Genomic DNA, 57,671 nt, shown 5'->3' on the forward strand with positions numbered 1-57,671 from the left:
CGCCGACGCGTTCCGGCGCGCGGCCGGCGGCCTGCTGGCGGTGACGGCGGACCCCGCCTTCGAGTCCCGCCCGGAGACCGAACGGCACGCGGTCCTGGACGCGTTGACCGCGGAGACGGCGGCCCGCGACACCGCCGCCGGGCCGTACGGCCCGGTGCTCGTCCTCTGCGGCGCCGCCCCGCGCCTCATGGACCTGCTGCGCACCCGCACCGATCTGGCCGGGACGTTCGCCGAGTACCTGCGGCTGCCCGCCTGGACCGGCGCGGGCCTCGCGGAGCTGACCCGGCGGCGGCTCACGGTCCTCGGCCTCGACGTACCCGACGACGTCCTCGCCGCGCTCGCCACGCAGAACCCGGCGCACGGCGCGTACGGCGCGCACCGGCTGGCGGAACGGATCGCCGCCCGTGCGGGCGCCCCCGCGCTGGCCCTCGCCGACCTGGCGGACGAACTCCCTGCGGTCAAGGCGCCGGTGGCCGGCTGACGGGCCGCAGGGACAGAAAATCACGGCCGGTGGGGCAGCGAGTCCGGCATCCGCCCCCTGGCCCGCACCGCCCCGGACCACCATCACGAACGACGACCCCCACGTCCCCGGCACGAGAGGAACGGCCATGGCCGCGAACACGAACACATCGGTCGACACTTCGGGCATGCGGACCGCCCAGGGCAGCTTCCAGACCGCCCTGGACGAGGTCAACAACACGTACACCCAGATGCAGAGCCAGATCGAGGCGCTGCGCGCCAGCTGGACCGGTGACGCCTCCACCACCTTCCAGAGCGCGATGGACACCTGGCTCACCGACTTCGGCACGGTGAAGCAGCAGTTGGAGCTGATGCTGCAGAAGCTGCAGGCCAACACCGGCAGTTACGACACCACGCACCAGCACACCACGGACGCGGCGACCCAGCTGCACAAGAGCATGTCCACCCCGCTGCCCGGCTTCTAACCTCCACCCCCACCCCACACACGAGGAGCGACCATGCCTACGTACACCGTCAACATGAACCAGGTCGAGTACGTGGTCGGCGAGATGACCGCGATCAGCGGAAAGATCCAGTCCGCGCTCGGCGAGCTGGACGACAGCGCCAAGGTGCACCTGAGCGAGTGGACCAGCGACGCCCGCGCCACCTACGACGTCGCCAAGGCCAAGTGGGACGCCGCCGCGGCCGACATGGTGACCCAGGCCCAGAACGCCACCAACGCCCTGGGCCAGATCAACGAGTCCTACTACGCGGGCGAGCGGCACGGCGTGAGTCTGTGGGAGCAGTGACATGACGGACGGAATCAGCGCCGAGAGCAACAGCAGCTCCAACAACGGCAACAGCAACACCGGTGCCACCGGCGACCACCACTACCACGGCGGCACGGACGTCCTGCACGTCCCGGGGATCCTCACCGACCTGCACCCCTTCGTGCCGCCGCCGGTGCCCGGCGGCGACGGACACAACGGTACCTCGGTCAGCACACCGTCGCTGGACCTGTTCGCCTCCAACATCGACCTGCTGATCCAGCCGGTGCGCGACGTCGCCACCAAACTGGGCGATGTCTCTGTCGCGCCGGGCGCGTTCTACCACGCCAACGTGATGCGCACGACGGTCAACGGCCCGAACGCCGACGCCGGTCTCAAGAAGAGCTACGGCGACGCCCTGTCGGCCCTGGTCCGGGGCCTGACGGACCTGCGGGACGGCGTACGGGGGCTGAGCCACAAGTACGCCACGATCGAGGACGCCAACGGCATGCGGGCCCAGGACCTCGCGGACGCCTTCACGACGACCACCGCCGACTTCAACACGATGATGACGTCCAACGGCGGCAGCGGCATGACCTCCACCACGGGTACCGGCAACACGGGTAACGGCAACACCGGTAACGGCAACACCGGTTCCGGGAACTCGAACACCACCAGCTAGGCGGGCTCCGCGGGAGGGCGAAAGTGCCGGACTACAACAGCGGCGGCTTCCACCAGGGTGACGACGGAACGATCTTCGGGAATCCCGACGGCACGTCCAACGGAAGCGTCACGGACTACGACAACTGGGACTGGAAGCAGATCAAGGCCGCCGTCTACGGCATGTCGTCCGGGGTGTCGACCGACGCCAACCTGGCCCACGCGCGCTCGATCGCGAACCCGCAGTCGCTGCTGGACGCGGCCAACGCCTTCTTCCACGTCCAGCGGACCCTGGAGGGCGTCACCAAGAGCCTGGTCGACCAGGCCAAGGCGCTGGCCGGCGACGACGGCCCGTGGGGCGGCACCGCCGCCGACTCCTTCCTCGACATGATGACCAACTTCTCCCGGCAGGTGAAGGCCAACGCCGACGTCCTGTCCGGGGGTTCGACCGGCGACCACTCCATCCCGCACCAGCTCGCCAACAACGCGATCTCCTTCCAGAGCGCGCAGAACCTGCTGGCGGAGATCGACTCGTTCTACGCCGACGAGGCCCAGCGGATGGGCGTCACGCCGATGTCCGACGGGCTGATCCCGATCAGCCAGAAGCCCGAGCTCGTCGCGATGATGACCGACGACATGCGCGCCGTCCTCAAGAGCCTGGCGCACTCCTACCAGGTCACCACCGACGCCATCGTGAACCCGATCCCGGTGACCTCACCGACCGACAACCCGAACGACTCGGGCAACGACGACGGCCTGCCGGACCCCAACGACGGCCTGGGCAACGACCCCGACCTCGGCGGTGGCTCGGACAGCGGCATCGGCGACCTGGGCGACACCGGAAACCTGTCGGACCTCTCCGGCTACCCGAACACCGACGTGGGCAGCGGGCTCGGCGACGGCATCGGCGGCGACAGCGACCTCGCCGGTCTGGACGGCTCCGGCGATCCCACCTCCTTCCCCGGCGACCTGGGTCTGGCCGACGGATCGGACAGCGGGCTCGGCAGCGGCGACGGCATCGGCGATCTCGGTGACCTGGGCGATCTCGGCAGCCTCGACCCGTCCGCCATCGACAGTGCGCTCAACCCGTTCTCCTTCCCCGCCCTGGGCAGCCTGGCCGGTCCGGGCACCAGCGGTCTCGGGGCCGACGGCGAGAGCTCGCTGGGCGGCCTGTCCACGGCCGACCCGGCCGCCTTCGGCGACACCGGTCTGGACGACGGTCTGGGCGACGGCCTCACCGGCGGACTGGACGACGGCCTCGCCGACGGCCTGTCCGCCGACGCCCTGTCCCCGTCCCGGCCGGCCACGTCCTCCGGGATGCCGTACATGCCGGGGATGGGCGGCAGCGGGGCGAACGGCGCCGGTCTCACCTCGGAGCCCACGGACGCCTCGGGGCTGCTCGACTCCAGCGCGGACCCGTGGGAGGGCGAGGAGGCCCCCGGCGACGAGGTCGGCTCGGAGCTGGGCACGGCGGCCGGCGGCGAGGGCCTCGGCACAGCGGGCATGCCCTACCTGCCCGGCATGGGCGGCACGGGCGCCGCCTCTGGTGCGGGACGGGACGGTGCCGGTGAGCGCACCGACGCCTCCGGGCTGCTCGACGGGAGTTCCGAGCCCTGGGAGGGCGCGGACGAGGAGACCGGCGACGACGAGGCCGGTTCCCTCACCGGAGCCCTGCCCGGAGTGCCTTACCTGCCCGGCTTCGGCGCCACCACGGGCACCACGGGCCGCGCGGACGGCCGGACGGGCGAACGCGTCGCCGAACCGGCCGCCGCCGATGAGCACACCGAAGGACACACCGAAGAACACACCGAAGAACACCCGACCGCCCCGACCGCCGTGTCGAGCGATCACGGCATCGCCCCCGACACCGCCCCTCACACCGCCTCCGCGTCCCTCACCGCTCCGACAGCCGTCGGCTCCGACGGTCTGCCGCTGTCCGCGGACGGCCACGGCGACGACTCCGCGGTGGCGGCGCGGCCCCTGGCCGACGACGGCGAGGAGGACTTCTCGGCGTGGGAGGCCGGGGCCGGCGCGGGCGCGTTCGTCCCGCTGCTGTGGGCGGTGAACGGCGACCGTGAGCGGGAGGCTGATCCCGAGCAGGCCGCGTCCGCCGAGCCACGCACCACCTGGCAGCCGGATCGCACCGCCACCGGGTCACCGGCCGGTACCGGTACCCCCGCCCTCCGCGAGGCGATGTGCGGCGACGGCGGCCCCGAACCGGAGGAGCCCGAGGAGCCCGAGGAGCTGGACGAGGCCGCGGAGGAGCCGGACGAGGAACCGGCCGCCCGTGGCATCGCGGACCTGCTGGTCCAGCACCAGAGCACCTGGGGCGCCGTCCCCGGCGACTCCACCGCCACCCTCTGACCCGGCCCGACAGGAGACGAGTTCCCGTGCCCAGCCCGTACGACCAGCAGATCGAGGACCTGCTGGAGCAGTACCGCCGCCAGCGCGACGAGGCCGCCCGGACCCGGCGCCGGATCAACGAGACGACGGCGACCGTGACCGCCCCGCGCCAGACGGTGAAGGTCACCGTCGGCGCTCAGGGGGAGGTCACCGCCATCGAGTTCCCCACCGGCGCCTACCGGCGGATGGCGCCCAAGGAGCTGGCCGACGTGCTCCTCACCGCCCTGCGGCAGGCCAGGGCCGAGGCGCTGGAAGGCGTCGCGGGCGTGCTCGCGGAGCAGTTGCCGCCCGGGGTGACCGTGCCCGACCTGCTCCAGGGCCGGGTCGACCCGGCCGCCGTACTGCCCGAGGACCCGGCGATGCCGGACCCCGTACGCGACTACGTCGACCACGGCTTCCAGGGAGAGACCCATGAGTGACGGCAGCACCTTCTCCGTCGACACCGCCCGGCTCGACGGCGCCGCACCGCAGATGCTGGAGCTGGCCGGGCGGATCCGGTCCATCGCCACCAAGCTGGACGGCCGGCTGGAGGCGCTCGGCGCGTGCTGGGGCGACGACGAGAGCGGACGGCAGTTCCTGGAGCAGTACGCGGAGCCCAGGCGACAGCTCGGCGAGGGCATCACGGGCGTCGGCAACGTGCTGGACAGCACGGTCGACGGCATCCGCACCATGGCCAAGGGGTACGCCCGGACCGAGGAGGCGAACGTGGAGGCGCTGCGCGCCATCACCCCGTCCACGGACTCCGGCACGACGGGCGGGCACGACTCCTCCCCGCACCGCACCCGGCGGTGAACTCCCCGGTATGAGTGTCGAGATGCCCCCCGAGCTGGCCTGGGTCGCCCGGCTTGCGGTCGGTCAGGCCTGGCCCAAGGGCGACGAGGACAACCTGCACGCCCTCGGCCAGGCGTGGAACGACGCCGCGCAGGAGCTCAAGGGCATCAGCGGGCAGATCGGCGCGTCCGGCAACGGGGTGCTGGAGAGCGTGGGCGGGCAGGTCGCCGACGAGTTCCGGGCCTTCGTGACCCAGCTGGAGGCCAGTCTCCCGGAGATGGCCGAGTCCGCGAACCAGCTGGGCAAACTCGGCAAGCACACCGCCGTCCAGGTCGAGTACTCCAAGTACATGATCCTCGGGCAGCTCATCCTGCTGGCCGCCCAGATCGCGGAGTGGATCTTCTTCGCGCCCGAGGTCATCCCGGTGGCGATCACCGCGGCCCGGCTGGCCGTGAAGATGATCCTGCGCCGGCTGCTCATCTCGGTCGCGACCGGTGTCGCCATGAACGTCGGCCTCGACGTCGCCGTCCAGACCATCCAGTTCCTCAAGGGTGACCGCACCGAGTGGTCCACCGACAACACCGTCTCCGCCGTGGTGTCGGGTGCCGTCGGCGGGGCCGTGGGCGGCCTCTTCTTCGGCGTCGGCAGCGTCCTCGCGCCGAAGTTCGCGCACTCGCTGCTCGGCAAGGGCGTCCTCGGCGCGGCCACCGGCATCGGCACCTCCGGGATCATGTACGGCATCTACCACAGCGGGCAGGACGAGTTCGGCACGTCCATCAGCGCGGGCGCGCTGGGCGCGCTGGGCGGCGGCGGCAGGCGTCGGTTCGGCGGCAAGGGCGACACGGTCGAGGTGGACCCCGTCCACGTGAACGTGCCGAACGCGCTCAAGCTCAGCCTGTCCGGCCTGTCGGACCTGCCCGGCCTGCTCTCGGCGGTGAAGACGGAACAGCTGTCCGGCACCGGGACGTTCAAGGACGCGTCGCGGGGCACGGGCACGTCCGGGAAGAACGGAACGGAGACCGGGGCCGGCACCGAGGCCGGCACCGGGACCAGCACCGGGACCAGCACCGGGACCCGGAACGCCACCAGGCAACAGAGCACCAGCACCAGCACCAGCACCACCCATGACTCGTCCGCGTCGTCACCCGTGTCCGTGGCCGCCCACCACGAACACGGACAAGGGCTGCCGGGATTCACCACCACCGTCACCACCACGTCTCACACCGCGCCCCACATCACGTCTCACCCCGCGGTGAACACGACGACGTCCGCCGTCGGCACCTCGTCCGCCACCCGCACCGGGGCACCCGCCACCACGCCCACCCGCCTCACGACGGGCGCCGGCAGCACCCCGAGCACCGGAACCACGGCCGCGAACGGGAGCCGTCCCACCACCTCCACGGGTCCCGGTACGGCCACCGGCACCGCCCGCCCGTCCACGGTGAGCACGGGCCCGGCGACCACCGGCGCCGACCGTGGCACCGGCGTTACCGGCGCCACCGGCCCGGCGCCGTCCGTCCGTGCGGAGTCCGGCACACCGTCGAACGCCGGAACGCACCCGCCGGCCGGACCGGAGAGCGCCGGGCCCACGGAGAACACCGCCACCGTGAGCGCCACGCGGCCCGAGGCCGAGGCCGGTGCCACCGCGCACGAGACCGCCGCCGCGTCGCCGCCGGAAACCACGGCGGTCGCCGGCCGCCCTCGCGGAGAGGCCGCGGCACCGGTTCCGGACCCCACTCCGCCCCCCGGCGGACGGCCCGCCGGGTCCGCCCCGCCCCCTCGTATGCGGCTCGACCGCACGCCCCGCATCGTCGTCCGGTCCGCCTTCGAGGCCCGGCGGTTCGTGTACCGGGGCGAGCCGGTCACCGACCTGACGGTCAGGGTCGCCTTCCGGAACGGCGGCGGGGGGCACGACACGGACGCCGTCTGGGCCAAGGTGACAGCCGGGGTCGAGGAGTACTTCAACGCGCCGGGCTACCACCTGCCCGGCCCGGACCACCGCCCCGGCACCGGTGACCGGCTGCACGTCACCGTGGTGCGCGCGGAGCCGGGTGAGGAGGCGCACCTGACGGTCGACCTCGTCGGCGGTGACGGGGTCATGGACCAGCGGAGGTGGCGGACGGACGCGCAGCCCGTCGAATACGCCCACGAGCTGGGCCACCAGACGCTCAACCTGCGTGACGAGTACCGGGACCGGGCCGTTCCGCACCGCCCCGACGTCAAGGGCGGTCTGATGGGCGACTTCCACACCGACTCGCCCGAGGGGCTGCGCCGGGGTGGTCTGGGCGACCGTCATCTGCAGGTGGGCGCCGCCGTCGTCGGTGACCTCCACCTCGAGGACCTGGGGCTCGCGCACGACGCCGAGTGGGAGCACGCGCGCCTCGCCGCGACGCCCCACAAGCGCGGCCACGCCTGGGTCGACCCGGTCTCCGAGCCGTCGCGCTACGAGAGCCTCGACAGTTCGCGGCCGGGCATGCCGGAGGCCACGGACCCGCGCACCACGCGCCAGCCGGATCTCAGCGCGTTGCTCAACAGCGGACTGGTGAGGCGGCGACAGCCGGACTCGGACTCCGACTCCGAGCACGAGGCGAAGTCGGAATCGGACTCGGTCTCGGACTCGGAGTGGGGCGAGACGCACGGTGACACGGCGGCCGGGCACGGCGCCGCGGCACCGGCGCCGTACCGCTGGACGGCACCGGCCCACACCCACGACACGGCACCGCACGGCATCGGAACGGGCACCGCGGAACAGGCCCATGACCGTCACGGGACGCCGGAACCCGAGGATCCGGCAGAGCACACCGATGCCGCCGGACACCAGGCGGTCGCGGAACAGGCACCCGTTCCCGCCCCGGACGTTCCCCTGCTGGAGTCGTTGCCGCCCGGGCCGTTCGAGGCACCCACACTGTGGGGAGACGATCCCTTCGTCTACTTCGGTCTGACCGTCCAGGAGCACGGGTCCGAGCAGACGATCAATACGGCCCCGACGGCGTACTCCCACGAAGGCACGGCCGCGGATCTCCCGATGGATCTCGGGCAGGGCCATTGGCCGCAGTGGGAGTACCGGAATGCCGCGTACAAGGCGGTGGCGCGTGCGGCCGAGCACCGGCTCGGCCTGATCACCGGCCGGGCGGAGGAGATCGTCCGCACGAAGGAACCGAGCGATCCGGAACGAGGGCGTGCCGAACGGCTGCTGAAGGCGGAGGAGTCACTGAAGCGGGGCGGCTGGCTGCCCGAGTACCGCAGTGAGTTCCTGCGCGTACAGATGCTGATGACGAAGGACGGCTTCCTGGACAGTCTGCCGCGCGAGCTGGTCGTGAACGAGCGCTGGGGCGACCGGTCCGCGGCCGACGCCGACGAGGTGACGTCGTACGCCCTGGTCTCGCCGACCAACCGGTCGGGGTCGATCGGGGGTTCGCTGCACGGGCCCGGCGGTGTGTCCGAGCAGTTCCACGCCTGGCTGAACAGGAACGGAGGCGACAGCGACTGGCTGGCGGACTGGGCTGACGGCCAGTCGGCCGGTTCCAACACCTCCCCGGCGCTGCGCTTCAAGGTGATGCTGAACCATTTCCGTCCGGCGAGGCACCCCGGCGGCTTCTACATGTCCCGCCTCGACGGCCCGGGGGTCAAGGACGGCGATGCCCCGTACCCGGGCCACCCGAACGCCATGCCGGTGGTGGACTTCGCCCCGACGTACGTGCGGAGCATGGTGGCCCAGCACGTCTTCACCCACGAGATCCTGACCCGGGTGAAGATGCCGAACGTGGACCCGGAGCGGGGCGTCGTCCAACTCGTGCGCCTGGACAAGCGGTCCGTGGTGGACGACGCCAACGGTGGACGCACCCCCGCCGTCGGCGCCCGGATCAACCTGCGCCGCGGGCCCGCGGATTCGTACAGCCTGATGAAGCCGTACAAGGACCAGAACAAGACCGACCACGGGCTGGGGGCGTTCTGGGTCACCTCGCAGGAGATCCCGCTGCACCAGGTCTTCGGAACGTACCTGCAGAGCAGAGCGCCGGTCCAGGGGAAGCCCGAACAGACCCTCTTCCTTTACGAGCACGAGAACGAGTTCCTCGCGATGTCCGACGACGTGGAGGCCGTGTTCCACCGGACGGACACGCCCCCCGTGCTGCGGGTGGCCCGCGAGGCGGACGCTCCGCGCTCCGACGAGGCCGCGCCCCGCGCCCCCGTGGCCGGTGGCAGCGGCCGGGAGACGCCGTCCGCGGACACCGACCAGCAGGCACCCGCCGGTACGGGCCACCCGTCCGTCCCCGACATCCGGATCACGGACACGACGGCGCAGCCGCCCGAGTCCGTGCCCGAGTCCTCGCGGTCGGTGGCCCCGGCCGTGGCGCGGTCGCACTACGGCATGCCGGAGAAGAACTTCGACAGGTTCAGGAGTCTGGCGCGGGCGCACAACCTCGTGATCGACGTCCGGCCGACCAACACAGCTGCCCCGGAATGGCTCGATCAGGGGAAGCTGCCGAAACCCAAGGACATCAAGGCGAAGTCCGTCAACGACCTGGACGTGCTGCTGGGCGCCAGGGAGGAACACCGCGGCCTGATCGGGTACTTCGAGCCGGTCAGGCCCGAACGCGGAAACCTCGACGACGCCACCTGGCAGCAGCTCGAAAAGCGGTTCGCGCAGCGTGCCGAGGAGTTCGAGACCCTGGCACCGGTGATGGCCGACCTCCGGCGGCAGGGCCTGTTCAAGGTCGAGAACGGCCTGGTGTACGGCCGCTACGGCGAGGACGGCTGGCGGGAGATCACCGGCGACCACGACGTCTTCGACATCAGCACACCGGGCGGTTCCCGGCTGCGCGGCGAGCCCTACCAACAGGTCGTCAACACCATGATGGACGGCGACATGGGCGTCATGCACGGCGCGCACATGGACTGGGAGCCTGCCACGCCCTTCAGCAAGGGCATCTTCAGCAAGATCGTGGAGTCCCACCAGGAGGGCGGCGAGCCCCTCCTCCGCTTCCGACCCGGTCTCAACGACGCCGAACTCGTGTACGCCCCGGCCGAGTTCCTCATCAGGGGCCGGGCCCCGGAGCCACGCCCGGCACCGGCGGAGCCCACCACCACGCAGGCCGAACCGCCCCTCGCGGACACCGACTCGCCTGCCCCGGCCGCCGACTTGCCTGCCCCGGCCGTCGATTCACCGACCCTGCGCGCCGACTCACCCGCCCCCCGCGCCGATTCACCCGCCCCGCACGCCGAGGACCCGGTGCTCCCCTCGCAGGATCCCGAGGCCGCGGTCGTCGCGCGGCCCGGGGAGCCCGAGACGGCACCCCGCACAGTACCCAAGGCGGCTGTCAGCGAAGGCGGGGACGCCGTCAAGGCCGCAGAGCCCGAACCCGAAACCGAACCCGAACCCGTGACGGCGGAGCCCGAGGGCGACCCCGCGCCGCCTCCCGAGCCCCCCGGTCCCTCCGCCGAGCTGGGCGACCGGCACCTGCGGTCGCTGGCCGGCATCCGGATCACCCACGCCCCCGGCCCCGAGGACCTGCGCGCCCAGGTCCTGGCGACCCTGCCCGAGGCGCACCGCACCGACCGTCAGATCGTCCAGAAGCTGGACGCGGAGTTCGACCCGGCCAACTTCCGCACCCGGCACGAGCAGATGGTCAACGGCGGCTGGCGCTTCCAGATCCGGGTGGCCGGCGCCCCGCACGACGTGGTGCTCACGGCCCGTCCCGACCGCTGGCGCCTGCGCGCCGAACAGGCCACGGCCGAGGAGCGCACGGGCAAGAGCTTCGAACGGTCCGCCGAGGCCAGGCGCGCGGCCGAGCCGAAGAAGACCTCGCTCACCACCTCGGAGGCGGGCCTGGACCTGGCCCCGACGGTGATCCGCCCGGACGGTTCCGGCGCGGACCGGATGGCCCTGATCACCCCTTCGGTCAAGGCGGGCGGCGCCACCCATGCGACCGACACCTCGGTGAAGACGGGTGTCGAGACGGGTACCAGGACCTCGCTCACCGGCCCCACCGACACCTACGTCTCCCGCTTCCACTACGAGGCGACCGTCACCGGCCCCGACGGCCGCCCGCTCGACCGCCCCGCCGGTGGGGGTGCCGTCGCCGACGACGTGATCGCGGAGATCACCCGACCGGAGCCGGCCCCGGCGGACGGCGGCGCCGCCGAGTGGAACGGCTGGGAGAGCGACCGCACCGCCCCCGCGGCGGGCCGTCCGCTCGACGTCACCGGCCTGAGCGCGCTGCACGACGACGTCTTCCGTCACCTTCCTCGCGAGTCCCGCCCCGACGGCACCGCGCACAACGACATCCTGGAGTTCCTGTCCCCGCAGAACGTCGTCGACGGCTTTGAACACGCCGCGGGGTGGGGGCTGACCTCCAAACGGCTCGACCTCACCGGCGGCGGCCACGCGTGGCTCCGGCTCACCCTGGACCCCGAGGTGTCGGTGCGCGAGGGCACGGTCGCGGACAAGGACACCGTCACCAGCAAGGAGACCGGCGAGCACGCCACGGGCCGTACCGACACCTCCGGCTGGGGACTCGGCCTGAACGGCGGCGGCTCGCGGCGGATGTGGCAGAGCGCCACGACGAAGGAGTCCTCCTGGCTGACGGTCACCGGCGGCTACTCCTACGCATACAGCCAGGCCCACCAGGAGAAGGGCAAGCAGACCTTCTCGCTGGAGCGGAGCCTTGAGCACACCGGCACCGGCGACCTGGTCAGGACCGCCGTACGGTTCCGGGTGGAGGTGCTGCGCGAGCGGCTGTCCCCCGGCCCGGACGGCCTGCACGCGGTCCGCACGGACGCCGACCCGGCGCCCGTGCCCGGCGAGCCCCCGCGCGACCCGGAGAACCCGCCCGTCCCCCGCACCGGCGAGGTCCTCCGCGTCCGCCACCACCCGCCCACACCCGCCACCGACACCCCGGGCCCCACCACCGACGCCCTCACCACCGACGCCCCCACCGCCGACGCTCCGGCCCCGGCCCCGGCCACCCGGGTCCCCGACGATCTCAACGCCCCCCTGGTCGCCGAGCGCACCGCCTTCGTCGACGTGCCCGGCTCCCGGGAGCTGGAGCGGCACGTCACCGAGCGGCTGCACGCGCTGGCCCCCGGAGTCCTGCCGCCGCCCGACGGCGGAGCGGGCCGGGTCACCCCGCAGGCCATGGCGAACCAGCGGCTGCTGCGCGAACGCGTCTCGCGGTCCGGGCTGCGCGCCGACGGCGGGCAGCTCCTCGACGGCACCTTCCGGATCACCCTCGACGCCTCCCACCTACCGGGGCTGCCCGGTCGTACGTACGAGGTGGTGGTCCGGGCCGACACCGAGCCGGGCCGCCACGACGGGGCGGCGGCGGGCACCGCGAAGAACACGGTGGCCCGGGGCCACGCCGCCGACAAGGGCGTGACCCGGGGCAGCAAGCACACCCTCGGGGTCGGCGGCAACCTGCGCAGGGCCCTGAACCCGCCCGACACCGTGCGGACGTTCGGGAACGCCGGTGTGGACGGCTCGTACGGTCCGTCCCGTCAGACCGTGGCGTCCAGCGAGACACAGGCCAGGCGGACGTTCCAGCACAAGGGGCCGGCGGACGCGTTCAGTTACCCGGTGACGTACCGCGTCCTGGTCGCCCCGCACCGGGAGGGCGCCCCGCCGGGCACCCTGCCGGCCGCGCGCCCGGCCGCCGGCCGGGGCCCGGACGCGGTGCGCGAGGTACTCCTCGGGCCCGGCGAGCGCCTGCGGGTCGAGGTGCGCCGCCCGGAGCAGTCCGGCACCGCGCCCGTCCATCTGCGGCGGCCCGTCCGGCTGCCCCAGCTGCACGCCGTCACGCGGGTCGCCGACGAAGCGGGGTTCCGGGATCAGGCGCGGACCGCGCTGGAGCAGGTGTACCGGTCCCGCGATCCGGGCACCGTCGAACCGTCACCCGGCCCGCCGCTGGACGAGGCCGTGGCGGCGTTGGCCGGCCACGCCCAGCTGCCCGGTCTGGTCTCCGCCTCGCACGCCGGCTGGGCCAACACGCTCGACCGGCACGTCGGCGACGGCCGGGCCCCCGACACCGTGGGTCTGTCGGTGCGCACCCGGCTGATCGACCTGACCTACCAGGAGACGCTGTCCGGGGACAGCACGCTGGAGCTGGAGCTCAAGGCGAGCGGCGCCACCACCCTCGCCGACCAGACGTCGCTGTCCGTCAAGGGCAACCTCGGCCCGGACTTCGGCCTGTTCCCCGAGACCGCGACCGGTGCGCTGACCACCGGTTTCCAGGTGCGCGGCGGCGGCAAGATCAAGGCCGGCGGCCAGTGGGACACCGCCGACACCCTCACGCAGCAGACCAGCACCTCCCGCAAGGTCGGCCACACCGGTACCTGGCACGTCTACCGGGCCACGGCCGAGCTGAGCGTCGCCGGACGCCTCACCGAGGCCTCCGGCGCCTCGCACACGGGCCGCCCGGTCCGCCGCGACCACGACGTCTACGTCCTCCTCTCCGACGAGGACGTGACCCGGCTGCACACCGCGACGGCCCCCGACACCTCCCCGCCGGGGCTCCGCGCCACCCTCCTGGACCAGGGGGTCTCGGGCGGAGCCCTGGTGGAACTCCCCGACACCGACCCCGTCCTGCGGGAGATCGACCAGCAGTTGCGCGGCCCGAACGGCGACACCGTCCCGGTCGCCGCCCTCCCGTTCGCCGACACCTACGCACCGGACAGCCTCGCCGCCCGCTACGACGAGCTCGTCGGCCCCGGCGTCCTGGACCGGCACGTCGAGGTGACGCGCGCCGGACGGGTCGTCACCGAGGTGCTGGTGCGCGCGACCACCGCCGGCTGGCAGGACGACGGCTCCCGCTCCGCCCGTCCCCTGACCCGTGACGTCACCGCCGTCCACACGGTCAAGGGCAAGGCCGGTGCCAAGGGCACGGTCGGCGCCGACGGCAACCTGCGGGCCTCCGTCCGCCCCCCGGTGCCCCACTTCAACTCGGCCTCCATCACCCCCACGGGCGCCCTCGAAGGCGGCCTGGGCAGCAGCGCCGAGTCCGGCGTGACCACCACCGCCGGCCACAGGACCTCCGGGTACGGCGACACGAGCGCCCGCTTCACCACCGACCTGCGGTACGAGGTGACGGTCACCCGGCGCACCGAGACCGGCCGCTTCGTGAACCTGCCCAAGGAGCCGGCGACGGTGGGCCCGGAGCGGGCCACGGCGTGGGTGCCGGAGTCCCTCACCGAGGACGCGACCGCCGCGCCCCACCCCGGCGCCCCCGACGACCCCGCCCACCCGGGCGTCCCCCTCGCCGACCACCCCTTCGACCTCGAACTGGGCCGCCTCCGCAACCCCGCCCGGTACGCCGCCTGGCAGGACGCCCTGCGCGGGGCGCACGACCTGGTCGGCTTCGACAACACCAAGGCCCTGCACGACACCGCGGTCCAGGTCCAGGCGACCCCGCGTCCCTGGGGCGACGGCGTGCTGGGCCGGACCGGCGCCTCCTACTCCTGGGCCCTCGCGCAGAGCGCCGGCACGGCCCGCTGGGCGGCCCGCACCCTGCTTCCCCCGCATCTGACCGGCACGGTCTCCCGTTTCCTGGCCACCTTCACCGCCGACCCCCGGCTCGGCCCCGGCCACGACCTGAGCCAGGAACAACGCCTCACGGTGGAGGAGCAGTTCGCGATCCGGCAGATGTTCTCCGGCCAGTCCCTGCCCCCCCTCTTCCACCGGCTCGGCGACTCGGACCGCCCCTACCGGGTACCGGGCACCTCCCTCGCCGTCTCGATGGAGGCCATCGGTCCCGCCGCGGAACTGGGCCACCGCGACGCCGCGGCCGACGAACTCTCGGTCGCCGTCAAGGACGAATCGGCCACCGCCGCCACCACCTCCTACAACTGGACGGTCACGCCCGCCGACTTCGCGGTCCTCACCGAGGCCCCGGTCCTCACCGTCCCCCTGGCCACCACCCGCCTCACCCGCGACCAGACCTACGACTCCACGCGTCCGGTCACCCGCACCCCCGGCACCCCGAGCCGCCCCACCCCCGACGCGGCCCTCCCGCACGTGGACCCCACCGACCCGGGCAAGGCCGAACTCACCGGCCCGGCCTCCCTGATGCGCCAGCCCGTCCGCATCACCGTCCACCCCCACGACGACACCGGCCCCTACGGCACCCCCCGCTCCCTGACCGGCCACCTCTTCCACTGGACCACCACCCCGACCCCCGCCCGCCGCCCCGCCGCCGCACCCCCCTCGACCTCCACCCCCACCGAAGTCGCCCCCCGCGCCCCCCGCGACCCCCGCGCCAACCCCACAACCACAAACCTGCCCCCCACCCCCACACCCACCGACCTCCACCCCACGCCACCCACCGAACCCGGCTCCCCCACCTCCACCAACCGCCACTCCGCGCCCCCCACCGAACCCCGCTTCGCCACGCGCTCCGCCATGCCCGCCGGCCTTCGTCCGCCCGCGGCCGCCGACGGCGAATCCGCCCCACAGGGGCCATCCGCACCCGACGACGAAACCGTCACGGGCGGTGCGGGTGGGACCACAAAGGCCGAAGGCGAAGCCGAGGCCGTCCGCACCCACGACATCACCTTCGCCACCGAACACACCTCCGCCCTCACCCCCACCCAGATCGCCGACCTGGACACACTGGCCGCCGACCTCGCCCGGAGCACCGCACAACACACCGAGCACGACCTCCCCACAGTCCAGATCACCGGCCACGCCACCGCATCCCTCGCCGGCCGCCCCCACTTCGGCCGCTCGCTCCAACTCGGCGCCGAACACGCCGAACGCGTCCGCGAGTTCCTCGCTCGCCGCCTGGACGCCCACCTCCGCGACCTCGGCTCCCCCCTCACCTCCGACGCGTTCACGATCACCACCGAGTCGCACGCCCCCGACCCCGCCTCCCGGACCCCGGAGTCCCCCCACCGCGCGGTCGTCACGATCACCCACCCCCGTCCCGGGACCGCGGCCCACGAACCACCACCCCTGCACCCCGCCCAGTGGCGCCCCCGGCGCGACCAGGCGGTCTGGTCCGTGCTCCGCACGGAGCGGTACGACCCCGCCCGCGACCCGGCGGCCGACCGCCCCGCACCCGGACTGCTCGCCGGCCGCGACGTCGTGGTCCGCGCGGCGGTCACCCGGATCCAGGCGGACGACGGACGCTGGGTCCGCAACCTCTCCCTGCGCCTCCCCGTGCGCTTCGGCGACGGATTCGGCCACACCGACCTCGGCGCGTACCGCGATCGCCTCCAGTCCCTGCTGGACACGCACGTCAACGACGGGCGCCGGCTGCCCGGTTCGGGCGACCAGTTGCACATCGACGTGGAACTGGAGCACCGCCCGGACCACCCGGAGGCCGTCGAGATCAGCCGCGGCGAGCGGCCCGACCGCGCCTGGGACCAGTTCACGTTCCCGCTCGGCACGCACGAGGGCGCCCGGGACGACGCCCGCGCCCTCCACGAACTGCTGCACTACGGAGGCCTGCCGGACCGCTACCACGACGCCACGACGCTCTTCCGCCGCCTCGAACGGCAGACCGACCGGACCGGTCTCATGGCGGACATCGACACCATCGACGTACCCGACACGTATCTGCGGGCCATCGCCGAGGTCACCGACTCGGGACCGGTCCTGCGCGACCTGCCGTACACCGCGGACGGAGAGCCTGCCGCCACCGCACCGGGGCTGACCCTGGCCGCGGCCCACGAGTCCCTCCTCTCGGTGGACCCGGACCCGGCTGCCCCGGCCAGGGCCCCGGCCGCCGCACCGTTCGCCGGCCGCTCCGCGGCGTACGTCGCGGAGTTGATCCGCGACGTCCGGCACGAGAGCAGCGTGATGAACGGCGGGCGCAACTGGAGGGGCGCCGGGCGGCCCCGCTTCGAGCCCTTCCGGTACCACGTCGACCGGGCGGACGGCAGCCGGGAGCAGCTCGAGGTGCCCTGGTCCGACAACGCCTACGTCGTCCTGGCCCGTGCCAGGGAAGGCCACATCACCCTGGAGACCCCGAACCGCGCCGTCCGGCTGACGAACCCCGAGGACTTCGCCGCCCTGCTGGCGAACGACCCCCTCCGCCCGCGCGGCGCCGACATCGTGCTGGCCGTGCGCGGGTTCGCGGACGCCCCCGCCGGACTGGCGGAGGCGGTGTTCCGGGCGACGGGACGCCGGGTCTGGACGCCGTCGGGCGGGGCCCTCGACGTCACTTCGGTCCGGACGCACGGGGCGACGGTGGAGCGGATCAAGCTGTCGGGCCCCGATCCGCACTGGGCCGCGACCACGGCCGGGGGCCTGGACGAGTTCGCGCACCTGCAGCCCGAGCCGCTGTCCACCAGGGCGTACACGGTCCTGGCCGCCGACGCCGACGCCGTGCTCTTCCACCGGCTGCCCACCACCCGGATCACGGCCGTGCACTCCACCAGGTCCGGCCCGGATGCCCCCGCACTGCTCCTGCCCACCCAGGAACTCGGCGTGGTGGGGGCCGCGGAGCACCCCGCGATAAGGGTGTCACGGGACCGCACCCTGGCCATCGACACCGGCGGGCTGAGCCAGCACGCGTACGCCACCGAGCGTGCCGTCGCCGAGTCCAACGCGAAGCTGGCCGCCGCCGGCGGCAAGGTACGGCTGGACGCCGATCCCGAGGTCTCCCTCACCCTGCCCCGGACGGACGGAGAGCCCGGTCCCGGACCACGTCTCCTCCGGGTCACCCCACGCTTCCTGACCCGCTCCGGCCGGTCCGAGGAGGAGGCCTGCCGGGACTTCGCACAGATGGTGTCCGGCGAGGTCCGGGCGTCGAACGTGGTGTTCAGGGCGGAGCGGCAGGTCGCGACGGGCCGGATCAGCGCCCTGGACACGGCCGAGGTCACCGGCACCCACCATCTCGCCGAGTCCCTCGCCCGGGTGGCCGACGGCACGATCGACCCGGCGGCCACCGGCCCTGCCTGGGCCGCCGCCCAGATCGCCCGGGACAACCGGGTCGTGGGCGGTCAGGGCGGTGCGCCGCTGCCCGGCCGGGAGTACGGCAGCGCACTCAGCTACGAGGAACCGGACGACCCGCGCCGGCAGGCGCTGACCCGGGCGGCCCGGCGGACCGGGTTCAACGAGGGCGCCTGGGCCCAGGTGGGCGAGGGCTATCTCGTCCAGTCCGTCAACGCGGCGGACGCGTCCGGCAGGCCGACCCTGGAGTTCAACTACGCCAAGCCGGGCGCGAGCAACGGTTCACACTTCGGCTACCACTTCGCGTCCGTCGTCCTGGCCAGCGAGGACGGCCGCACCCAGATCACCCTGGAGAACCACGCCCGGGTCAGCAGGAACCGCGCCGAGATGAACGCGGGGGTCGAGGCGAACCTGCGCAGTTCCGCCGCCGACCTGCGCGAGGTGGCCGCCTCACTGCACGACCGCGCGAGGTACGCGGAACGGGTCGGCGCGTCGGAGGAGCGCCAGAAGACCCTCAGGTCCTGGGCGCGGGTGGCCGACCTGCTGGTCACGGCGAAGGAGGCCCGCGACCGGCGGGCACCCGCGACGGAACAGGACCACACCTTCCGTCAGGCCGCCGCGGCGATGCAGGGCACCGCCCCGATGATCGACGGCAAGGCCCAGTGGTACTTCCGCTCGTACAGCAGACGACCGGGAGAGACCATGCACGAGACCCATGCGGAGCTTCTCTCCGACCACGTCTCGGCCGAGGCGAACCCGCTCACCCTGGTCGTGCTCCACGGGCACGCGGTGTCCGCGCCCGAGCACCGCTCCGTCCCCTTCGAGGCGACCGGTGCCATGGCGGACAGCGCGGGCTACAAGCTGGATTTCCTGGCCGAGCACGTCGTCCGCACCGGCCTCTGGAACCAGACCCACGACCTCCCCCTGCCGACCGTCCACCTGACCGCCCACGACACGGCCCCTCACCCCGACCTCGCCACCACCACCGCCATGGCCACCCAGGTCCGCACCGCACTGCGCACCCGCATAGCCGCCCTCCTCCACTCCCGCGGCTCGACCACCACCCCCGACGCCTTCACCATCACCCTCTCCACCGCCCTCCACCCCGCCACCCTGCAGGTCACCTACGACGTGGACCACTCCCACACCCTCTACCCGAAGCCCCTCTGACCCCCAGCAGGAACTCCCGGTCGTCTCCCGGGAACTCGTGGTCGCGTGCCGGCCGAAACCACCCGTCGTTCGCCTTCTCGATCAACCGGGGATCGTCCCCGCGCACGGTCTCGTCGCGTCGGCCGTCCTCCCGACGGCAGCTGGTGGCGAGCCAGGCGGCCGCCACGGGCAGTGTGCCGTCGGCGCTTTCCGCCGCACACCGCTGCAAGCCCGCGTCGGATATTCGCACGCACAAAGGCTCCGACATGAACAGTGAGTCGCCCACACCTGTGGGCGACTCACTGTTATTACCTGCCGGTCAGGTGACGGACTACAGGGCCCCTATGCGCAGAAATTCGGCATAGATTTGCTGCAGCAGGACCGCATACCGATGATGGGCGTCGACAACTTCTCGCTCTTCGGCGGCCATGCCTTCACCGAATCGTTCCAGGCGAGAGATGATCCCGTCGAGCAGCCCCATGACATCCGCCTGACTCGGTCTGAATATCCCCTCGTCGACGAAAGGGATCACCTGCGTCACATGTTCGTCGGCGAGAGCCAGGTCGCCATGGATGAGCGCAAGGTTCTCTCCCGCGCGCAACAGATTCTCACCGCGGCGCAGACCGGGAAACGGCAGGGATCGCCACAGGGCGTATCTCTCCATGAAATCCGACAACGACTCCTCCTCTCAGTGGTCGGCGCCGTACCAGAAGGTCACGGGCTTGCCGCCGGAGCCGATGATCCCGCCCTTACCCGTCTGGGGATCCACGTACTTTATCCCGCGCGCACCGTCCGCCAGCGTCTCCAAGCTGGCGTTGAGCCCCCTCTTCCCTCCTGGCTGGGCAATTCTCGTCGCCCAGTCCTGCGCATCCTGGAGGTTCTGCTCGCGCGTGATACCGAGCTCCTTTGCGTGCTTGTCCCAGTGATATTCGAACTGAACCTGAGAAGATCTGCCGCTGGGGTTGTGGAAGACTTCGCCGATCTTCTCCGGGCACAATCCCGAATTGTGCACCAGTACGGGCACCGTGGCGGCGAGCACATAGTACGTGTGGATGTCGGCGACGGTGAAGTTGTACACCGTGGCCGACTGAGTCCATCGGCGGACCGCGGTGATCGTGACCGCGGCCCCGGAGGACGCGTCGAGTTGTTCGCCGACGACCAGGTCGGTGGCGTCGACCCATGCGCCGAGCTCCGGGACCCAGAACGGGTGTCCGTCCGTCGCGATGACCGAAGCGGTCCGCTTCCCGCCCTCGGCCTCGATGGACAGGGTGATCCTGACCAGGTGCTTCAGACCCTTGCCGGTGATCTCGGCGGTGACCGTCTTGACCGTGGTCCGGCCGGTCTTCGGGTCCGTGGCCAGGACCTTGTCCCCGGTCTTCACGTCCTGGATGGGCTTGGTCGTGCCGTCGGCCATCAGGACTTCGGTGCCGGGGACGAAGCTGTTGCAGGGTCTCGAACTGCCGCCGGCCCCGCCGAGATAGGCCAGCAGTGCGGTGGCGACGGTGTCCCGGATGACGTTGCCGCGTGCGACGGCCGCGGCCTTCTCGTTGCATTCGTCGGCGTGGTAGACGCAGTAGGTCGCCGCGATCTCCTTGGCCTTCGCCACGTCCTTTCCGCCGTGCAGCACGTAGAGACAGGCCTGGCGGCATCCCTCGCGGCCGTAGCAGGCGGAGCCCGCCGTGGACGACTCGTAGGCCGGGTTGTCCCAGAAGTCGTCCGTGAACTCCCCGTTCATCCGGGGGGACCAGAAGTTGTCCGCCAGCTTGTCGATGTCGTTCGTGACGGGGGTGTTCGACGCCACCCAGTGCTTCTTCGCCGCCTGGGAGCGCTTGTAGATGTTGCCGCGACGGTAGTCCGACGTGCCGGTCTTCGAGTCGTAGCCGACTTCCTCCTGCTCGTGCTTGCTGCAGTACTTGATGTCGTACTGGCAGGAGTTGGGCTTGGAGCCGATCTCCGTGCCCGCCGGGTCCGAGTAGGTCAGCGGGTTGTTGTTCGCGTAGCTGTACCCGTGCATCTGCTGCGGGTCGTCGGCCGTGAAGACCGGGTCGACCGACAGGAAGCGGCCCGTGGCGGGGTCGTACTCGCGCGCACCGAGGTGGGTGAGGCCCGTCGCGGTGTCGTTGGTACCGCCGACGAAGCCCCTGGTGCCGGTCCAGGTGCTCGGCACGGTGCCGCGCAGCCCGCCGAACGGCAGACTCCGGCGCTGGGTCACTGCCTGCGTGTCGGCGTTGACGGACAGCTGGGCGGTGCCGTGGTGGTCGGCCAGGGTGAAGGAGACGGTGCCGTCGTCTGCCTGCACGGCCTGGTGGCCGCCGCCGAGGTCGAAGTAGCGGGTGCCCTTGGCCGCGGTGGCGCCCGTGGCCAGGGTGACCTCGGTGGTCCCGAGGTAGAGCGTGGTCTCCGTCGGGGTGCGGCCGATCAGACGGTTGCCGTCGGCGTCGTCCTCGGGCCGCGACCTGCAGATTCCGCCGGCCTGATCGACTAAACCGCCGGGCGGGACGCCACCTCATAACGGTCGAGCAAGTTGAGTAATCCGTGTTTTCCCTCTCGTGTCGCCATGGGGTGATCGCGGCACTCGGCGACATGCCGTCTCCGCCCCGGACGAGGACGGCGCCTGAGGACGCGTCAGCGCCGGGAACCCGTGACCGGGGCCGTGCCGTTGAGGATCGCGTCGAGGGCCTGGCGAACCTCGCGGCCCGGCCCGACCGCGAGACCCTCCCCCAATCGATGGGCGAGGCGCGCGTACACGACATGGGCTTCATGGGCTCGGCCCTCGTCGTACAGCGCCGTCATCAGAAGCGCGACTCCGCGTTCCCGGAGCGGGTACTCCCCGACGTGCCGCAGAAGCTGCGGGATCACTCCGCCGCCACGACCGGTGGCGATCGACAGGGCGAAGTATTCCTCGGCCGCGATCGCCCGCTGCTCCTCCAGCGCCGCCGCATGCGAGGCGAAGCTCGGTAGGTCGAGCCCGTCGTACACACTGCCGCGCCACAGCGCCAGCGCCCGCTCGTACAGGCCGAGGCTGGACTCCACCTGGCCGAGCGCTTTCGCCGACCCCGCCTCGGCCCAGAGCCGGGAGAACACGACGTGGTCGATCCGTTCGGCGTCGATGTCGAACACGTAGCCGTCCCGCACCCGGTCGAGACTCACGTCGGCGACACCCGACGCAGTGATCGCCCGCCGAACGGATCCGAGGCAGTTCATCGCCTGCTCGCGTGCCGTCCGCGGGGGATTGGTGTCCCACATCGCGTCGACAAGCGCATGCGTGGAAATGAATGCGTTCGGCCGTGTCATCAGAGCCGAGAGAATGATCCATTCACGCCTGCGATTCGCACCGATGCTGGACTGGAGAGGCTCGGCGTACGGCTGTCCGAGAATCCCGAAGTCGGGCATCGGCCATCCTTTCGGCAGGTGACGGGACCAGGAAAGTACGCATAACGCCATACAAAATCACGCGATCGCATGTTCGAAAGTATAGATACAGCGGAAACCGCCACCGCGCCCGGGTGCGACTATTTACTATTTTTTAAGACTAGCAAATTCCATCATTCCAGGCGCATTGGATGATTTTACGAGTCCAGGGTGCAGCAAGGCAGAGTGCACACACACCTGGACGAATCAACCCGCGCCGCCTACAGCCCCGGCCTGCACGACGGCACGGCCCACGCGCCCCGCAAGCGCCTTTCAGCGGTCCGGCGATGATCTGGCGATGATCTGGCGATGGAGCAACGATGAAGCGACCTGCCATCTTCGTGCACATCGGGTCACCGGCAGCGAGAAGGACCACCCTATGGATCAGATGGTTCTCAAGGCACAGCAATGGGTTAATGCGACATACACAGGAATATCCGGGTACAACCCGTGCATCGAGAACGGAATAACCGGTTGGGCGACGATCTACTGTCTCACCCGAGCACTCCAGCACGAACTCGGCATCACCGCGCTGTCCGACAACTTCGGGCCGACGACATGGGCGGATCTGAGCGCGTACGGCCCGGTCGGGCGGGACTCCGCCAACATAAACATGCGGACCATCGCAGAGGCGGCTCTCTACTGCAAGGGCTACAGCGGCGGTGACATCGACGGCGGCTTCAACGTGGACACCGGTGCCGGCCTGACCGCCCTGGTGGCGGACATGGGCCTGCCGGGTCCGCCGCCGGACACCCAGCTCTACGACGTGGAACCCAAGGTCTTCAAAGCACTGCTGACCATGGACGCGTACGTGAAGACGGCCGGCGGCTCCGACGCGATCCGGACCTGCCAGCAGTGGCTCAACAGCGCGTACTACCAGAAGGGCCAGTTCTTCATCGGCCCGTGCGACGGGCACTTCTCCCGCAACGTCCAGCAGGCCCTGGTGCTGGGCATCCAGTACCAGATGGGCCTGACGGACAGCCAAGTGACGGGCTCCATCGGACCGACCACCGAAGGGGCGCTCAAGACGGTCGCCTATGTGTCCAGCGGCACACAGGACTCGGGGTCGGTCGGCTGGGTCCGCTTGTTCCAGTGTGCCGTCGCGTTCAACAACTATGACGCGCACTGGGGGGACGACGGCGGGACATTCACCTCTGACCTGGCTTACACGGTGACGCGCTTCCAGCAGTTCTGCTCGCTCGACTCCACCGGGGCCGCCGACTACGAGACGTGGATGTCGCTGCTGGTCTCGACCGGGGACCCGGACCGCCAGGGCACCGCGTTCGACTGCATGTATCCCCTGAACGCGACGACGATCCAGACGGTGAAGGACAACGGGTACTCGATAGTCGGCCGTTACCTCATCGGCGGCACGAGTAAGGTGCTGACCAACTCCGAGATCGCGCTGATCTTCGACAACGGCCTGTCCCTCTTCCCGATCTATCAGGACGAGGGGAACGTGATCACCGACTTCGGCCCCGAACTGGGGGTCGCGGCCGGAAACGACGCGGCCGGAGCCGCGATGGCCTTCGGTATCCCGTACGGCACGGTCATCTATTTCTCGGTCGACTTCGACGCGACCGACGACGACATCACCAGCGTGATCATTCCGCACTTCCAGGGCATCAACGACGGAGTGGGCGCGTACGGCAGCCAGTACGCGATCGGTGTGTACGGGTGCCGCAACACCTGCATCCGCCTGGCGGCCGAGGGCCTCACCACACGGAGCTTCGTCAGCGGTATGTCGACCGGCTACAGCGGTAATCTCGGCTATCCGCTCCCGGACAACTGGGCCTTCGACCAGATCAAGGACTTCACACTGGCCCCCGGCACCAGTGGCGCGGTGGAGATCGACAACGACATAGTCTCCGGCCGGGACCTGGGCATCAACAGCGTGACCCGGGCGCGCGATGCCAACGACGGCTTCTACACTTACCTGATCTGGCTCGAGGCCAGGGCCGGCCAGTGGATCGACCAGGGACACACCGACCGGTCCGCACCCGTACTGGTCGCACAGTACCTCCGGGCACGCGACGGGCTCTACAAGTTCGCGGGTGCCGACACCACCTTCGGCTCGCTCGACCAGGATTTCGTCGACTTCGTGAACGCCTATCCCGACGAACCGTTCGCGAGCCCGCTGCGCGACCCCGACCTGCTGTGGGATACCGACGTCGCTCACTTCGGTGCGTCGTTCGGCGCCGTCATCACCACCGGTCTGGACGACGACCTCACATCGGCCAACCTGGCGGACTTCGGGACCTGGGGCGGCGATCTCGTCAGCGTGCTGGGGCAGTTCTACCAGAGCGGCCTGTCCGACGACCAGGCATACGATTTCGCCGCCGGTCTGATCGCCGGCAAAGCCGACGGCACGTACTTCTCGCTCGGCGACGTCCTCGCCGATATCGACGCCTGGGTCCTGGGCCACGCCGCCCTGCAGGACTCCAGCCAGAAGCTGTCCGCGGGATTCCAGGCGAACTACGCGACGCCGGCCGATTCCGTCGCGCGGCGCAAGGCGTTCTACGCGCTCCGGTTCGGCAGTTCGAGCGACACACTGGGATCGGCGGCCGTGAGTGCGATGGCCCGCGGCACCGCCGAGATGGCCGCCATCCGAGGAGCCTTCTGGTACGACCAGTTCGGATCGGTGACCTGCCCCTCCCCTGAGTTCATGTCCGCCGACGCACTGGGCGGTGTGGCGGCGGCATTCCGCGACGCCGTCCTCCAGTACTGCTCATGACGAATCGAGGACGTGACATGAACGAACCGAAGGTCACCCGTCGGCAGGTCCTCGCCCTCGGAGGTCTGACCCTGGGCGTCGCCGCCGTCACCGTCGCCGGTGTGGGCGGCCCGGCGTGGGCCGATTCCGCCGCCGACGTGGTGCTGGTGCCGGTCGGCGCGAGCCCGGTCGCGGTCCTTCGGAGCGTCGGTGTCCAACCGGCGGCGTTCCCCAGACAGTTGGCCGTGCGGGTCCAGCACACGGACGTGGCTCTTCCGGCCGGGACCGAGGTGGCCGTCACCTACGACCCTCGGCTCTACTCCCCGCTCCCGGCCGCGGTGGCCACCGTCGACGACCGTCGGCTGCGCACGACGAGCACGATCACCACGGACCCCAGGACGACGCTCGCGACCTGCACGGTCACCCTGTCCGAAACCGTCGCCGCGGGCAGTGATCCGGTGGTCGTCGTGGGAACCGCGTACCCCGTGCTCTATCCGCACGATCTCGTCGTCGGGCCCGCGGACGCGACCGCCGCCGTGAGCCGGAAGAACGCGAAGGCGAGCGGCCGACGGAGCCTTCAGCCGCGCCGGCCGAGCACGTTCGGCGGTGTCGCCACACCATGGGGCCTTGAGGTCAGCGGTGTGTGGGGCCGCCACGAGTGGGCGAACGGAAAACGGTGGTACTACTATCCGATACAGGTCACGGTGCACAGCGTCGGACCGGGCCCGGCCCCCGCGGCCGTGTCCTTCTCCGTCGCACTGGACCCCCAGATCGTGAGCGACGTCAAAGTCGCCACCGCCCAGCTCAATCACAAGGTCCACGACGCCGGTGTACGACTCCTTGCGCGTACCCGCACCGCGTCGTTGTTCGAAACCCACTGGAGCACAACGGTGAAGCTCAAGTCCGGTGACCGGCTCGATCTGGGCCTGGAGGTGACGACGCGGAAGCCGGCGGGCGATCTGTCGACCATCAAGCACCCCTTGGTAGGGCTGATCGGCATGGGCAACCACGTCACCCAACGGCAGACCGGCCGGAACTCCATGTCGCGGACCGATGCAGTGTGGCAATGATCAGTGGCTACGTGTGGATCCTGCCGGCGGTGACCATCGTCGGCTGGATCCTGTCGTGGTGGGGAACACGGCGGATCCGGTGGTGCCTCCTCGGCGCCGCGACCCTCACCTCCGTGTCCTGCCTCGTCATCGGAGACCATGAGAAGGGGCCGCAGATCAGCCCGGGAACCATCGGCTGCTCACCGGCCCTTAAGTGCATGGACTGGCGTGGGATCTACTGGCTGGAGGCCGGACTGATCGGCTTCGTGTGCTGCCTGGCGCTGCTGCTCGTGACCATCGTGGCCGAAATAGTGCTCTGGTTCGATCGTCGCAAGGCGGCCTCCGCGGAATCACCGGGCTGACCTGATGACCGGGGCGCGGTGCCGCCGCGCCGACTGCCTCGGTCTATCCCCTCGTCCGCACCCGAGTCAGGCTCAAGTGGCCGCCCGGAAAGTGACCCCCGTCTGCCATCGGCGGTTCGACCGGGAGACGACAACGCGGTTGCGCATCAATCCGGCGGCGGAGAAGTCGTCCACCTTGGCCGTCTACTGGTCCTACCTCCACGATCGCCCGATGGCGTCCCGCCGAGTGCAACGCCGTTGCATTAGCCGTCGGGCCCGGCGTCAATGTCTCCGTCCTTGACCATCTTGAAGTCCAGTGTGTACGTCTGAACCGTGCGTGGATGTTGGTCCCGTTGGAACTGGTACTTGCTGGATGTCTTGCGGTATCGGGCCTTCAGACGCTGGCGGCGCTGTTCGGGGCGGAGGTTGGCCAGCACGGCCCGGCCGATGGCCCCGATCAACGACGTCGTACTGCCCCGGGCAGGCCCCGGGCGACGATGACCTGGTCCGCGGCGGCCTGGAAGAGAACGGTGAAGCTCACCCGCTGGACGGACAGTCCCGGCGTGGCCGTCGTGACATCGCCGGCCATGCGGACCAGCGCCTGGTGGACCGTCAGCAGCGCGAAGATCTCCTGCTCAAGACCGGGAACACTGCGCGAACGCAGCACTCGCCCGTCCAAGATCGTGGACTTCAGCGAGAAATAGCAGGTCTCCGCCTGCCAGCGCCGGTGGTAGAGCCGCAGCAGGTCGTCCGCGGTGTGGCTGTCGGCATCCAGCAGATTCGTCAGCAGCCGCCACAGCTCCGTGCGCCGCGTACCGTCGGCGAGGACGACGTGAGCCACGCCTCGACGACCCGCACCTGAACCCGCTGCCCGTTCGCCCTGGCACGGTAACGGCGCGGCAGGACCGCTGTGAGGTAGGAGCCGTCAGGCAGCGGGCGGCGCACGGTCGGGCGCCGCTTGCGGGTGGAACGCAGCACGAAACGCGCCCCGGTGCCCTGCATGGCCTGAAGGAAGTCGAACGCGTCGTAGTAGGCGTCGGCCAGTAAGAGCATCGATGCATCGAGATGTCCCAGCAGACGGCGTGCGTAAGCGAGTTCGCCGACGTCGTCGGGTCCGAAGACCGCGTCCACCAGAGCCCGTGTGCCACACTCCACGAGGGCCACCATGCGCACCAGCGGGTAGCCGAACGCACGGACCCTGCCGATGTGTTTGCGAAAGTGCCGGGTCACCGTTTCCTCGTCGGGAGCGGACAGGGTGGTGCCGTCCACGGCGACCAGGCGCAGGCCCTGGTAGAACGCGCAGGACTGGCGGTGGTCGGCCACGGGCCCGGCCAGGATCGAGAACAGATGACGCAGCGGACCGCTTCCCAGCCGGCGCCGGGCACGGGCCAGCGACGAGGCGCACGGATGGGCCACGGGCACGCTGCCCAGTCCCGCCGTGAGCTTGGCCCATACCGCCTGGTAGGAGGATCGCTCGAAGAAGGCGAGAGCGAGCACGAAGTACACCACGACACGCGCCGGGAGCAGCCGTAGCCGCTGCTGTCGGACACCGGTGTCCTCCAGGACCGCGTCGACCAACTCGGGGTCGATGATCTCGGTCAACTCGCCCAGATGACCGGGCGCGTACACGTCCAGGGCTGTCGCGCCGGACCTGACGCTGACAGAATTCTGCGGCAACGGGACCTCCGGGACACTCGCAATGGCTTCGACACCATGCGAACTACCAGAGGTCCCGCCCTCTTGACAGGGCGCACACATCCTTAACGCACTGGCGTTGCACGTGGCGGGACGCCATCGCCGTGCGCCGTGTGAAAGTTGACCCGCTGCGTCGCCGAGATCACACAGGCCGTGGCAGGAAGATCGTTCTAGGCCTCCTGGTGAACGGCGACGAGGGGCGTCTGCCTCGGCAATCAAGAAAGAGGCTGGAGGACTACATCCGCGGGGCAGCGAAGTTCGGATTCGCCGCCCATGTCGAACACATCAGGTTCAGCTCACTGCAGGGGTTCATCCACCATGTCGACGGGCTGTCGGCCTATGCCCATTGACCCGCCAGTGGGAGGAACTGCTGGCCACCGAGGGCTTCTCCGTTCTGGAACGTAGCCGGTGGTGACGCGGGAGCCGATTTGTCAGGTGTTCACAACAGCGATGACAGCGGACGGCAACTATTCACGCTTCTCCGTGGCCGCCCCTCTGCACTCTCGCTGCGCACGCGGCCACCCCTTGGCCACCCCCGCTCACGCAGCCTCATTGCGCCCCCACGAGGGCGGTCCGCCTGCCGCACCCGAACAACAGAAAAGCCCAGGTCAACGGCGTCTGACCCGGGCCTTTCGTGGAGCCGCTTTCGGGATTCGAACCCGAGACCTACGCATTACGAGTGCGTTGCTCTGGCCATCTGAGCTAAAGCGGCGCGTCGCCCACACTATGGTGCGATCAGCGACGTCGGTAAGTCTACACAGTTTCCGGGGGTGCTCCGCACACGCCCCGGAGCGGGGGCTCCGGGGGCGGTCGCAGGTGCTATGAGCAGCGCTTTCCCCGCCCCGGTGGGGTGCCGTGGAGGAGGTAGGTGTCGATCGCGGAGTCGATGCAGGTGCTGCCCCGGCCGTAGGCGGTGTGGCCGTCGCCGACGTAGGTGAGGAGGCGGCCCGAGGAGAGCTGGCCCGCCAGGGACTGGGCCCAGGGGTAGGGGGTCGCGGGGTCGCGGGTGGTGCCGACCACGACGATGGGGGCGGCGCCCTTCGCCTCGATCCGGTGCGGCTCGTCGGTGGCCCGTACCGGCCAGTACGCGCAGTTCAGCGATGCCCACGCCAGGTTCGGGCCGAACACCGGCGACGCCTTCTCGAACTCGGGCAGTGCCTTCTCGACTCCCTTGGGGCCGGTGAAGGCGGGCGGCAGGTCCAGGCAGTTCACCGCGGCATTGGCGAACATGAGGTTCGAGTAGCGGCCGTCCGCGTCCCGCTCGTAGTAGCTGTCGGAGAGGGCGAGCAGGCCCGCGCCGTCGTTGTCCTTCATCGCCGTGTGCAGGGCGTCGCGCAGCCGCTCCCACTCGGCCTGGTCGTACATCGCCGCGATCACGCCGGTCGTCGCCAGGGACTCGGTGAGCTTGCGGCCGTCGGGGTCGCCGGTCGGGACGGGGTGCGCGTCCAGCTTCTTGAAGAACGTGCCGAGGCCGTCCGCGATCTGCGTCGGCGTGCTGCCCTTGCCGCCGAGCGGGCAGTCGGTGCGCTTGGCGCAGTCCCTGGCGAAGGACTGGAACGCCGTCTCGAACCCCGCCGTCTGCTGGAGGTTCAGCTCACGCGCGGACAGGGACGGGTTCATCGCCCCGTCCAGGACCATCCGGCCGACGCGTCCCGGGAACAGGCCGGCGTAGGTCGCGCCGAGGAAGGTGCCGTAGGACGCCCCCACGTAGTTCAGCTTCGGGTCGCCGAGCACCGCCCGGAGGATGTCCATGTCCCGTGCCGAGTCGACGGTGGAGACATGGCGCAGCAGCTGTGCCGAATGCTTCCCGCAGGCCGCGGCGAACGTCGTGAACTCCGCGACCAGTCGGTCCGTCTCCTGCTGGTCGTCGGGGGTCATGTCGGTCTCGGTGAACGTGTCCATCTGCGGCCCGTCCAGGCACTCGACGGGCTCGCTGCGGGCGACTCCGCGCGGGTCGACGGCGACCATGTCGTAGCGCGCCCGCACCTCGGCGGGGTAGCCGATGCCCGCGTACTGCTGGAGGTAGTCCACCGCCGAGCCGCCCGGCCCGCCGGGGTTGACCAGCAGCGAGCCGAGCGGCTTCGTCCTGCCGGTGGCCTTCTTGCGGGCGACCGCCAGCCGGACGTCACCCGCGCCGGGCTCGGCGTAGTCCAGCGGGGCCTTCATCGTCGCGCACTGGAAACCGGGGACGCCGCACTCCCGCCAGGTGAGCTTCTGGTCGTAGTACGGCGCCAGCGCGGACGGTGTCGAGCGGGGCAGCGCGGCCAGCTGGGCGATGCCGGCCGAGGTGGACGCCGACGTCGCCGTCGACGCGCTCCCGGCGGTGGAGCACGCGGAGGCGAGCAGGGCGGCGGCCGAGAGCAGGGCGGCCGCCATCGTCCGGGTGCGGGCCCGGGATCGAATTGGGGTCCGGCGGGTGATTCGCCTGATGTGCATCAATCGAGCGTAACGCCGCGAAATGATCTCCGTGCCGTGCGCGACGACTGTGGCTCGTACGGGTGACCCCGGTCAATGCCGCGCACCCCCAGGCCCCGGATGCCGACGTCAGCCGGCTCTGAGCGCCATCGTCATCGCCTCCACCGCCAGCAGCGGCGCCACGTTCCGGTCGAGGGCTTCCCGGCAGGCGGCGATCGCCTCGATCCGGCGCAGTGTGGCCTCGGGCGAGCCCGCGCGGGCCAGCCGCTCCAGGGAATCCTCGGCGTCCGCGTTGGCGATCGCGACCCTGGAGCCCAGCTGGAGCGCGAGGACGTCGCGGTAGAAGCCGGTCAGGTCGGTGAGTGCGACGTCGAGGCTGTCGCGCTGGGTCCTGGTGCGGCGGCGCTTCTGCATGTCCTCCAGGTCCTTCATCACGCCTGCCGTGCCGCGCGGCAGGCGACCGCCCTGGGCCGCGCCGAGCGCCGCCTTCAGCTCCTCGGTCTCCTTGCCGTCCATCTCCTCGGCGAGCTGCTTGGCGTCCTCCGCCGCCGCGTCCACCAGCTCCTGGGCGGCCTTCAGGCAGGCGCCGATCTCGTCCAGCCGCAGCGGCAGCTTCAGCACGGCCGCGCGGCGCTCGCGGGCAGCCGGGTCGGTGGCCAGCCGGCGGGCCCGGTCGACGTGCCCCTGGGTGGCGCGGGCGGCGGCCGCGGCCGCCTGGGGCTCGATGCCCTCGCGCCGGACGAGCATGTCGGCGACCGCGTCCACCGAGGGCGTGCGCAGGTTCAGGTGGCGGCAGCGGGAGCGGATCGTGGGCAGCACGTCCTCCAGCGAGGGCGCGCAGAGCAGCCAGACCGTCCGGGGGGCGGGCTCCTCCACGGCCTTCAGGACGGCGTTGGCCGATTTCTCGTTCAGCCGCTCGGCGTCCTCGACCAGGATGATCTGCCAGCGTCCGGTCGCCGGGGCGGTGTACGACTTGCGGACCGTGTCGCGCATGTCCTTGACCAGGATCTCGGCGCCGACGGCGGCGACCGTGGTGACGTCCGCGTGGGTACCGACCAGTGCGGTGTGGCAGCCGTCGCAGAAGCCGCAGCCGGGGACGCCGCCAAGGGCGCGGTCGGGGCTCACGCACTGGAGGGCGGCGGCGAAGGCCCGCGCCGTCTGGCTGCGGCCGGCGCCGGGCGGGCCGGTGAACAGCCAGGCGTGCGTCATCTTCGACGACTCCGGCGGCGGCTGGTCGGTCGCGGCGGCGGTGACGAGGGCGTCCGCGTCGCGGGCGGCGGCGGTGAGCACCTCGCTCACCCGCTCCTGCCCGACGAGGTCGTCCCACACGGTCATGGGTCACGCCGCCTTTCCTCATGTCGCTGTCGCCGTACGCACCGGTCCGAAGATCGCCCGGCTCTTGTGGTCGAAGTCCGCCGGTTCCGCGGCCCGGACTCCATTGTGCGGGTGCCCACTGACAACGGGGGCGGTGCCGGTCGGCATCCCGACCCGCACCGCCCCCGCCGTACCCGGTTTTTTCAGCCCCGCCGGCCGCGGCCCCGCCGGCCGCGCTCGTCGTCCGGCTCCGGCTCCTCGTACGACCCCAGCAGCTCGTCCGCCAGCGACGGCAGGTCGTCCAGCGGGGTCTCCTCGGCCCAGTCGGGCCGGGGGCGACGGCGTCGCGCCTGGCCCTCGGCGGCACCGTCCGCGTCGACCTGCGGCATCTCGCGGGTGCGGCCCTCGGAGCCGTCGGGGTTGCCGCCCGCCCGCTCGTCCCGGAAGAAGCCGGACGGCATCCGGTCCGCCGGAGCGTCGGTGGGCGCCGCATCGTCGTCCCGCACGGGAGGCAGCACGGCGGTCTCGTCCGCCGCGCCCGACGGCACCGGCGGCAGTACGGCGGTCTCGTCGGCCGCGCCCACGGGAGGCAGCACCGCCGTCTCGTCCGCGGCGCCCGGCGGCACCGCCGGCAGCACCGCCGTCTCGTCGGCCGCCCCCGCGGGCCGGACCGGCGGCTGCGGCAGCTGTGCCGTCACCTCGGCCTCGGACTCGTGGGCCGCGGGCGCCTGCTCGTCCCGTACCGGACGCAGGACCGTCGTCTCGTCGTCCCGCGCGTCCGGCTTCACCACCGGCGTCGGCATGGTCGTGGCCTCCGGGGTGACGCCCGGTGCCGTCGGCTGCCGTGCGGCGGACTGCTGGGCGGCCACGTCGGCCGCTGCCGCCGCCTCCGTCGCGGCGCGGCGCGCCTGCTCGGCCTTGAGGAGGGCCTCCTCGGCCTTGCGCTGCTTCTCCAGGCGCCGTTCCTCGGCCTCGGCACGCAGCCGGGCCTCTTCCTCGGCCTGCCGGCGGCGCTGCTCCTCCTCGGCCTGGCGGCGTGCCTCGGCCTCCGCGCGGGCCTTCTCCTCGGCGAGCAGCCGGGCCTGCTCCTCCTCGGCCCGCCTGCGCGCCTCCTCCGCCCGCAGCCGGGCCTCCTCCGCCTGCCGTTCGGCCTCGCGGCGCTGCGCCTCCTCCAGCTCGCGGCGCTTGCGCTCCTCCTCCTCGGCACGGAGCTTGGCGAGCTGCTCCTGGCGCTCGCGTTCGACGCGCTCCTCCTCCGCCTTGCGCGCGGCCTCCAGCTCGGCCTTGCGCCGGGCCTCCTCCTCGGCGGCCTTGCGGGCTTCCTCGGCGGCCTTGATCTCGGCCTCGGAGAGCGGCAGCACGGTGTCGAGCCGGGCCCGGATCACGGTGGTGACCGACTCGGGCTCCTGACCGGCGTCGACCACCAGGTACCGGCCCGGGTCGGAGGCGGCCAGCGTGAGGAAGCCGGCCCGCACGCGTGCGTGGAACTCGGCGGGCTCCGACTCCAGCCGGTCGGGCGCCTCGGTGAACCGCTCGCGGGCGGTCTCCGGCTCCACGTCCAGCAGGACGGTCAGGTGCGGGACGAGCCCCGCGGTCGCCCAGCGGTTGATGCGCGCGACCTCGGTCGGGGACAGGTCGCGGCCCGCGCCCTGGTAGGCGACGGAGGAGTCGATGTACCGGTCGGAGATGACGACCGCGCCGCGCTCCAGGGCGGGCCGGACGACGGTGTCGACGTGCTCCGCGCGGTCGGCCGCGTACAGCAGGGCCTCCGCGCGGTGCGACAGGCCGGCGGACGAGACGTCGAGGAGGATCGAGCGCAGCCGCTTGCCGACCGGGGTGGCGCCGGGTTCGCGGGTGAGGACGACCTCGTGGCCCTTGGCGCGGATCCACTCGGCGAGGGCCTCGGCCTGGGTGGACTTGCCGGCGCCGTCGCCGCCCTCCAGGGCGATGAAGAAGCCGTTGGCCGTAGGCGCCTGCGCCGGGTCGTCGCCGCCGAGCAGGGCGTCGCGCAGGTCGTGGCGGAGCGGTACGCCCGCGCGGTCGTCGACCTTGGCGAGCACCACGGCGGCCACCGGCAGCAGCAGCGCGCCGACCAGCATCAGGGTGAACGCGGCGCCGCCGTGCGCGAACACGAACTTGCCGTTCTCCAGGCGGTGCGGTCCGATCAGCGCGGCCACCAGGGGGGCGATCAGCGCGCCGAGCGCCATGGCGACCCGGACCACCGCGTGCAGGTGCTCGGTCGTCCGGGTCCGGCGGGAGTCCTCGGTCTCCTGGTCGAGCAGGGTGTGCCCGGTGTTGGCGGCAACGCCCGCGCCGATGCCGGCCAGCGCGACGATCAGGAGCACGGTGGTGACGTCCGGAACCAGGCCCGCGGCCAGCAGCGCGATGCCGGTGAAGGCGATCGCCAGGGACAGCAGGCGGCGGCGGGAGAGCGTCGGGAGCATGGCGGGCGCCGTACGGATGCCGACGGCGACCCCGCCGGTCAGGGCGAGCACCAGCAGGCCGTACAGGACCGGTCCGCCGCCCAGGTCCCTGGCGTGCAGCACGGCGACGGCGACGGCGGCGGAGACGGCACCGGCGATCGCGGCGCAGGCCAGCACGAGGAGCGGGATGGCTCCGGTGCGGCCGGTGTCGGTGCCGTCGGCGGTCTTGGGGCGGCGCAGGCCCTCCAGCGGCGACCGCGCGCGCGGGGTACGGGTGCCGGGCACCTCCAGGTAGACCAGCACCGAGAGGGACGCGGCGAACAGGCCCGCCGCCAGGTACGAGCCGAGGGCCGCCTGGTGCTGGGCGAACCAGGCGATGCCCGTGCCCAGCAGGTTGTTGACCAGCGACGCGACGACCAGGGCGGCGGCCGCGAGCGGAACCGTGAGGAACGTCGTCCGCAGCGAGAGGCGGCGCAGGGCGTCCAGGTGGTCGGGCAGCGGCCGTACCGTGGCGCCCTCCGGGGGCGGGGCGGGCAGCAGCGCGGGGGCCGCGCTCTCCCGGCAGACGGTCCAGAAGCGCTCGGCGACCCCGGTGACGAAGGCCGTCGCGAGGACGAGCGTCAGGGCGTTCGCCGGGGTCCAGTCGATCCACAGGGGCGCGATGATCAGCAGGACCGTGCGCAGGCCGTCGGCGCCGACCATGGTCCAGCGGCGGTCGAGCGGGCCGCCCTGCGCGGTCAGCGTGGTGAGCGGGCCCAGCAGGACCGCGCCGAAGAGCAGGGTGGCGAGAATGCGCACCCCGAAGACGACCGTCACCGCGAGCGCCGCGCCGCGGTAACCACCGCCGAACGAGCCCTGGGCCACGGCTGCCTGGAGCGTGAGCACCACCAGCACCAGCAACGCCAGGCTGTCACCGATCCCGCTCACGAGCTGGGCGCTCCACAACCGCCTCAGTTCGGGTCGGCGCAGCAGAGAGCGGACGGCGCGCTCGCGGGAATCCGCTACCAGCGCGTCGTCCGGGTCTGTCTGGGGGGCCGTTGGCTGCTCGGCTCGCGTCATGCTTTCAGCCTATCGGCAGCCGCCGACAGCCCGCGGCGACCGTCCACAGGTACGCACGCCCCGACACCAAGTTGATGCCGGGGCGTGCACATTGCGAAGCCGATGTGAGGACCGGAGGGCACCTCAACGCCCCCGGGACGGCCGGAACCGACCCTTGGGACCGCCGGAGCCGGCCCCCCAGAACCACCGGAGCCGGTCCGTCCGGAACGGCCGGACCCAGTCCGGGACGGCCGGAGCCAGTCCAGTCCGGGACGGCCGGAGCCTGTCCAGTCCGGAACGGCCGGACCCAGTCCAGTCCGGGACGGCCGGAGCCGGTCCAGTCCGGAACGGCCCGAGCCGGTCCTGCCCAGCCGGGACGATCTCAGCCGGTCCGGTCCGGGACGGCCGGAGTCGGTCCTGGGCCGGGCGGCTCAGTCCTCCGCGGCCGTCTTGGAAGCCGTCGCCTTCTTCGCGGGCGCCTTCTTCGCGGCCGTCGTCGTCTTCTTCGCGGCCGCGGCGGTCTTCTTGGCCGCCGTCTTCTTCGCCGGTGCGGCCTTCTTGGCGGCCGCGGTCTTCTTCGCGGGCGCCTTCTTCGCCGTCTTCTTGGCCGGCGCCTTGGCCCGCTTCTCGGCGAGCAGCTCGTAGCCGCGCTCCGGGGTGATCGTCTCGACGCTGTCGCCGGAGCGCAGGGTCGCGTTGGTCTCCCCGTCGGTGACGTACGGGCCGAAGCGGCCGTCCTTCACCACCACCGGCTTCTCGCTGACCGGGTCGGTGCCCAGCTCCTTCAGCGGCGGCTTGGCGGCGGCCCGGCCGCGCTGCTTGGGCTGGGAGTAGATCTGCAGCGCCTCTTCGAGGGTGATCGTGAAGAGCTGGTCCTCGGAGGTGAGCGAACGCGAGTCCGTGCCCTTCTTCAGGTACGGCCCGTAGCGCCCGTTCTGCGCGGTGATCTCCTGGCCCTCGGCGTCGGTGCCGACCACCCGCGGCAGGGACATCAGCTGGAGCGCGTCCGCCAGCGTGACCGTGTCCAGGGACATGGTCTTGAAGAGCGAGGCGGTGCGCGGCTTGACCGCGTTCTTGCCGGTCTTCGGGGTGCCCTCGGGGAGCACCTCGGTGACGTACGGGCCGTAGCGGCCGTCGCGGGCGATGATCTGGTGGCCGGTCTCCGGGTCGGCGCCGAGCTCGAAGTCCCCGCTCGGCTTGGCGAGCAGTTCCTCCGCGAGCTCGACGGAGAGCTCGTCGGGGGCCAGGTCCTCCGGCACGTCCGCGCGCTGGTGGCCCTCGGAGTCCTTCTCGCCGCGCTCGATGTACGGGCCGTAGCGGCCGACCCGCAGCACGATGTCGTTGCCCACCGGGAACGACGACACCTCGCGGGCGTCGATCGCGCCCAGGTCGGTCACCAGCTCCTTGAGGCCACCGAGGTGGTCCCCGTCGCCGTTGCCGGCGTCGGCCGCGCCGCCGGGGGCGGCGCCCTCACCGCCCTCGCCGAAGTAGAAGCGCTTCAGCCACGGCACGGCCTGCGCCTGACCTGCGGCGATGCGGTCGAGGTCGTCCTCCATCCGGGCGGTGAAGTCGTAGTCGACCAGCCGGCCGAAGTGCTTCTCCAGGAGGTTGACCACGGCGAAGGAGAGGAAGGACGGCACGAGGGCCGTGCCCTTCTTGAAGACGTAGCCGCGGTCCAGGATCGTGCCGATGATCGACGCGTACGTCGACGGGCGGCCGATCTCGCGTTCTTCGAGCTCCTTGACCAGCGAGGCCTCGGTGTAGCGGGCCGGGGGCTTGGTGGCGTGCCCGTCGACCGTGATCTCCTCGGCGGACAGCGGGTCGCCCTCGGCGACCTGGGGCAGCCGGCGCTCGCGGTCGTCCAGCTCGGCGTTCGGGTCGTCGGCGCCCTCGACGTAGGCCTTGAGGAAGCCGTGGAAGGTGATCGTCTTGCCGGAGGCGCTGAACTCGACGTCCCGGCCGTCGGCGGCGGTGCCACCGATCTTGACGGTCACGCTGTTGCCGGTCGCGTCCTTCATCTGGGAGGCGACGGTCCGCTTCCAGATCAGCTCGTAGAGCTTGAACTGGTCGCCGGTGAGTCCGGTCTCGGCGGGGGTGCGGAAACGATCACCCGAGGGGCGGATCGCCTCGTGCGCCTCCTGCGCGTTCTTGACCTTGGCGGCGTACGTCCGCGGGGCCGAGGGCAGGTAGTCGGCGCCGTAGAGCTGCGTGACCTGGGCGCGGGCGGCCGCGATCGCGGTGTCGCTCAGCGTCGTGGAGTCCGTACGCATGTACGTGATGTAGCCGTTCTCGTACAGCTTCTGGGCCACCTGCATGGTGGCCTTCGCGCCGAAGCCGAGCTTGCGCGAGGCCTCCTGCTGGAGGGTCGTCGTACGGAACGGGGCGTAGGGCGAGCGGCGGTACGGCTTGGACTCGACCGAGCGGACCGAGAACCGGGTGTTCTCCAGGGCGGCGGCCAGCGCGCGGGCGTTCGCCTCGTCGAGGTGCAGGGTGTTCGCGCTCTTGAGCTGCCCCAGCGAGTCGAAGTCGCGGCCCTGCGCGACGCGCTTGCCGTCGACGGCCTGGAGGCGGGCGACCAGGACGGACGGGTCGCTCGGGTCCCCTGCCCGCCCGGTCCCGAAGGTGCCGGTCAGGTCCCAGTACTCAGCGGACCGGAACGCGATGCGCTCCCGCTCCCGCTCCACCACGAGCCGGGTCGCCACGGACTGGACACGGCCGGCCGACAGGCGCGGCATGACCTTCTTCCACAGGACCGGCGAGACCTCGTAGCCGTAGAGGCGGTCGAGGATGCGGCGGGTCTCCTGGGCGTCGACGAGCTTCTGGTTGAGCTGGCGCGGGTTGGCGACGGCGGCCCGGATCGCGTCCTTGGTGATCTCGTGGAAGACCATCCGCTTGACGGGGATCTTCGGCTTGAGGACCTCCTGGAGGTGCCAGGCGATGGCCTCGCCCTCGCGGTCCTCATCGGTGGCGAGGAAGAGCTCGTCGGACTCCTTCAGCAGGTCCTTGAGCTTCTTGACCTGCGCCCTCTTGTCGGCGTTGATCACGTAGATGGGCTGGAAGTCGTGCTCGACGTCCACGCCGAGGCGCCGGACCTCGCCCGTGTACTGCTCGGGCACCTCCGCGGCGCCGTTGGGAAGGTCACGGATGTGCCCGACGCTCGCTTCGACGACGTATCCGGGGCCCAGGTAGCCCTTGATCGTCTTCGCCTTGGCAGGGGACTCGACGATGACGAGTCGGCGGCCGCCCTGTGCGGTCTCGCTGGTCGGGGACAACTTCGCTCTTCTCTCCGGTCGACGCTGGGGCCTCCCCAGGCCTTGCTCCCGGGGTCGTGGCACGGGCACGGATGCCCGCTCACTTGGTGACGCTGCGGAGTGTGACGGTACATCCCGCCCCCGTGTCAAACGGGAAAAGCCCACAACGGCCACTCGAACGGTAACCCGACTACCGCCATTCCTGCCGCCCGGAGTCCCCGGTCGCCCGCCGGGCCATGTCCGGAGCGTGATGCTCCGATTACCGGCGCACCACCTTCAGAGGCGGGTCAGACAGTACGCCCCGAGGCCCAGCGCGATCACCGCGGCGAGGCCGGCGAGGGTCGCCGATGCGACCTGACTCACACCCTGGGCGACGGGTTCGCCACGCCGGAGCCGGACGCCGGTCCACACCAGCAGCGCGCCTCCGAACAGGGCGAACACCACCCCCGCGAAGATCGCCGGTGCGCTCTCCATGACCCGCGCTCCCCTTCCCTGCCACCCGTGACTGCCCAGCGCCCGGAGACTGGCACGTACGGGCGTCGGGTGGGAGGCCGCCGGGCGAAATCGAGGTGAACGGGCCACCGGTAGACCCTCGAACATCCGATCGGCGGACGAGAGGTGAAGCCGCGAAGGACCGGCGACGGACCGGCCGGCGAACGTTCCGACCAGATTTTTCCGGCCTTTTTCTTCTCCGGCGTGTCCCGCAGGCCCACTCACGGACCGCCCCCGGCCCACCCGCCCCGGCGCGCCGCGCACGTCTTCCGGTCCGTCAGACGGCCGGCTCCAGGAACCCCTGCTCCACGAGCAGCCGGATCTGCGCGGGCGTGCGGTCGCGCAGCAAGACCGGGTCCTCGCCCGTCAGTTGCGCGATGGCGTCGAGAATCCGCCCCGCGCTCAGCGTGCCGTCGCACACCCCTGCGAAGCCCGCGCCCACCGTGTCCACCTTGGTCGCGCGGCGCATCCCGCGGTGCTGACGCAGCACCACGTGCTCCGGGTCCTCGGCGCCGGGCAGCCCGACCTGCTCCTGGACCACCTCGACGGCAAGCCTGAAGTGGCCCTCCAGAAGATCCGCGTCGTCATGGTCACGGAGGTAGTCGAGGCGGTCGAAGTGCGCGCGGATCGTCTCACCGAGCGGCTGTTCGATCGAATGCGGCCACTCCTCGACGGTGACCGAGGGCACAGCGGCGTCCGTCCTGCGCAGCGTGATCCAGCCGAATCCCACCCCCTTCACCTTGCGCGCCTCGAACTCGTCGAGCCATGCGTCGTACTGCGCCTGATACTCCGCCGGGTCCCCGCGGTGGTCGCCGGAGTCCCTGAGCCACAGCTCCGCGTACTGGTTGACGTCCTGGACCTCGCGCTGCACGATCCACGCGTCGCACCCCCGCGGCACCCAGGACCTGACCCTGTCCTGCCAGTCCTCCCCGGCCACGTGCTGCCAGTTGGCGAGGAACTGCGCGAACCCGCCCTCGTTCAGCCGCTCCCCGGCCTGTTGAACGAGCGAGCGGCACAGATCGTCCCCGCTCATCCCGCCGTCCCGGTACGTCAGCCGGGCGCCCGGAGAGATCACGAACGGCGGGTTGGACACGATCAGGTCGTACGTCTCCCCCTCCCGGACCGGCTCGAAGAGCGAGCCCTCGCGCAGGTCGGCCGCGGGTGCGCCGGAGAGCGCCAGCGTGAGCGCCGTGATGTGCAGCGCGCGCGGGTTGACGTCGGTCGCCGTCACGCGCGTGGCGTGCTGGGCGGCGTGCAGTGCCTGGATCCCGGAGCCGGTGCCGAGGTCGAGGGCGGCGGCGACGGGCGTGCGGACGGTGATGCCGGCGAGGGTCGTGGACGCGCCGCCGACGCCGAGGACGACTTCTTCGTGCCGCCGGCCGATGCCGCCCGCGCCGCCGACGGCGCATCCGAGATCGGAGACGATGAACCAGTCCTCGCCGTCGGGTCCGCCGTACGGCCGTACGTCCACGGTGGCCGCGACCTCGTCGCCGCCCGCGCGGGTCAGCCAGCCGCTGCCCAGGAGGTCGTCGACGGGCAGGACGCCGGCCACGCGCGCGTGCGGCACGGGCTGCTGGAGGAGGAACAGCCGGACGAGCGTCTCCAGGGGCGTGTCCCCGCGGGTCGCGCGCAGCGCGGGCACCGTCTCGCTGCGGGCCAGCGCCGCGTAGGCGGGGGCGCCGAGCAGGTCGAGCAGGCCGTCGGCGGTGAAGGAGGAGCCCAGCAGGGCGGTGCGCAGCAGGGCGGCGACGTCGGGGCGGTCGGAGGCGGGCAGGGTGGCGAGGCCGGAGTCAGTCACGCCCTCCATTGTGGCCCGCGGCCAGGCCCGGCCACGGGCTCAGCACACGGCCGCGCCCACCGAACCCGCCCGGCGCACGGACCCGTCCGGCGCACGAACCCGCCCGGCGCACGAACCCGCCCGGCGCACGAACCCGCTCGGCGCACGAACCTGGCCCCGGCACCGGGTCAGGCCTCGGGCCGGGCCGCGGGCCCGGCCTCCGAGGTGCCGTCGCTGTCTCAGCCCGCGGTCGACGAGGTCGAGGTCGAGGCAGGGGCCGACGCCGGATCCGAGGCACCGGTCGACGTCGTCGAGGAGACCTTCTTGCAGCTGGCCTGCTCGGCGATCGCGTCCTTGACCTCGCCCTGCTCCAGGGCGTTCAGCGCCGCGGTGCCGCTCTTGCTCTGCGTCTCCAGCTGCGTCGTCTGGGAGGCGACGTCCTGCAGACCGGAGGCGAACTTCGCCTGGTCCTTCGTGTCCAGCGCGTCGACCTTCTTCTTCAGGTCGGCGTAGGACGCGGAGAGGCTGTTGAGGGTCGTGACGACGTTCTGCTGGCGCTTGGCGCCGTCGTCCACCCCGGGGGGCGCGCCGGCGCTACTGATGGCCGCGGCGAGCGCCTTGTAGCCGTCGGACATGTCCTGGAAGGCCTGGGAGTCGGTCTTCTGGATGGTCGCGGCGGAACTCGTGGTGTCGGAGGCCGTCGTGGAGATCGCCTCGTTCGCCGCCTTGATCTTCGCGTCCTGCGCCGGCACCGCGTCGCACACGGTCTTGGCCCAGGCGATCAGCTTCGGGTCGGTGCCCTTGTTGCTGCTGCACCCGGACAGCGCCACTACCAGTACCGCACCGCCGGACAGTGCGGCCGCGAGCTTCTTGTTCACCGGATCGGTCCCTTCCATGGCTCTCGGCCCCCGGAATCTACACGGCGGACGGACAGTACCGTCATGGAAGCACCCATTAAATAAGCTTTTGGGTAGTTTTGCTCCGGGGAGAGAAGGCTCACGACGAGACGACGCGCACATTCCGCTCCCGAACGCACTCCGGCGCACCTCGGCACACAGCTCACGGCAGACGGCAGACGGCAGACGGCAGACGGCAGGCAGCCCGGCGTACGAAACGGGCGGACAGCGTGTCAGCACACGCCGTCCGCCCGCTCGTTGACCGGCTCCCTCTCGCGAGGGCGCCGGTGGGCGCCCTGGGACCGCCTACGAAACCACCGCGGGATCGGCCGACTTGGCCACCCGTTCGGCACTGTCCTCGTCGTCGTCGCCGACGGCGATGCCGCGCCGCTTGGAGACGTAGACCGCGCCGACGATCACGATCAACGCGAGGACCGCGATCGTGATCCGGATGCCGATGCTCTTGTCATGTCCGTAGGAGAACTTGATCACCGCGGGTGCGATGAGCAGGGAGACCAGGTTCATGACCTTGAGCAGCGGGTTGATCGCGGGCCCTGCGGTGTCCTTGAAGGGGTCGCCGACCGTGTCGCCGATGACCGTGGCGGCGTGGGCCTCGCTGCCCTTGCCGCCGTGGTGGCCGTCCTCGACGAGTTTCTTGGCGTTGTCCCAGGCACCACCGGAGTTGGCCAGGAAGACGGCCATCAGGGTGCCCGCGCCGATCGCGCCCGCGAGGTAGGACCCGAGGGCGCCGACACCGAGCGTGAACCCGATGAAGATGGGCGCCATCACGGCGAGCAGTCCCGGCGTGGCCAGCTCGCGCAGGGCGTCCTTGGTGCAGATGTCGACGACCTTGCCGTACTCGGGCTGCTCCGTGTAGTCCATGATCCCGGGGTGCTCGCGGAACTGCCGCCGCACCTCGAAGACCACCGAACCCGCCGACCTCGACACGGCATTGATGGCCAGTCCGGAGAAGAGGAAGACGACCGCCGCGCCGGCGATGAGCCCGACCAGGTTGTTGGGCTGCGAGATGTCCATGGACAGGGTCAACGGGGAGCCCGCACCGCTGAGTTTCACGCCCACGTCCTGCACGTTCGTGGTGATCGCGTCCCGGTACGACCCGAAGAGCGCCGACGCCGCGAGGACGGCGGTGGCGATGGCGATGCCCTTGGTGATGGCCTTGGTGGTGTTGCCGACGGCGTCCAGGTTGGTGAGCACCTGCGCGCCCGCGCCCTCGACGTCGCCGGACATCTCGGCGATGCCCTGGGCGTTGTCGGAGACCGGCCCGAAGGTGTCCATGGCGACGATCACGCCGACCGTGGTGAGCAGACCGGTGCCGGCCAGCGCCACCGCGAACAGCGCGAGCATGATCGACGTGCCGCCGAGCAGGAACGCGCCGTAGACACCGAGGCCGATCAACAGGGCCGTGTAGACGGCCGATTCGAGGCCGACCGAGATGCCGGCGAGGACCACGGTGGCCGGGCCGGTCAGCGAGGTCTTGCCGATGTCCATGACCGGACGTCGGTTGGTCTCGGTGAAGTAGCCGGTCAGCTGCTGGATGACGGCCGCCAGCAGGATGCCGATGGCCACCGCGACGAGCGCGAGGATCCGCGGGTCGCCGTCCTTGGCCCGGATGGCCGCGTCACCGATGCCGTTCAGGTCGGAGTACTTCGCCGGCAGGTACACGAAGACCGCGATCGCGACGAGCACGAGCGAGATCACCGCGGAGATGAAGAAGCCGCGGTTGATGGCGCTCATGCCGCTGCGGTCGCTGCGGCGCGGCGCGACCGCGAAGATGCCGATCATCGCGGTGATGACGCCGATGGCCGGTACCAGGAGCGGGAAGGCGAGTCCGGAGTCGCCGAAGGCCGCCTTGCCGAGGATCAGCGCGGCGACCAGGGTCACGGCGTACGACTCGAAGAGGTCGGCCGCCATGCCCGCGCAGTCGCCGACGTTGTCGCCCACGTTGTCGGCGATGGTCGCGGCATTGCGCGGGTCGTCCTCCGGAATGCCCTGTTCGACCTTGCCGACCAGGTCGGCGCCGACGTCGGCGGCCTTGGTGAAGATGCCGCCGCCGACACGCATGAACATGGCGATCAGGGCGGCACCGAGACCGAAGCCTTCGAGCACCTTCGGCGCGTCGGCCGCGTACACCAGCACCACACAGGAGGCGCCGAGCAGGCCGAGCCCCACCGTGAACATGCCGACGACGCCGCCCGTGCGGAAAGCGATCTTCATGGCCTTGTGCGAGACGGCGGTGAGATCCTTTTCCGGTTCGCCTTCCGCCGGAGTGGCCTCCCGGGCCGCCGCGGCGACGCGCACATTGCTGCGTACGGCGAGCCACATGCCGATATAACCGGTGGTCGCCGAGAACGCCGCGCCGATCAGGAAGAAGATCGACCGGCCGGCGCGCTGATTCCAGTCGTCCGCGGGCAGCAGCAGGAGCAGGAAGAACACCACGACGGCGAATACGCCGAGGGTGCGCAACTGTCGGCCCAGATAGGCGTTGGCGCCTTCCTGGACCGCCGCCGCGATCTTCTTCATGCTGTCGGTGCCTTCGCCGGCCGCGAGCACCTGGCGGACCAGGATCCAGGCGACCACGAGCGCGGCCAGCGCCACGGCGGCGATGACCGCCACCAGGACCCGGTTGTCGTCGGTCAGGACTGCGGCTGCGAAGGTTGTGGGGTGATGGCCCAACTGATGAGGGGTAGAAAGCCCCGCCATTCGTCCTCCTTGACGCTTGGGCTGAGCTCAAGATGTGGACGGATTCTAGGTACCCGCGAGTGATCTAAACAGGGGACGGTAAGCGGAATTGGCCTTCTCGTGCTCTTCAGCAAATGATCGAGATCAGGCCGACGAACCCGAAAGCGGTAATGCCCTAAAAGCATTGACAGCGGCCGTTTACTTGATCAAATTATCGCCCGACTGATCGTGAATAAATTCACTAAATACATCGCACGAGATCACTTTAGGACCGGTCGCAGGTGAAACGGCTGCACGGACGTGCCGACATGCCGAAGGGCCCCGCGGTTGCGGGGCCCTTCGGCATGCACAGTCGGGGTGGCGCTCAGGTGAGCGCGACTCCGGGCGGGGTCGTCGGCCAGGTCATGCGGATCAGCCCGCCGTGCTCCCCGGCCGTGACCTCCACGTCGTCCACGAGGCCGCTGATGACCGCGAGGCCCATCTCGTCCTCCTCGGCCTCCACGTCCACGTCCGCCGCGCCACCGGAGCCCCGGCCGCCGGGGACGGAACGGGGTGCCTCGTCGCCGACCTCGATGGAGAACTGTTTCTCCTCTTCGATCAGCGCCACCCGCACCGGCTCGGTGATGCCGCCGGCCTGGTGCAGACCCACGGCACGGGAACAGGCCTCGCCGACGGCCAGCCGGACCTCGTCCAGGACGGCCTCGTCCACTCCGGCCCTGCGAGCCACCGCCGCCGCCACCAGTCGGGCGGTGCGGACGTGCTCGGGCAGCGCGCTGAAGCGGAGTTCAACGGTGGCCATAAGTCCCCCTCGGAACTACGGGCGTGCGATGGGGGCCGGGCCGCCGAAGAACCCGGAACCCCCGATGAATTGCGTCCGCCGCGGGCACTGCGGCCCGTGCACGGCTGCCGGCACGGGCACGCGGGCCCGAACGGGCGGGGGTGACACGGACGTCCGCACGGCGCATTGCGCGTACGGGCCCGTGCCGAGGGCCGGCCGGACGGCACGGACCGATCGGCGGTCCGGGGTACGTCGGCCGGCCCCGGGTCAGTCGGTGGCCGCCACCGCTTCCTCGACCGAGGTGTGGATCGGGAACACCTTGGTGAGGCCGGTGATACGGAAGATCTTCAGAATGCGCTCCTGGTTGCAGACCAGGCGCAGCGAGCCCTCATGGGCACGCACCCGCTTCAGGCCGCCGACCAGCACGCCGAGCCCGGTGGAGTCGAGGAAGTCCACGCCCTCCATATCGACGACGAGGTGGAAATTCCCGTCGTTCACCAGCTCGACCAGCTGCTCGCGCAGCTTGGGCGCGGTATATACGTCGATTTCGCCACCGACCTCGACGACCGTACGATCGCCGACTGTACGGGTCGACAGGGACAGGTCCACGGATCCTCCAGCACCTTGCTATCGAGCGGTCGCCCCTCGGGACACCTCGGCTTGCGGCCCCCGGGACGGTTCGCCAGCCGCGATGGCATTCAATCACTTACGGCAGGCGCGCACGACGCCTTGGCCCCATTGTCCGTCACGCCAGTGACACACTCGGTCCCGATGGCCATAAATCACCGATCCGATCGACCGCCGGTTCCGGCCGGGTCCGGGTTCTCTCCGGGCACGGTCCTGGACCGGCTCGCCTCCGGGCCGAGCCGGGCTTCGCGCATCACTCATACGGAGCACTTGCCCCCGCGTGCGGGTCGGCATGCCGTCTGGCCTGACCGGATTCGTTCGGAGGTCGTCGCGGCCGTGCAGGAGTACGGCATCGAGCATCCCTGGGCGCATCAGGCGCTGGCCGCCGAGCACGCCCTGGACGGCGACTCGGTGGTGGTGGCCACCGGCACCGCCTCCGGCAAGTCCCTGGCCTATCTCGTGCCGGTGCTGTCCACCCTCCTGGACGGTTCCGAGGCCGCCAACGGCCGCGGCGCCACCGCCCTCTACCTGGCCCCCACCAAGGCGCTGGCCGCCGACCAGTGCCGTGCTGTGAAGGAACTTTCACAACCGCTGGGGAACGCGGTGCGCCCCGCCGTGTACGACGGCGACACCCCGTACGAGGAACGGGAGTGGGTCCGCCAGTACGCCAACTACGTGCTCACCAACCCCGACATGCTGCACCGCGGGATCCTGCCCGGGCACGCCCGCTGGTCCTCCTTCCTGAAGTCGCTGAAGTACGTCGTCGTCGACGAGTGCCACACCTACCGGGGCGTCTTCGGCTCGCACGTCGCCCAGGTGCTGCGCCGACTGCGCCGCCTGTGCGCCCGCTACGGCGCCTCCCCGGTCTTCCTGCTGGCCTCCGCGACCGCCGCCGAGCCGGCCGTGGCCGCCGGCCGCCTCACCGGCCTGCCGGTCGTGGAGATCGCCGACGACGCCTCCCCGCGCGGCGAGCTGGTCTTCGCCCTCTGGGAGCCGCCGCTCACCGAGTTGCACGGCGAGAAGGGCGCCCCCGTCCGCCGTACCGCCACCGCCGAGACCGCCGACCTGCTGACCGACCTCGCCGTGCAGGGCGTCCGATCGGTCGCCTTCGTGCGCTCCAGACGCGGCGCGGAGCTGATCTCCGTCATCGCCCAGGAGCGGCTGGCCGAGGTGGACCGTTCCCTCGCCCGGCGTGTCGCGGCCTATCGCGGCGGTTACCTCCCCGAGGAGCGGCGCGCCCTGGAACGCGCGCTGCACTCCGGGGAGCTCCTCGGACTTGCCGCCACAACGGCCCTGGAGCTGGGTGTGGACGTCTCCGGGCTGGACGCCGTACTGATCGCCGGGTACCCCGGTACGAGGGCCTCTGTGTGGCAGCAGGCGGGTCGCGCGGGTCGCGCCGGGCAGGGTGCCCTCGCGGTCCTGGTCGCCCGCGACGACCCGCTGGACACCTTCCTCGTCCATCATCCCGAGGCCCTGTTCGACCAACCGGTGGAATCGACCGTCCTCGACCCCGACAACCCGTACGTCCTCGCACCCCACCTGTGCGCCGCCGCGGCCGAGATACCGCTCACCGACGACGACCTCGACCTCTTCGGCCCCGCCTGCAAGGAACTGCTGCCGCAGCTGGAGGCCGCGAAGCTGCTGCGCCGCCGGACGAAGGCCTGGCACTGGACCCGCCGGGAGCGGGCCGCCGAGCTGACCGACATCCGCGGCGAGGGCGGCCGCCCGGTGCAGGTCGTCGAGGCGGGTACGGGACGCCTGCTCGGCACGGTGGACGCGAGCGCCGCCCATTCCACGGTCCACGAGGGCGCCGTCCACCTGCACCAGGGCCGCACCTACCTGGTGCGCTCCCTCGACCTGGAGGACTCGGTGGCCCTGGTCGAGCAGGCCGAGCCGCCGTACTCCACGGTGGCCCGCGACACCACGGCCATCTCCGTCCTGGAGACCGACACCGAGATCCCCTGGGGCGACGGCCGCCTCTGCTACGGCTCCGTCGAGGTCACCAACCAGGTGGTCTCCTTCCTGCGGCGCCGGCTCATCACCGGCGAAGTGCTGGGCGAGACGAAGCTCGACCTCCCTCCGCGTACGCTGCGCACCCGCGCGGTGTGGTGGACCGTCACCGAGGACCAGCTCGACGAGGCCCGGATCGACCCGGAGATCCTCGGCGGCGCCCTGCACGCCGCCGAGCACGCCTCCATCGGCCTGCTCCCGCTCTTCGCGACCTGCGACCGCTGGGACATCGGCGGCGTGTCGATCCCGCTGCACCCCGACACGCTCCTGCCGACCGTCTTCGTCTACGACGGCCACCCCGGCGGCGCCGGCTTCGCGGAGCGCGCCTTCCACACGGCCCGGACCTGGCTGACGGCCACCCGGGAGGCGATCGCGGCGTGCGAGTGCGACGCCGGGTGCCCGTCCTGCATCCAGTCCCCCAAGTGCGGGAACGGGAACGAGCCGTTGCACAAGCGGGGGGCGGTGCGGCTCCTCACGGTGCTGCTGAAGGGGGCGCCGACGGGGTAGTTGTTCGGCTGCCGCCGTGTGGGGGTCGGTCGCGCAGTTGCCCGCGTCCCTTCGGGGCGCGTGGTCAGGGGCGCGGTGCGGCGGGGCCGGCTCTGGCCCGGACCTCGGCCGTGAACGGCCCACCGCCTGACGCAGCCGTCACGTCCGAGACGTCCCCCACGATCACGCAGCGCGTGAGCCGCGTGCCCTGTGCCCGTGCCACGTGGTCCGCCCGAGCGCAGGCCGCCGTCGTCCCCTCGGCCCAGTGGTCCGCCGCCGCGAGCGCCGCCAGGTCGGCACCACCGGCGGCACGATGCCGGACCACCACCGCCTGCCCCAGTCCGAGCACAGTCCCGAACACCACGCACAGCACGGCAACGGCACCGACGCTCCAGACAGTGGCGGAGCCTTGATCACGCGCCCCGCTGCAGCGCGCCCGCCAGGGGCGCAGGAACCCGCGCGGCCGGCCCCCGCCGACCCGCAGCCGGACAACCACCGCGCACCCCCTCACGGCCCCACCTCCCTCGGCCCCTCCGCCAAGGCGACCGCCGACTCCCGTACCTCGAACGGCAACGCCCCCAGCACCGGTGGCCTCGCCGCCACCGTCACCCGCACCACGTCACCCTCCCGGCCCACCGTCACCGTCGCCCCGTCCGGCGCCGCCTCCTTCGTCAGCGCGATCACCGCGCCCTCGGCGTCCTGCCGGGCCGCGGCCCGCGCCCCGGTGCGGGCGGCGTCCACGCACCGGATCTGGGCGGCCACCACGAGCAGCCCCCACACCAGCGCCATCGTGAACGTCACCAGCACCGGCAGCACCACGGCCGTCTCCGCGGTCACGAACCCACGGTCCGTCCCACGCCCGGGCTCACATCCGCGCACTGAGGGCTCGTTTCACGATGGCCTGGAGCTCCGCGCTGACCTGCCCGCTCGTCACGACCGCGTAGAGGACCGCCGCGAACCCGACGGCGGCGATGATCCCCATCGCGTACTCGGAGGTGACCATCCCGGCGTCCCGGCGCACCAGCTTCCACATCTTCCTGCACATCTCACGCATTTCGACTCCCTTGTACTCGCTTGGTTCTGACGTCGGTTCGTGTCCGCGGTCCCGCTGTCGCGCTCCTCAACCACCACCCCCTCGCAGCACGCCGCCCGCCAGTCCGATCACCACGGGGAGCACACCCACCGCGATGAACGCGGGCAGAAAACAGAGCCCTACCGGCGCCGAGATCAGCACGGCCGCGCGTCGCGCCCGTGCGGTGGCGCTCCTCGCCCACTCGGCGCGGGCGTCCGAGGCGAGCCGGGCGACGGGCGCGGCCGCCGGCATGCCCGACTCGTCCGCGCGCTCCAGCAGCCGGGCCAGAGCCGCGGCGCCGGGCAGTCCGGCCAACCGTCGCCAGGCGGCCGCCGGTTCGCCGCCCAGCCGCACCTCAGCCGCGCCTCGGGCCAGCCCCTGCCCGACCGGTCCGCCGAGTGCCTCTCCGACGGCCTGGGCGGCGACCACCGGACCTGCCCCGGCGGCGATGCAGGCCGCCAGGAGGTCGGCAGCGAGCGGGAGTTGGCGAGCGGCCTCGGCCGCCTCCGCCTCGGCCGTCCGGTCGCCGTCGGCCGCCCGGCTCCGCCACCGCCACAGCCCCACTCCGACAGCCAGTCCCAGCAGCGCGCCGGCGACCCCGCCGATCAGCACCCAGCCGCCGCACACCACCCCGACGACTGGCAGCCATTCGCGGACGGCACCGCCGACGGCGGAATGCTTCTCCGCCGTCTCCAGCCGCCCCAGCCGCCCCAGCCGCTCCAGCCCGAGCAGTTCGGCCACCTTGCGCCGGGCCCAGCGCCTGCGCCTGGCCCGCTCCAGCCGCCATGCCGACCAGCCCAGGGCCGCCGGCACCGCGACCGCCACCCCCAGCCTGTGGACAACCTCCGCGCTCACGCCGCCTCAGCTCCCCGCACGATCCGGGCCGCCCACCACATCCCGGCCCCCTCGAACACCGCGCCGGCGACCAGGCAGCCCAGGCCCGCCCCGGTGTGCAGCAGCACCCGCAGCGGGTCGGCGCCCATGGCCGAGCCGAGCAGGATGCCGAGGGCGGGCAGCGCGGCGAGCATCACGGCGGTGGCCCGGGCACCCGACAACTGGGCCCGCAGGTCGGCACGCTGGTCGCGTTCGGCCCGCAGGGCGGCGTCCAGGCGGTCGAGACCGGCCGCGAGTCCGGCGCCCTGGTCGACCGCCACCCGCCAGCAGGCCGCGAGCCCCAGCAGGCCGTCGGCGCCGGGCTGTCGTGCCGCCACCGCCAGCGCCCCCGGCACGTCCCCGCCGAAGCGCGCCGCCGCCACCACGACCGGCCGGGCCTCACCGAGCCCGCCGGAGTCCCGTGCGGCCCGCAGCAGCGCCTCACCCGGCTGCCGCCCCGCGCGCACCTCACCGGCGAGCGCCCCGCACAGCGCGATCACCGCGTCGGCGCGCGCCTGGCGGGTCCGTCGCGCCTGGCGGGCCAGCCGGACCCGGCGCAGCGCCGGCACCCCGGCCGCGCCCGCGAGGACCGGAAGGACCGAGGCGGCGAGGAGTGCGAGCGCGAGACCTACGGCCAGGGCCCACCATTCACCCCGCCAACGGCCGCGCAGCCGCCGGAGTTCCCCGAGCGTCTGCTCCCAGGAGGGCGGCCCGGTGGTCACCGCCCCACCGCCGGCCAGCAGCAGCCGCGTCCGCCGCACCTCCCGCTGCCGCTCGGCCAGCAGCCAGGCCATGACCCCACCGCACACCACGGCCGCACCGACCGTCGTCTCACCCATCACACACACCTCTTTCAGCTCACGGATCGCCGGCAACTCGTCCATCACCGACGTCACTTCAAACCGGAACTCACGTCCCGCCGAAAGCACTTCGAGGCGGAACTCGCCCCTCGCCGATGGCACCTCAGCCCGGAACTCACGCCTCGCCGACGTCACCTCAGCCCGAAACCCACGCCTCGCCGACGTCACCTCAGCCCGAAACCCACGCCTCGCCGACGTCACCTCAGCCCGAAACCCACGCCTCGCCGACGTCACTCCGCAGCAACCCCCGCAGCCGCTCCCAGCCCTGCTCCCGGGCGAACGCCGCCGCGTCCCAGCGCAGCGCCGGTACCGTCCGCACCAGCCCGGAGGGGTCCCGCTCCAGGACGTGCACCTCGGCGATCCGCCGTCGGCCCGCGCGGTCCCGTACCAGGTGCAGCACCACCGACAGCGCGGCGGCGAGCTGGCTGTGCAGGGCGGCCCGGTCGAGCCCGGCGGCCGTGCCGAGGGCCTCCAGCCGGGCCGGTACGTCCGCGGCCGCGTTGGCGTGCACGGTGCCGCACCCGCCCTCGTGGCCGGTGTTGAGCGCGGCCAGCAGATGGACCACCTCGGGCCCGCGGACCTCGCCGACGACGAGCCGGTCGGGCCGCATCCGCAGGGCTTGGCGGACCAGGTCCTCCAGGGTGACGAGGCCGGCGCCCTCCTGGTTGGCGGGTCTGGTCTCCAGCCGTACGACGTGCGGGTGTTCGGGCCTGAGCTCCGCCGAGTCCTCGGCGAGCACGATCCGCTCGCCCGGGCCGACGAGACCCAGAAGGGCGCTCAGGAGGGTTGTCTTGCCCGTGCCCGTGCCACCGCTGACCAGGAAGGACAGCCGGGCCGTGAGGAGCGCCCGCAGGATCCGGTCGCCGCCCGGGGGCACGGTCCCGGCCGCGACCAGTTCGTCGAGGGTGAACGCCCGCGGTCGGGCCACCCGCAGGGACAGGCAGGTGCAGCCGACGGCCACCGGGGGCAGCACCGCGTGCAGGCGGGTGCCGTCGGGCAGCCGGGCGTCCGCCCACGGACGCGCGTCGTCCAGGCGCCGGCCGGCCACCGCGGCCAGCCGCTGCGCGAGGCGCCGTACCGCCGCCGCGTCCGGGAAGGCGACCGGGGTGAGCTCAAGGCCGCCACCGCGGTCGACCCAGACCCGGTCCGGGGCGGTCACCAGGACGTCGGTGACCGTGGGGTCGGCGAGCAGCGGCTCCAGGGGGCCGCTGCCGACCAGTTCGGAGCGCAGCCGCTCGGCCGCGCCGAGGACTTCGGCGTCGCCGAGGACCCGCCCCTGGGCGCGCAGTGCCTGTGCCACCCGCGCGGGTGTCGGTTCGGCGCCGCTCTCGGCGAGCCAGCGCCGCACTCCGTCGAGCAGGGCCGGGCCGTCCGCACCCGCGGTGCCGGGCCTCATACGACACCGCCGGCCTCGATGAGCGTGCGCTCCCAGAAGTCCTTGCAGAAGCGGGCCAGCGGTCCGCGTGCGACGGACCCCGGCGGTTTCCGGCCGGGGCGGGCCAGACCTGGTTCGGCCGGCACCTCGCCGGCCAGTGGGAGTCCGAGCAGTCCGGCCACCTCGCGGTCGTCCAGACCCGGCGCGTACGGCCCCCGGACCGCCACCCTGAGATCGCGTACGACCATGCCGACGGTGGCCGCCACCCGGCCGGCCGCGGCGACGGCGCGGAGTTCGGCGGGGACCACCAGGACGGCGAGGTCGAGCTGGGTGAGGACCTCGGCGACCTCGTCGTCCAGGCGGCGCGGCAGGTCGACGACGACCGTGCCGCCGCGCCGCCGGGCGGCGGCGAGCACCGCGCGGACGGCGGGCGGCGGGATCGCCACGCAGTCCCCGCGGTCCCAGCTGAGGATCCGCAGCGAGTGCAGTTCGGGCAGCGACTCCTCCAGGGCGCCGCTGCCGAGCCGGCCGCGCGAGGCGGCGAAGGCGGGCCAGCGCAGGCCCTCGGCGGTCTCGCCGCCGAGGAGTACGTCGATTCCGCCGCCCAGCGGATCCGCGTCCACGAGCAGGGTGCGCACTCCCTCCCGCGCGGAGGTGACGGCGAGCGCGCAGGCCAGCGTGGAGGCACCGGCCCCGCCCCGGCCGCCGATGACGCCGACGGTGAGGGCCGGGCGGCCCACGCCCTCGACGACGTCGGCGATCCGGTCCACGAGCCACTGCTCGCCGTCGGGCAGCATCAGGACGTGGTCGGCGCCGATCTCCACGGCCCGTTTCCACACGTCGGGGTCGTCCTGGTCGAGGCCCACGAGAACCACCCCGCGCCGGCGCGTGGCCCCTCGCACCCGCCGCGCCGCGTCGTCGCCGACCAGGACGAGCGGGGCGGACTCCCAGCCGCCGCCGCGGTCCGGCGGGCCGTGGTGGACCTCCGGTTTGGCACCTGCCGCGGCACACAGGCGCAACAGGTCGTCGAGGAGTTCGGCATCCTCGGTGACGATCATCGGGCGTCCGGGCCGTCCCGAGGCGGCGGACGGTGGGTCGTGGGTGACGGTTCCGGCCACGTGAGGTTCCCCCTTGGCTGCGCTCTCCCGCATGGCCCCTGCGGCCACGCGATTCCCAAACCTGCGAAGAACCGGCGAGCGGCTCCATATGCACGGCCGACAGAAACCGGCCGTTGACGCCCGACAAACGGAACCGGCCATGAACTCGCCGCCGCCGGAGCGCGCTGGAATCACGGTGCAGCGAACCCGGAAATCGTGTGGATCTTGGTCCAAAACTGTGGACAACTCGACGGTTGTGAATATCGCCGTCCCCCATACCGGTGAGGCCCGTTCCGTGGTCCGCGCGACTTCCACAGCGCAGCGTCACGACTACCCAACGTGACGGATCATGGGCATACGAGAAGGGCGGCCGAAGCCGCCCAGCCTGGGCCTCACGGCCCTCGAGAGGAGGAAAAACCCGTCCGGACATGCGACGACCCCCACCGGGGGGGAGAGTGGGGGTCGTCTCCACGGCCGACTCGGGGGGGGAGGAGCCGGACCGGGTTAGCACGGTCGCGAACGATCCGTGACTTCCATGGTGTACCCGAGAGCCCTCTCAGGCAAACCCACGCGCCCCACCTTACGCCGAATGGTGGGCGCCTATGCTCGGGGGCGTGGAAAGCCACTCCTTGCCCCGCACAGCCGCCTTCTTTGACCTGGACAAGACGGTCATTGCGAAGTCGAGCACGCTCACGTTCAGCAAGTCGTTCTACCAAGGCGGTCTGATCAACCGCCGGGCGGCGCTGCGCAACGCGTACTCCCAGTTCGTCTTCCTGGTCGGCGGTATGGACCACGACCAGATGGAGCGCACGCGCGCATACCTGTCCGGCCTCGTCCGTGGCTGGAATGTCCAGCAGGTCAAGGAGATCGTCGCCGAGACCCTGCACGACCTGATCGACCCGATCATCTACGACGAGGCCGCCTCCCTCATCGAGGAACACCACAAGGCCGGCCGGGACATCGTCATCGTCTCCACCTCGGGCGCCGAGGTGGTCGAGCCGATCGGCGGACTCCTCGGCGCCGACCGGGTGGTGGCCACCCGCATGGTCGTCGGCGACGACGGCTGCTACACCGGCGAGGTGGAGTACTACGCGTACGGGCCGACCAAGGCGGAGGCCGTCCGGGAGCTGGCCGCCTCCGAGGGGTACGACCTGGACCGCAGCTACGCGTACAGCGACTCGGCGACCGATCTGCCCATGCTCCAGGCCGTCGGCCGTCCGCACGCCGTGAACCCGGACCGCGCGCTGCGCCGCGAGGCCCTCGCCCGCGGCTGGCCGATCCTGGACTTCCACCGGCCGGTGCGGCTCAAGCAGCGGATCTCCACGCCGCCGCGTCCGGCCCTGGTCGCCGCGGCGGCCATAGGGGCGGCGGCGGCCACCGCGGGTCTGGTCTGGTACGCGAGCCGGCGCCGGAGCACGGTCGCCTGAAGCGGCCACCCCGGCACTCTTCACCCGTTCGGCCTATCGGCGCCCCTTTAGTACGCCTTTGAACCTGAAAGTAAAGATCTGTAGGCAGGGGTTCCGCTTACCCCGGGCTTGCAGTACAAAGGGGTTAGCGGCCCGCGAGACCGAAGGACATCCGAGAGGATCACCTTTAAAACGCATTTGGCCCCACGGACCGAGCATGAACACTGCGCACCCACGCGACGTCGACCCGTCGATTACGGGCCAGCCGCACCAGGTGACGGGCAAAGTACCCGACCTGATGGGCGACACATCGAGGACGCTTGGTAACCCGGTGAGCATGCCAGCGGCGGTACGAGCCCTCGTACCGCCGCAACCCTTTCCCGGGGCCCACGCGGCCTTCCGGACGACTCCTAGGCCGCCCCGCGCTGCAGCGCCTCGCACACCGCCGTGGACTCGCGCACGCCGAGTTCGACCGCGCGCCCGCAGTGCGCGATCCAGGCCGCCATCCCCTCCGGAGTACCGGAGACATAGCCCTCCAGGGCCGCGAGATAGGAGGCCCGGCCCAGTTCGGCGTGGCCGACCTCGGCGGGGCAGATCGCCTTGGGGTCGAGGCCGCTGCCGATCAGCACGATCCGCTCGGCCGCGCGGGCGACCAGCCCGTTGCACGAGGTGAAGGGCCGCAGCGCGAGCAGTTCGCCGTGCACCACGGCGGCCGTCACCAGCGCGGGCGCCGCACTCCCCGCGACGACCAGTTCGGAGAGCCCCTCCAGGCGCGCCGACACCTCGTCGGCGTCCGGCAGTTCCAGCTCCACCAGCGGCTCGTCGACGCGCTCACCGGCCCGGCGCGGCCGGCCGACCTCGTCGCCGCCCGTCGCGGCCGCCACGAGGTGCAGCCGGGCCATCACCCGCAGCGGCGACTGCCGCCAGATGGAGAGCAGCTGGCCCGCCTCCGCGGTCAGCCGCAGCGCCGCGCCGACCACGCGTGCGTCGCCGTCCCCACCGAAGTCGGAGCGGCGCCGCACCTCCTCCAGCGCCCAGTCGGCACCGGACAGCGCGGCGCTGCCACGGGCGGCCCGCAGCGCGGCCTCCGAGGTGACGGCGTTGCTGCGGCGCCGCATGACCCGGTGGCCGTAGACCCGGTCCACGGCCTTGCGCACGGACTCCACGGACTCGGCCACCCCGGGCAGCGCCCCCAGGGCCGCGAGCGGATCGGCAGTCGCACCTGTCGTACTCATGAGTACGACAGTACGCACCCCGCCTCGGGACTCCACGAAGGAGTGGTCTTCTTCACTCCACATGACACACACCGCAACCACGCGACTACTCTTCGTGAACATGAAAATTGCTTTCGTCGGGAAGGGCGGCAGCGGCAAGACCACGCTCTCCTCCCTGTTCATCCGCCATCTCGCGGCCGTCGGCGCGCCGGTCGTCGCCGTCGACGCCGACATCAACCAGCACCTCGGCCCCGCGCTCGGCCTCGACGAGACGGAGGCGGAGGCACTGCCCGCGATGGGCGAGCAGCTCTCCCTGATCAAGGACTACCTGCGCGGCCACAACACGCGCATCGCCTCCGCCGCGACCATGATCAAGACCACTCCGCCCGGCGAGGGATCGCGGCTGGTCCGGGTACGGGAGCCCAACCCGGTGTACGACGCCTGCGCGCGCCCGGTGGAACTCGACGGCGGCGCGGTCCGCCTGATGGTCACCGGGCCCTTCACGGACGCCGACCTGGGGGTCTCCTGCTACCACTCCAAGACGGGAGCGGTGGAGCTGTTCCTGAACCACCTCGTCGACGGCCCCGACGAGTACGTCGTGGTGGACATGACGGCGGGCTCGGACTCCTTCGCCTCCGGCCTGTTCACCCGCTTCGACATCACGTTCCTCGTCGCCGAGCCGACCCGGAAGGGGGTCTCCGTCTACCGCCAGTACAAGGAGTACGCCCGGGACTTCGGCGTCGTCCTGAAGGTCGTGGGCAACAAGGTGCAGGGGCAGGAGGACATCGACTTCCTGCGCTCGGAGGTCGGGGACGACCTGCTGGTCACGGTCGGGCACTCGGACTGGGTGCGCGCCATGGAGAAGGGCCGCCCACCCAGGTTCGACCTCCTGGAGAACCCCAACTCCCGCGCCCTGCGCGCCCTGAAGGTGGCCACCGACGCGACGTACCAGCTGCGGGACTGGGAGCGCTACACCCGGCAGATGGTCCACTTCCACCTGAAGAACGCGCTGTCGTGGGGCAACGAGCGCACCGGGACCGACCTGGCGGCACAGATCGACCCCGGCTTCGTGCTCGGCGAGGGAGTGGCCGCCCCCGCCTGACGGGCGGCGGCCCCCGGCTCCGCGCCTACTGCTTGACGGCCGGCGCCCCGGGCACCCCCTTCGGTGCCGGGGCGGGACGGCCGGACAGGAAGGACTCCCAGCCCTGCCGCGGGGCCTCGCCCACGTTCAGCGTGCGCAGCCTCGAAAGGACCTGCGGGTCC

At 71.8% G+C, this 57,671-nt stretch carries 38 protein-coding genes and 1 tRNA gene (2 of these 39 cut by a window edge); 14 read left to right on the forward strand and 25 right to left on the reverse strand.

Going from position 1 to position 57,671, the window contains the following annotated elements:
* The 8 genes from AB0472_RS07160 to AB0472_RS07195 form a co-directional block, all read left to right on the forward strand.
* A protein-coding gene (locus tag AB0472_RS07160; protein ID WP_366354145.1) for a right-handed parallel beta-helix repeat-containing protein crosses the window boundary here: on the forward strand, window positions 1-481 show its final stretch. It extends 2,963 nt beyond the left edge of the window; 481 of the gene's 3,444 nt are visible here — the last part of the coding sequence; the start codon falls outside the window, past its left edge; its stop codon occupies window positions 479-481.
* Between the two features lie 127 nt (window positions 482-608).
* The gene (locus AB0472_RS07165) at window positions 609-944 is read left to right on the forward strand and encodes a WXG100 family type VII secretion target (protein WP_366354146.1); all 336 of its coding nucleotides are present in this window, start codon (window positions 609-611) and stop codon (window positions 942-944) included.
* 33 nt (window positions 945-977) lie between these two features.
* Window positions 978-1,268 carry a WXG100 family type VII secretion target gene (locus tag AB0472_RS07170; protein ID WP_366354147.1) on the forward strand — a complete coding sequence of 97 codons (291 nt, stop codon included), beginning with the start codon at window positions 978-980 and terminating at the stop codon, window positions 1,266-1,268.
* Window position 1,269: 1 nt separating this feature from the next.
* A complete protein-coding gene (locus tag AB0472_RS07175) occupies window positions 1,270-1,908 on the forward strand; it encodes a hypothetical protein (RefSeq protein WP_366354149.1) in 639 nt (212 codons plus the stop codon).
* Between the two features lie 23 nt (window positions 1,909-1,931).
* Window positions 1,932-4,250: a WXG100 family type VII secretion target gene (locus AB0472_RS07180; RefSeq protein ID WP_366354151.1), complete on the forward strand. Its 2,319-nt coding sequence runs from the start codon at window positions 1,932-1,934 to the stop codon at window positions 4,248-4,250.
* Between the two features lie 26 nt (window positions 4,251-4,276).
* Window positions 4,277-4,708, forward strand: coding sequence for a YbaB/EbfC family nucleoid-associated protein (locus AB0472_RS07185; RefSeq protein ID WP_366354152.1), 432 nt, complete (start codon window positions 4,277-4,279; stop codon window positions 4,706-4,708).
* Window positions 4,701-5,081, forward strand: coding sequence for a WXG100 family type VII secretion target (locus AB0472_RS07190; RefSeq protein WP_366354154.1), 381 nt, complete (start codon window positions 4,701-4,703; stop codon window positions 5,079-5,081). The genes AB0472_RS07185 and AB0472_RS07190 overlap by 8 nt, the downstream gene beginning before the upstream one ends.
* 10 nt (window positions 5,082-5,091) lie before the next feature.
* On the forward strand, window positions 5,092-19,116 hold the full coding sequence (locus AB0472_RS07195) for a hypothetical protein (protein WP_366354156.1): 14,025 nt from the start codon (window positions 5,092-5,094) through the stop codon (window positions 19,114-19,116).
* A 310-nt stretch (window positions 19,117-19,426) separates the two neighbouring features.
* Here the strand turns inward: AB0472_RS07195 and AB0472_RS07200 are convergent, their stop codons facing one another.
* The 3 genes from AB0472_RS07200 to AB0472_RS07210 all read right to left on the reverse strand — a co-directional run bounded on the left by AB0472_RS07200 (window position 19,427) and on the right by AB0472_RS07210 (window position 22,488).
* Complete coding sequence (locus tag AB0472_RS07200) at window positions 19,427-19,771, reverse strand: hypothetical protein (protein ID WP_366354158.1); 345 nt, start codon at window positions 19,769-19,771, stop codon at window positions 19,427-19,429.
* Window positions 19,772-19,783: 12 nt separating this feature from the next.
* The gene (locus tag AB0472_RS07205) at window positions 19,784-21,394 is read right to left on the reverse strand and encodes a polymorphic toxin-type HINT domain-containing protein (RefSeq protein ID WP_366354160.1); all 1,611 of its coding nucleotides are present in this window, start codon (window positions 21,392-21,394) and stop codon (window positions 19,784-19,786) included.
* Window positions 21,395-21,720: 326 nt separating this feature from the next.
* Complete coding sequence (locus tag AB0472_RS07210) at window positions 21,721-22,488, reverse strand: AfsR/SARP family transcriptional regulator (RefSeq protein ID WP_366354162.1); 768 nt, start codon at window positions 22,486-22,488, stop codon at window positions 21,721-21,723.
* 316 nt (window positions 22,489-22,804) lie between these two features.
* Here AB0472_RS07210 and AB0472_RS07215 point away from each other — a divergent pair, with 316 nt between their 5' ends.
* From AB0472_RS07215 to AB0472_RS07225, 3 genes are read left to right on the forward strand one after another with little or no spacing between them, the layout of a single operon-like run.
* The gene (locus AB0472_RS07215) at window positions 22,805-25,240 is read left to right on the forward strand and encodes a glycoside hydrolase domain-containing protein (protein WP_366354164.1); all 2,436 of its coding nucleotides are present in this window, start codon (window positions 22,805-22,807) and stop codon (window positions 25,238-25,240) included.
* A 17-nt stretch (window positions 25,241-25,257) separates the two neighbouring features.
* On the forward strand, window positions 25,258-26,289 hold the full coding sequence (locus AB0472_RS07220; RefSeq protein WP_366354166.1) for a hypothetical protein: 1,032 nt from the start codon (window positions 25,258-25,260) through the stop codon (window positions 26,287-26,289).
* Window positions 26,286-26,630 carry a hypothetical protein gene (locus AB0472_RS07225; protein WP_366354167.1) on the forward strand — a complete coding sequence of 115 codons (345 nt, stop codon included), beginning with the start codon at window positions 26,286-26,288 and terminating at the stop codon, window positions 26,628-26,630. Before AB0472_RS07220 ends, AB0472_RS07225 begins: the two co-directional genes overlap by 4 nt.
* A gap of 436 nt (window positions 26,631-27,066) precedes the next feature.
* On the opposite strand, the gene AB0472_RS07230 is transcribed toward AB0472_RS07225, so the two are convergent.
* From AB0472_RS07230 to bldG, 13 genes are all read right to left on the reverse strand, one after another.
* Window positions 27,067-27,450 carry a transposase gene (locus AB0472_RS07230; RefSeq protein WP_366354169.1) on the reverse strand — a complete coding sequence of 128 codons (384 nt, stop codon included), beginning with the start codon at window positions 27,448-27,450 and terminating at the stop codon, window positions 27,067-27,069.
* Complete coding sequence (locus AB0472_RS07235; RefSeq protein ID WP_366354170.1) at window positions 27,393-28,286, reverse strand: IS4 family transposase; 894 nt, start codon at window positions 28,284-28,286, stop codon at window positions 27,393-27,395. Before AB0472_RS07235 ends, AB0472_RS07230 begins: the two co-directional genes overlap by 58 nt.
* A gap of 653 nt (window positions 28,287-28,939) precedes the next feature.
* A tRNA-Thr gene (locus AB0472_RS07240) sits at window positions 28,940-29,016 on the reverse strand.
* Window positions 29,017-29,123: 107 nt separating this feature from the next.
* A complete protein-coding gene (locus AB0472_RS07245) occupies window positions 29,124-30,740 on the reverse strand; it encodes an alpha/beta hydrolase (protein ID WP_366354172.1) in 1,617 nt (538 codons plus the stop codon).
* Window positions 30,741-30,848: 108 nt separating this feature from the next.
* The gene (locus tag AB0472_RS07250) at window positions 30,849-32,054 is read right to left on the reverse strand and encodes a DNA polymerase III subunit delta' (RefSeq protein ID WP_366354174.1); all 1,206 of its coding nucleotides are present in this window, start codon (window positions 32,052-32,054) and stop codon (window positions 30,849-30,851) included.
* Window positions 32,055-32,236: 182 nt separating this feature from the next.
* Entirely contained in the window at window positions 32,237-35,515 is a 3,279-nt protein-coding gene (gene tmk, locus AB0472_RS07255; RefSeq protein ID WP_366354176.1) for a dTMP kinase, read from the reverse strand.
* Window positions 35,516-35,925: 410 nt separating this feature from the next.
* On the reverse strand, window positions 35,926-38,766 hold the full coding sequence (gene topA / locus AB0472_RS07260) for a type I DNA topoisomerase (RefSeq protein ID WP_366354178.1): 2,841 nt from the start codon (window positions 38,764-38,766) through the stop codon (window positions 35,926-35,928).
* Between the two features lie 255 nt (window positions 38,767-39,021).
* On the reverse strand, window positions 39,022-39,219 hold the full coding sequence (locus tag AB0472_RS07265; protein ID WP_366354179.1) for a hypothetical protein: 198 nt from the start codon (window positions 39,217-39,219) through the stop codon (window positions 39,022-39,024).
* A 295-nt stretch (window positions 39,220-39,514) separates the two neighbouring features.
* Complete coding sequence (locus AB0472_RS07270) at window positions 39,515-41,035, reverse strand: class I SAM-dependent methyltransferase (RefSeq protein ID WP_366354181.1); 1,521 nt, start codon at window positions 41,033-41,035, stop codon at window positions 39,515-39,517.
* Window positions 41,036-41,253: 218 nt separating this feature from the next.
* Window positions 41,254-41,910, reverse strand: coding sequence for a small secreted protein (locus AB0472_RS07275; RefSeq protein WP_366354183.1), 657 nt, complete (start codon window positions 41,908-41,910; stop codon window positions 41,254-41,256).
* A 306-nt stretch (window positions 41,911-42,216) separates the two neighbouring features.
* Window positions 42,217-44,631: a sodium-translocating pyrophosphatase gene (locus AB0472_RS07280; RefSeq protein WP_366354185.1), complete on the reverse strand. Its 2,415-nt coding sequence runs from the start codon at window positions 44,629-44,631 to the stop codon at window positions 42,217-42,219.
* A 343-nt stretch (window positions 44,632-44,974) separates the two neighbouring features.
* Window positions 44,975-45,409: an ATP-binding protein gene (locus AB0472_RS07285; RefSeq protein WP_366354187.1), complete on the reverse strand. Its 435-nt coding sequence runs from the start codon at window positions 45,407-45,409 to the stop codon at window positions 44,975-44,977.
* Window positions 45,410-45,655: 246 nt separating this feature from the next.
* Complete coding sequence (bldG, locus tag AB0472_RS07290) at window positions 45,656-45,997, reverse strand: anti-sigma factor antagonist BldG (protein WP_010986038.1); 342 nt, start codon at window positions 45,995-45,997, stop codon at window positions 45,656-45,658.
* Between the two features lie 162 nt (window positions 45,998-46,159).
* On the opposite strand from bldG, the gene AB0472_RS07295 reads away from it, so the two are divergent.
* The gene (locus AB0472_RS07295) at window positions 46,160-48,532 is read left to right on the forward strand and encodes a DEAD/DEAH box helicase (RefSeq protein WP_366354189.1); all 2,373 of its coding nucleotides are present in this window, start codon (window positions 46,160-46,162) and stop codon (window positions 48,530-48,532) included.
* A 64-nt stretch (window positions 48,533-48,596) separates the two neighbouring features.
* On the opposite strand, the gene AB0472_RS07300 is transcribed toward AB0472_RS07295, so the two are convergent.
* The 7 genes from AB0472_RS07300 to ssd all read right to left on the reverse strand — a co-directional run bounded on the left by AB0472_RS07300 (window position 48,597) and on the right by ssd (window position 53,809).
* Window positions 48,597-48,962: an Rv3654c family TadE-like protein gene (locus AB0472_RS07300; protein ID WP_366354651.1), complete on the reverse strand. Its 366-nt coding sequence runs from the start codon at window positions 48,960-48,962 to the stop codon at window positions 48,597-48,599.
* 56 nt (window positions 48,963-49,018) lie between these two features.
* Window positions 49,019-49,348 (reverse strand): TadE family type IV pilus minor pilin, encoded by a 330-nt coding sequence (locus tag AB0472_RS07305; protein ID WP_366354191.1) that lies wholly within the window; start codon window positions 49,346-49,348, stop codon window positions 49,019-49,021.
* 28 nt (window positions 49,349-49,376) lie between these two features.
* A complete protein-coding gene (locus tag AB0472_RS07310; protein ID WP_366354193.1) occupies window positions 49,377-49,565 on the reverse strand; it encodes a DUF4244 domain-containing protein in 189 nt (62 codons plus the stop codon).
* Window positions 49,566-49,631: 66 nt separating this feature from the next.
* A complete protein-coding gene (locus AB0472_RS07315) occupies window positions 49,632-50,438 on the reverse strand; it encodes a type II secretion system F family protein (protein WP_366354195.1) in 807 nt (268 codons plus the stop codon).
* The gene (locus AB0472_RS07320; protein WP_366354197.1) at window positions 50,435-51,295 is read right to left on the reverse strand and encodes a type II secretion system F family protein; all 861 of its coding nucleotides are present in this window, start codon (window positions 51,293-51,295) and stop codon (window positions 50,435-50,437) included. The genes AB0472_RS07315 and AB0472_RS07320 overlap by 4 nt, the downstream gene beginning before the upstream one ends.
* Before the next feature lie 223 nt (window positions 51,296-51,518).
* A complete protein-coding gene (locus AB0472_RS07325) occupies window positions 51,519-52,712 on the reverse strand; it encodes a TadA family conjugal transfer-associated ATPase (protein WP_366354198.1) in 1,194 nt (397 codons plus the stop codon).
* On the reverse strand, window positions 52,709-53,809 hold the full coding sequence (ssd, locus tag AB0472_RS07330; RefSeq protein WP_366354199.1) for a septum site-determining protein Ssd: 1,101 nt from the start codon (window positions 53,807-53,809) through the stop codon (window positions 52,709-52,711). Before ssd ends, AB0472_RS07325 begins: the two co-directional genes overlap by 4 nt.
* A 581-nt stretch (window positions 53,810-54,390) precedes the next feature.
* Here ssd and AB0472_RS07335 point away from each other — a divergent pair.
* Window positions 54,391-55,215, forward strand: coding sequence for an HAD family hydrolase (locus AB0472_RS07335; protein ID WP_366354200.1), 825 nt, complete (start codon window positions 54,391-54,393; stop codon window positions 55,213-55,215).
* Between the two features lie 389 nt (window positions 55,216-55,604).
* Here AB0472_RS07335 and AB0472_RS07340 read toward each other — a convergent pair whose 3' ends face one another.
* Window positions 55,605-56,429 carry an oxidoreductase gene (locus AB0472_RS07340; protein WP_366354202.1) on the reverse strand — a complete coding sequence of 275 codons (825 nt, stop codon included), beginning with the start codon at window positions 56,427-56,429 and terminating at the stop codon, window positions 55,605-55,607.
* A gap of 100 nt (window positions 56,430-56,529) precedes the next feature.
* Here AB0472_RS07340 and AB0472_RS07345 point away from each other — a divergent pair, with 100 nt between their 5' ends.
* Window positions 56,530-57,510, forward strand: a complete 981-nt coding sequence (locus AB0472_RS07345) for an ATP-binding protein (protein WP_366354204.1) — start codon at window positions 56,530-56,532, stop codon at window positions 57,508-57,510.
* 25 nt (window positions 57,511-57,535) lie between these two features.
* Here the strand turns inward: AB0472_RS07345 and AB0472_RS07350 are convergent, their stop codons facing one another.
* Window positions 57,536-57,671 carry the end of a hypothetical protein gene (locus AB0472_RS07350; protein WP_366354205.1) on the reverse strand. The gene runs 1,127 nt beyond the window's last position, so the window shows 136 of its 1,263 coding nt (coding positions 1,128-1,263); its start codon lies off the right edge, out of view — the gene reads right to left on this strand; it ends in the stop codon at window positions 57,536-57,538.

This window comes from Streptomyces sp. NPDC086777 (assembly GCF_040702065.1).
Classification (GTDB): Bacteria; Actinomycetota; Actinomycetes; order Streptomycetales; family Streptomycetaceae; genus Streptomyces.

What these genes read in the sequence shown, in the direction of transcription:
- AB0472_RS07220 (WP_366354166.1), top strand. Translation starts at nt 25,258, where the DNA reads ATGAACGAACCGAAGGTCACCCGTCGGCAGGTCCTCGCCCTCGGAGGT.
- AB0472_RS07345 (WP_366354204.1), top strand. Translation starts at nt 56,530, where the DNA reads ATGAAAATTGCTTTCGTCGGGAAGGGCGGCAGCGGCAAGACCACGCTC.
- AB0472_RS07265 (WP_366354179.1), bottom strand. Translation starts at nt 39,219, where the DNA reads ATGGAGAGCGCACCGGCGATCTTCGCGGGGGTGGTGTTCGCCCTGTTC.
- AB0472_RS07310 (WP_366354193.1), bottom strand. Translation starts at nt 49,565, where the DNA reads ATGCGTGAGATGTGCAGGAAGATGTGGAAGCTGGTGCGCCGGGACGCC.
- AB0472_RS07325 (WP_366354198.1), bottom strand. Translation starts at nt 52,712, where the DNA reads ATGAGGCCCGGCACCGCGGGTGCGGACGGCCCGGCCCTGCTCGACGGA.
- AB0472_RS07250 (WP_366354174.1), bottom strand. Translation starts at nt 32,054, where the DNA reads ATGACCGTGTGGGACGACCTCGTCGGGCAGGAGCGGGTGAGCGAGGTG.
- AB0472_RS07335 (WP_366354200.1), top strand. Translation starts at nt 54,391, where the DNA reads ATGCTCGGGGGCGTGGAAAGCCACTCCTTGCCCCGCACAGCCGCCTTC.
- AB0472_RS07280 (WP_366354185.1), bottom strand. Translation starts at nt 44,631, where the DNA reads ATGGCGGGGCTTTCTACCCCTCATCAGTTGGGCCATCACCCCACAACC.
- AB0472_RS07285 (WP_366354187.1), bottom strand. Translation starts at nt 45,409, where the DNA reads ATGGCCACCGTTGAACTCCGCTTCAGCGCGCTGCCCGAGCACGTCCGC.
- AB0472_RS07245 (WP_366354172.1), bottom strand. Translation starts at nt 30,740, where the DNA reads ATGCACATCAGGCGAATCACCCGCCGGACCCCAATTCGATCCCGGGCC.
- AB0472_RS07175 (WP_366354149.1), top strand. Translation starts at nt 1,270, where the DNA reads ATGACGGACGGAATCAGCGCCGAGAGCAACAGCAGCTCCAACAACGGC.
- AB0472_RS07225 (WP_366354167.1), top strand. Translation starts at nt 26,286, where the DNA reads ATGATCAGTGGCTACGTGTGGATCCTGCCGGCGGTGACCATCGTCGGC.
- AB0472_RS07170 (WP_366354147.1), top strand. Translation starts at nt 978, where the DNA reads ATGCCTACGTACACCGTCAACATGAACCAGGTCGAGTACGTGGTCGGC.
- AB0472_RS07210 (WP_366354162.1), bottom strand. Translation starts at nt 22,488, where the DNA reads ATGCCCGACTTCGGGATTCTCGGACAGCCGTACGCCGAGCCTCTCCAG.
- AB0472_RS07295 (WP_366354189.1), top strand. Translation starts at nt 46,160, where the DNA reads ATGGCCATAAATCACCGATCCGATCGACCGCCGGTTCCGGCCGGGTCC.
- AB0472_RS07195 (WP_366354156.1), top strand. Translation starts at nt 5,092, where the DNA reads ATGAGTGTCGAGATGCCCCCCGAGCTGGCCTGGGTCGCCCGGCTTGCG.
- AB0472_RS07275 (WP_366354183.1), bottom strand. Translation starts at nt 41,910, where the DNA reads ATGGAAGGGACCGATCCGGTGAACAAGAAGCTCGCGGCCGCACTGTCC.
- AB0472_RS07320 (WP_366354197.1), bottom strand. Translation starts at nt 51,295, where the DNA reads ATGGGTGAGACGACGGTCGGTGCGGCCGTGGTGTGCGGTGGGGTCATG.
- tmk (WP_366354176.1), bottom strand. Translation starts at nt 35,515, where the DNA reads ATGACGCGAGCCGAGCAGCCAACGGCCCCCCAGACAGACCCGGACGAC.
- AB0472_RS07340 (WP_366354202.1), bottom strand. Translation starts at nt 56,429, where the DNA reads ATGAGTACGACAGGTGCGACTGCCGATCCGCTCGCGGCCCTGGGGGCG.
- AB0472_RS07165 (WP_366354146.1), top strand. Translation starts at nt 609, where the DNA reads ATGGCCGCGAACACGAACACATCGGTCGACACTTCGGGCATGCGGACC.
- AB0472_RS07190 (WP_366354154.1), top strand. Translation starts at nt 4,701, where the DNA reads ATGAGTGACGGCAGCACCTTCTCCGTCGACACCGCCCGGCTCGACGGC.
- AB0472_RS07215 (WP_366354164.1), top strand. Translation starts at nt 22,805, where the DNA reads ATGATCTGGCGATGGAGCAACGATGAAGCGACCTGCCATCTTCGTGCA.